Source organism: Pararhodobacter zhoushanensis, assembly GCF_025949695.1.
Classification (GTDB): domain Bacteria; phylum Pseudomonadota; class Alphaproteobacteria; order Rhodobacterales; family Rhodobacteraceae; genus Pararhodobacter; species Pararhodobacter zhoushanensis_A.
Genome location: NZ_JAPDFL010000001.1, coordinates 2,180,057 through 2,235,636 on the forward strand (window position 1 = coordinate 2,180,057; position 55,580 = coordinate 2,235,636).

The 55,580-nt window shown below is 64.4% G+C and carries 53 protein-coding genes, 3 tRNA genes and 4 pseudogenes (2 of these 60 running past the window's edge); 31 read left to right on the forward strand and 29 right to left on the reverse strand.

All coding sequences use genetic code 11. The annotated features are described in order from the left end of the window. From OKW52_RS10975 to ssb, 4 genes are all read right to left on the reverse strand, one after another. Positions 1–309 carry the 5' portion of an OmpA family protein gene (locus OKW52_RS10975; RefSeq protein WP_406622243.1) on the reverse strand. It extends 273 nt beyond the left edge of the window, so 309 of the gene's 582 nt are visible here — the first part of the coding sequence; it begins with the start codon at positions 307–309; the stop codon falls past the left edge of the window. Between the two features lie 238 nt (positions 310–547). Next, on the reverse strand, positions 548–1,882 hold the full coding sequence (miaB, locus tag OKW52_RS10980; RefSeq protein ID WP_264505740.1) for a tRNA (N6-isopentenyl adenosine(37)-C2)-methylthiotransferase MiaB: 1,335 nt from the start codon (positions 1,880–1,882) through the stop codon (positions 548–550). 122 nt (positions 1,883–2,004) lie between these two features. Further along, positions 2,005–2,078: transfer RNA gene (locus OKW52_RS10985), tRNA-Gly, on the reverse strand. 94 nt (positions 2,079–2,172) lie between these two features. Continuing rightward, a complete protein-coding gene (gene ssb / locus OKW52_RS10990) occupies positions 2,173–2,691 on the reverse strand; it encodes a single-stranded DNA-binding protein (RefSeq protein ID WP_264505741.1) in 519 nt (172 codons plus the stop codon). Positions 2,692–2,882: 191 nt separating this feature from the next. Here ssb and OKW52_RS10995 point away from each other — a divergent pair, with 191 nt between their 5' ends. After that, the gene (locus OKW52_RS10995) at positions 2,883–3,461 is read left to right on the forward strand and encodes a lytic transglycosylase domain-containing protein (RefSeq protein WP_406622302.1); all 579 of its coding nucleotides are present in this window, start codon (positions 2,883–2,885) and stop codon (positions 3,459–3,461) included. Between the two features lie 76 nt (positions 3,462–3,537). Here the strand turns inward: OKW52_RS10995 and OKW52_RS11000 are convergent, their stop codons facing one another. Further along, positions 3,538–4,371, reverse strand: coding sequence for an AraC family transcriptional regulator (locus tag OKW52_RS11000; protein ID WP_264505743.1), 834 nt, complete (start codon positions 4,369–4,371; stop codon positions 3,538–3,540). A 129-nt stretch (positions 4,372–4,500) separates the two neighbouring features. Continuing rightward, positions 4,501–5,391, reverse strand: coding sequence for a tRNA (adenosine(37)-N6)-dimethylallyltransferase MiaA (miaA, locus tag OKW52_RS11005; RefSeq protein ID WP_264505744.1), 891 nt, complete (start codon positions 5,389–5,391; stop codon positions 4,501–4,503). A 157-nt stretch (positions 5,392–5,548) separates the two neighbouring features. Between miaA and pyrH the strand changes: the two genes are divergently transcribed. From pyrH to lpxB, 14 genes and pseudogenes are all read left to right on the forward strand, one after another. Further along, the gene (pyrH, locus tag OKW52_RS11010; protein ID WP_264505745.1) at positions 5,549–6,271 is read left to right on the forward strand and encodes a UMP kinase; all 723 of its coding nucleotides are present in this window, start codon (positions 5,549–5,551) and stop codon (positions 6,269–6,271) included. Positions 6,272–6,377: 106 nt separating this feature from the next. Continuing rightward, positions 6,378–6,941 (forward strand): ribosome recycling factor, encoded by a 564-nt coding sequence (frr, locus tag OKW52_RS11015; RefSeq protein WP_264505746.1) that lies wholly within the window; start codon positions 6,378–6,380, stop codon positions 6,939–6,941. Between the two features lie 52 nt (positions 6,942–6,993). After that, positions 6,994–7,707: a polyprenyl diphosphate synthase gene (gene uppS / locus OKW52_RS11020; RefSeq protein ID WP_264505747.1), complete on the forward strand. Its 714-nt coding sequence runs from the start codon at positions 6,994–6,996 to the stop codon at positions 7,705–7,707. After that, positions 7,707–8,510, forward strand: coding sequence for a phosphatidate cytidylyltransferase (locus OKW52_RS11025; protein ID WP_264505748.1), 804 nt, complete (start codon positions 7,707–7,709; stop codon positions 8,508–8,510). Before uppS ends, OKW52_RS11025 begins: the two co-directional genes overlap by 1 nt. Further along, a complete protein-coding gene (gene dxr, locus OKW52_RS11030; RefSeq protein WP_264505749.1) occupies positions 8,510–9,691 on the forward strand; it encodes a 1-deoxy-D-xylulose-5-phosphate reductoisomerase in 1,182 nt (393 codons plus the stop codon). Before OKW52_RS11025 ends, dxr begins: the two co-directional genes overlap by 1 nt. Before the next feature lie 15 nt (positions 9,692–9,706). Then, on the forward strand, positions 9,707–11,032 hold the full coding sequence (rseP, locus tag OKW52_RS11035) for an RIP metalloprotease RseP (protein ID WP_264505750.1): 1,326 nt from the start codon (positions 9,707–9,709) through the stop codon (positions 11,030–11,032). Positions 11,033–11,118: 86 nt separating this feature from the next. Then, a complete protein-coding gene (locus tag OKW52_RS11040; protein ID WP_264505751.1) occupies positions 11,119–11,286 on the forward strand; it encodes a hypothetical protein in 168 nt (55 codons plus the stop codon). 331 nt (positions 11,287–11,617) lie between these two features. Then, complete coding sequence (bamA, locus tag OKW52_RS11045; RefSeq protein WP_264505752.1) at positions 11,618–13,915, forward strand: outer membrane protein assembly factor BamA; 2,298 nt, start codon at positions 11,618–11,620, stop codon at positions 13,913–13,915. Positions 13,916–13,929: 14 nt separating this feature from the next. Beyond that, complete coding sequence (locus OKW52_RS11050) at positions 13,930–14,520, forward strand: OmpH family outer membrane protein (RefSeq protein ID WP_264505753.1); 591 nt, start codon at positions 13,930–13,932, stop codon at positions 14,518–14,520. Between the two features lie 94 nt (positions 14,521–14,614). After that, positions 14,615–15,100, forward strand: coding sequence for a 3-hydroxyacyl-ACP dehydratase FabZ (fabZ, locus tag OKW52_RS11055; protein WP_264505754.1), 486 nt, complete (start codon positions 14,615–14,617; stop codon positions 15,098–15,100). A 3-nt stretch (positions 15,101–15,103) separates the two neighbouring features. Continuing rightward, entirely contained in the window at positions 15,104–15,901 is a 798-nt protein-coding gene (gene lpxA, locus OKW52_RS11060) for an acyl-ACP--UDP-N-acetylglucosamine O-acyltransferase (RefSeq protein ID WP_264505755.1), read from the forward strand. After that, positions 15,898–16,215, forward strand: a pseudogene (locus OKW52_RS11065) (LpxI family protein); the annotation flags it as partial. The gene lpxA and the pseudogene OKW52_RS11065, both read left to right, overlap by 4 nt. A 134-nt stretch (positions 16,216–16,349) precedes the next feature. Then, positions 16,350–16,697: an LpxI family protein gene (locus tag OKW52_RS11070; RefSeq protein ID WP_264507694.1), complete on the forward strand. Its 348-nt coding sequence runs from the start codon at positions 16,350–16,352 to the stop codon at positions 16,695–16,697. Further along, a complete protein-coding gene (gene lpxB, locus OKW52_RS11075) occupies positions 16,694–17,851 on the forward strand; it encodes a lipid-A-disaccharide synthase (protein ID WP_264505756.1) in 1,158 nt (385 codons plus the stop codon). Before OKW52_RS11070 ends, lpxB begins: the two co-directional genes overlap by 4 nt. 275 nt (positions 17,852–18,126) lie before the next feature. Here the strand turns inward: lpxB and mnmA are convergent, their stop codons facing one another. Beyond that, positions 18,127–19,266 (reverse strand): tRNA 2-thiouridine(34) synthase MnmA, encoded by a 1,140-nt coding sequence (mnmA, locus tag OKW52_RS11080; RefSeq protein WP_264505757.1) that lies wholly within the window; start codon positions 19,264–19,266, stop codon positions 18,127–18,129. Positions 19,267–19,422: 156 nt separating this feature from the next. Between mnmA and sciP the strand changes: the two genes are divergently transcribed. The 5 genes and pseudogenes from sciP to OKW52_RS11105 all read left to right on the forward strand — a co-directional run bounded on the left by sciP (position 19,423) and on the right by OKW52_RS11105 (position 25,126). Beyond that, positions 19,423–19,701, forward strand: a complete 279-nt coding sequence (gene sciP / locus OKW52_RS11085) for a CtrA inhibitor SciP (RefSeq protein WP_127104201.1) — start codon at positions 19,423–19,425, stop codon at positions 19,699–19,701. A gap of 94 nt (positions 19,702–19,795) precedes the next feature. Then, positions 19,796–20,509, forward strand: a complete 714-nt coding sequence (gene ctrA, locus OKW52_RS11090) for a response regulator transcription factor CtrA (protein ID WP_264505758.1) — start codon at positions 19,796–19,798, stop codon at positions 20,507–20,509. 83 nt (positions 20,510–20,592) lie between these two features. Then, positions 20,593–22,834 (forward strand): annotated as a pseudogene (ligA, locus tag OKW52_RS11095) (NAD-dependent DNA ligase LigA). Next, positions 22,831–24,918, forward strand: a complete 2,088-nt coding sequence (gene recG / locus OKW52_RS11100) for an ATP-dependent DNA helicase RecG (protein ID WP_264505759.1) — start codon at positions 22,831–22,833, stop codon at positions 24,916–24,918. Before ligA ends, recG begins: the two are co-directional and overlap by 4 nt. Before the next feature lie 79 nt (positions 24,919–24,997). Further along, a complete protein-coding gene (locus tag OKW52_RS11105; protein ID WP_264505760.1) occupies positions 24,998–25,126 on the forward strand; it encodes a hypothetical protein in 129 nt (42 codons plus the stop codon). 128 nt (positions 25,127–25,254) lie between these two features. On the opposite strand, the gene OKW52_RS11110 is transcribed toward OKW52_RS11105, so the two are convergent. Continuing rightward, on the reverse strand, positions 25,255–25,695 hold the full coding sequence (locus tag OKW52_RS11110; RefSeq protein ID WP_264505761.1) for an iron-sulfur cluster assembly scaffold protein: 441 nt from the start codon (positions 25,693–25,695) through the stop codon (positions 25,255–25,257). Between the two features lie 33 nt (positions 25,696–25,728). Between OKW52_RS11110 and hisI the strand changes: the two genes are divergently transcribed. After that, positions 25,729–26,088: a phosphoribosyl-AMP cyclohydrolase gene (gene hisI, locus OKW52_RS11115; protein ID WP_264505762.1), complete on the forward strand. Its 360-nt coding sequence runs from the start codon at positions 25,729–25,731 to the stop codon at positions 26,086–26,088. Positions 26,089–26,181: 93 nt separating this feature from the next. Here hisI and gluQRS read toward each other — a convergent pair whose 3' ends face one another. From gluQRS to gyrA, 5 genes and pseudogenes are all read right to left on the reverse strand, one after another. Next, a complete protein-coding gene (gene gluQRS / locus OKW52_RS11120; protein ID WP_264505763.1) occupies positions 26,182–27,036 on the reverse strand; it encodes a tRNA glutamyl-Q(34) synthetase GluQRS in 855 nt (284 codons plus the stop codon). Further along, a pseudogene (gene trmFO, locus OKW52_RS11125) lies at positions 27,024–28,359 on the reverse strand (methylenetetrahydrofolate--tRNA-(uracil(54)-C(5))-methyltransferase (FADH(2)-oxidizing) TrmFO). The gene gluQRS and the pseudogene trmFO overlap by 13 nt, the downstream one beginning before the upstream one ends. 81 nt (positions 28,360–28,440) lie before the next feature. Next, positions 28,441–28,833, reverse strand: a complete 393-nt coding sequence (locus OKW52_RS11130; RefSeq protein WP_264505764.1) for a DoxX family protein — start codon at positions 28,831–28,833, stop codon at positions 28,441–28,443. A 111-nt stretch (positions 28,834–28,944) separates the two neighbouring features. After that, a complete protein-coding gene (locus tag OKW52_RS11135) occupies positions 28,945–29,295 on the reverse strand; it encodes a DUF6614 family protein (RefSeq protein ID WP_264505765.1) in 351 nt (116 codons plus the stop codon). Positions 29,296–29,351: 56 nt separating this feature from the next. Continuing rightward, positions 29,352–31,986, reverse strand: a pseudogene (gene gyrA, locus OKW52_RS11145) (DNA gyrase subunit A). A 230-nt stretch (positions 31,987–32,216) separates the two neighbouring features. Here gyrA and OKW52_RS11150 point away from each other — a divergent pair. Then, positions 32,217–32,807, forward strand: coding sequence for a rhodanese-like domain-containing protein (locus tag OKW52_RS11150; protein WP_264505768.1), 591 nt, complete (start codon positions 32,217–32,219; stop codon positions 32,805–32,807). Positions 32,808–32,888: 81 nt separating this feature from the next. Next, complete coding sequence (locus tag OKW52_RS11155) at positions 32,889–33,293, forward strand: universal stress protein (RefSeq protein ID WP_264505769.1); 405 nt, start codon at positions 32,889–32,891, stop codon at positions 33,291–33,293. On the opposite strand, the gene OKW52_RS11160 is transcribed toward OKW52_RS11155, so the two are convergent. Then, positions 33,290–33,781 (reverse strand): YdcF family protein, encoded by a 492-nt coding sequence (locus OKW52_RS11160; protein WP_264505770.1) that lies wholly within the window; start codon positions 33,779–33,781, stop codon positions 33,290–33,292. The genes OKW52_RS11155 and OKW52_RS11160 overlap by 4 nt on opposite strands. 34 nt (positions 33,782–33,815) lie before the next feature. Beyond that, on the reverse strand, positions 33,816–36,002 hold the full coding sequence (gene uvrB, locus OKW52_RS11165) for an excinuclease ABC subunit UvrB (protein ID WP_406622244.1): 2,187 nt from the start codon (positions 36,000–36,002) through the stop codon (positions 33,816–33,818). A 175-nt stretch (positions 36,003–36,177) separates the two neighbouring features. Between uvrB and OKW52_RS11170 the strand changes: the two genes are divergently transcribed. Continuing rightward, positions 36,178–36,489: an ETC complex I subunit gene (locus tag OKW52_RS11170; RefSeq protein ID WP_127104187.1), complete on the forward strand. Its 312-nt coding sequence runs from the start codon at positions 36,178–36,180 to the stop codon at positions 36,487–36,489. A 76-nt stretch (positions 36,490–36,565) separates the two neighbouring features. Here the strand turns inward: OKW52_RS11170 and OKW52_RS11175 are convergent, their stop codons facing one another. The 5 genes from OKW52_RS11175 to OKW52_RS11195 form a co-directional block, all read right to left on the reverse strand. Next, the gene (locus OKW52_RS11175) at positions 36,566–37,432 is read right to left on the reverse strand and encodes a universal stress protein (RefSeq protein ID WP_264505771.1); all 867 of its coding nucleotides are present in this window, start codon (positions 37,430–37,432) and stop codon (positions 36,566–36,568) included. Between the two features lie 10 nt (positions 37,433–37,442). Then, the gene (locus OKW52_RS11180) at positions 37,443–38,933 is read right to left on the reverse strand and encodes a SulP family inorganic anion transporter (protein ID WP_264505772.1); all 1,491 of its coding nucleotides are present in this window, start codon (positions 38,931–38,933) and stop codon (positions 37,443–37,445) included. Positions 38,934–39,102: 169 nt separating this feature from the next. Continuing rightward, positions 39,103–39,177, reverse strand: a tRNA-Gly gene (locus tag OKW52_RS11185). A gap of 49 nt (positions 39,178–39,226) precedes the next feature. Further along, positions 39,227–39,862, reverse strand: coding sequence for a winged helix-turn-helix transcriptional regulator (locus OKW52_RS11190; protein ID WP_264505773.1), 636 nt, complete (start codon positions 39,860–39,862; stop codon positions 39,227–39,229). Between the two features lie 278 nt (positions 39,863–40,140). Beyond that, positions 40,141–40,785, reverse strand: a complete 645-nt coding sequence (locus OKW52_RS11195; protein ID WP_264505774.1) for a TetR/AcrR family transcriptional regulator — start codon at positions 40,783–40,785, stop codon at positions 40,141–40,143. Between the two features lie 106 nt (positions 40,786–40,891). Between OKW52_RS11195 and OKW52_RS11200 the strand changes: the two genes are divergently transcribed. Beyond that, positions 40,892–41,500, forward strand: a complete 609-nt coding sequence (locus tag OKW52_RS11200) for a DUF2306 domain-containing protein (RefSeq protein WP_264505775.1) — start codon at positions 40,892–40,894, stop codon at positions 41,498–41,500. A 49-nt stretch (positions 41,501–41,549) separates the two neighbouring features. Here OKW52_RS11200 and OKW52_RS11205 read toward each other — a convergent pair. Then, positions 41,550–41,624 (reverse strand) — tRNA-Gly (locus OKW52_RS11205). A gap of 243 nt (positions 41,625–41,867) precedes the next feature. On the opposite strand from OKW52_RS11205, the gene OKW52_RS11210 reads away from it, so the two are divergent. After that, positions 41,868–42,392, forward strand: coding sequence for a PhnA domain-containing protein (locus OKW52_RS11210; protein WP_264505776.1), 525 nt, complete (start codon positions 41,868–41,870; stop codon positions 42,390–42,392). 84 nt (positions 42,393–42,476) lie between these two features. Further along, the gene (locus OKW52_RS11215) at positions 42,477–42,671 is read left to right on the forward strand and encodes a CsbD family protein (RefSeq protein ID WP_127104181.1); all 195 of its coding nucleotides are present in this window, start codon (positions 42,477–42,479) and stop codon (positions 42,669–42,671) included. A gap of 51 nt (positions 42,672–42,722) precedes the next feature. Here the strand turns inward: OKW52_RS11215 and OKW52_RS11220 are convergent, their stop codons facing one another. The 5 genes from OKW52_RS11220 to OKW52_RS11240 all read right to left on the reverse strand — a co-directional run bounded on the left by OKW52_RS11220 (position 42,723) and on the right by OKW52_RS11240 (position 50,410). Continuing rightward, the gene (locus tag OKW52_RS11220; protein ID WP_264505777.1) at positions 42,723–46,163 is read right to left on the reverse strand and encodes a pyruvate carboxylase; all 3,441 of its coding nucleotides are present in this window, start codon (positions 46,161–46,163) and stop codon (positions 42,723–42,725) included. 100 nt (positions 46,164–46,263) lie between these two features. Further along, complete coding sequence (locus OKW52_RS11225) at positions 46,264–46,680, reverse strand: hypothetical protein (protein WP_264505778.1); 417 nt, start codon at positions 46,678–46,680, stop codon at positions 46,264–46,266. Positions 46,681–46,764: 84 nt separating this feature from the next. Then, positions 46,765–47,712 (reverse strand): Gfo/Idh/MocA family protein, encoded by a 948-nt coding sequence (locus tag OKW52_RS11230; RefSeq protein WP_264505779.1) that lies wholly within the window; start codon positions 47,710–47,712, stop codon positions 46,765–46,767. Positions 47,713–47,905: 193 nt separating this feature from the next. Then, positions 47,906–49,726 (reverse strand): translational GTPase TypA, encoded by a 1,821-nt coding sequence (gene typA / locus OKW52_RS11235; protein WP_264505780.1) that lies wholly within the window; start codon positions 49,724–49,726, stop codon positions 47,906–47,908. 69 nt (positions 49,727–49,795) lie between these two features. Then, on the reverse strand, positions 49,796–50,410 hold the full coding sequence (locus OKW52_RS11240; protein WP_264505781.1) for a YitT family protein: 615 nt from the start codon (positions 50,408–50,410) through the stop codon (positions 49,796–49,798). A gap of 157 nt (positions 50,411–50,567) precedes the next feature. On the opposite strand from OKW52_RS11240, the gene OKW52_RS11245 reads away from it, so the two are divergent. The 3 genes from OKW52_RS11245 to OKW52_RS11255 all read left to right on the forward strand — a co-directional run bounded on the left by OKW52_RS11245 (position 50,568) and on the right by OKW52_RS11255 (position 51,628). Further along, the gene (locus OKW52_RS11245; protein ID WP_264505782.1) at positions 50,568–50,738 is read left to right on the forward strand and encodes a hypothetical protein; all 171 of its coding nucleotides are present in this window, start codon (positions 50,568–50,570) and stop codon (positions 50,736–50,738) included. 81 nt (positions 50,739–50,819) lie between these two features. After that, entirely contained in the window at positions 50,820–51,029 is a 210-nt protein-coding gene (locus OKW52_RS11250; protein ID WP_264505783.1) for a hypothetical protein, read from the forward strand. 44 nt (positions 51,030–51,073) lie between these two features. Next, entirely contained in the window at positions 51,074–51,628 is a 555-nt protein-coding gene (locus OKW52_RS11255) for a dihydrofolate reductase family protein (RefSeq protein ID WP_264505784.1), read from the forward strand. A 56-nt stretch (positions 51,629–51,684) separates the two neighbouring features. Here OKW52_RS11255 and OKW52_RS11260 read toward each other — a convergent pair whose 3' ends face one another. From OKW52_RS11260 to OKW52_RS11270, 3 genes are all read right to left on the reverse strand, one after another. Beyond that, positions 51,685–53,064, reverse strand: a complete 1,380-nt coding sequence (locus tag OKW52_RS11260; protein ID WP_264505785.1) for a 5'-nucleotidase C-terminal domain-containing protein — start codon at positions 53,062–53,064, stop codon at positions 51,685–51,687. A gap of 91 nt (positions 53,065–53,155) precedes the next feature. Continuing rightward, positions 53,156–53,761 (reverse strand): YitT family protein, encoded by a 606-nt coding sequence (locus OKW52_RS11265; RefSeq protein ID WP_264505786.1) that lies wholly within the window; start codon positions 53,759–53,761, stop codon positions 53,156–53,158. A 56-nt stretch (positions 53,762–53,817) separates the two neighbouring features. Then, a complete protein-coding gene (locus OKW52_RS11270) occupies positions 53,818–54,147 on the reverse strand; it encodes a DMT family transporter (protein ID WP_264505787.1) in 330 nt (109 codons plus the stop codon). A gap of 368 nt (positions 54,148–54,515) precedes the next feature. Between OKW52_RS11270 and OKW52_RS11275 the strand changes: the two genes are divergently transcribed. Beyond that, on the forward strand, positions 54,516–55,580 hold the beginning of the coding sequence (locus OKW52_RS11275; protein WP_264505788.1) for an NADP-dependent isocitrate dehydrogenase. It continues 1,137 nt past the right edge of the window; only the first 1,065 of its 2,202 coding nucleotides appear in the window; it begins with the start codon at positions 54,516–54,518; the stop codon falls past the right edge of the window.

Here is a 55,580-nt window from a genome sequence, read left to right on the forward strand (position 1 = left end):
CAGCGAATGGCTGCCGGTGGCGAACAGCGTGTCGGTGCTTTCGGTCAGGCACACGTTGGTGCGGTGGCAGACCGGGCGCCCGTCTTGCGTGCGATTCGGGGTCATATAGCCTTCGATCCCGTTGTCGATCACCCAGTGTTCGCAACCGTCCGGGTCGATCCAGATCGTTGGCACATACCGTTCGCCGACAATCGTGCGCTGGCGCTGCGCCGATGCGTCGGTGGCCGTCAGGCTGATCAGCAGCAGTGCCATGGCAGCAGCACCGGCGATCAACCGCACAGCGATGGAAACTGACTTAACCACAGTCATTATCCTTTTAATTGTTAAACCCCCTGGCAAGACCCGCCGCCATCAAGATGTTCCGAGCAGAGAAACATCGGACGAGATAAGTGCCTACCACTTCGGAAACATTAGCAAATCGCAGCCGGTTTGGAAGACCGATTCCCCCAAACCGTGCCGAATCCTTGTAATGGTTATGCAACAAGGCACCACCTGTTCCGCTTTTGCGCGGCCCGGACCCAAAATATGGGCCATATCGGGGCAGGGGTCAGAGCGCTTCGCCAGCCAGCGAGTTGGTTGAGCTGGCAGTGATTCTGACGCGTTGCAGCGTTCCGGGCGCCGCCTGTGACCCGCCCGGCTGGCCCGTGACGTGCACCGCGTGCAGGTATTCGGTCTTGCCGACCATCTGACCGGGCATGCGTCCGGGCTTTTCAAACAGCACGCTCACCTCGCGCCCGACCATCGCTTCCTGCGCCGCGCGCTGTTGCTCGGTGATCAGCGATTGCAAGGTGTGCAGCCGCGCGTCGAGCACGCTATCGGGCAGGACGGGCCGTTCCGCCGCTGGTGTGCCGGGGCGGGCCGAATACTTGAAGCTGAAGGCGGAGTGATAGCCGACATTGCGCACCAGCGTCAGCGTGTCCTCGAAATCCTGATCCGTCTCACCGGGGAAGCCGACGATAAAATCGCCCGACAGCGCCAGATCGGGGCGCACTGCGCGCAGCCGGTCCAGCAGCCGCAGGTAATCCGCCGCCGTGTGTTTGCGGTTCATCGCCTTCAGGATCGCATCCGAGCCCGACTGCACGGGCAGATGCAGATACGGCATCAGCTTGTCCAGATCGCCATGGGCTTCGATCAGATCGTCGGTCATGTCGTTGGGGTGCGAGGTGGTATAGCGGATGCGCCAGAGTTCCGGGATCTCGGCTAGCGCGCGCACCAGCCGCGCCAGTGTCCAGGCTTTCCCGTCGGTGCCGGCACCGTGGTATCCGTTGACGTTCTGGCCCAGCAGCGTGATCTCGCGCACGCCCCGGTCCACCAGATCGCGCGCCTCGCGCAGCAGGCGCTCAGCCGGGCGGCTGACCTCGGTGCCACGGGTATAGGGGACAACGCAGAAGGCGCAGAACTTGTCGCAGCCTTCCTGCACGGTCAGAAACGCGGTCGGTCCGCGCCGGGCGCGCGGGCCCTTGGGCAGGTGCTCGAACTTGTCTTCCTGCGGGAAATCGGTGTCGACGGGGCGGGCCCCGCCGCGCATGGCGATCTCCATCTCGGGCAGGCGGTGATAGGTCTGCGGGCCGACCACCAGATCCACCACCGGCGCGCGGCGCAGGATCTCTTCACCCTCGGCCTGCGCGACGCAACCGGCGATGCCGATCCGCAGGTCCGGGTTCAGATCCTTGAGGGGGCGCAGGCGGCCCAGCTCGGAATAGACCTTTTCCGCCGCTTTTTCGCGGATATGGCAGGTGTTGAGCAGGATCATGTCCGCATCATCGGCCCGGTCGGTCGTGACATAGCCGTTCACACCCAGCGCTTCGGCCATGCGTTCGCTGTCATAGACGTTCATCTGGCAACCATAGGTCTTGATGAACAGCTTGCGGGGCTGGGTCATGGTTCGATCCTGTTGAGGGCCTTTGAGGGCTAGCGCGTCAGATAGACCAGAAGCGGCTGTGCTTCAACGGGCAGGGGCGCTTAAGCAAACGGCGCCCCAGGGGGCGCCGGTCTGTCAAATCCTGGAGCGGGTAGCGGGAATCGAACCCGCGCGTTCAGCTTGGGAAGCTGACAGGCTACCATTACATCATACCCGCGCTGATCGGGGGAATAGCGGCAGGGCGATGGGGCGTCAAGTGGCCCCGGTTCGCTCGCGTCTGGCGCTGCCGTTCCCCCGGTCGGATCTGTTCCTCAGAACGGGATTTCGTCGTCCATATCCGAAGCGCCGCCGCCAAAGCCGCCGCCCGAGGACCGGCCGCCGCCACCGCCACCCGACGAACCGCCGCCGTAGCCACCGCCGCCACCCATCGGATCGTCATAGCCGCGACCGCCGCCGCCGCCGCCCGAGCCGCCTTCGTTGCGGCCATCGAGCAGGGTCAGTTCGCTGCGGAACGGACGCAGCACGATTTCGGTCGAATAGCGGTCCTGACCGGACTGGTCCTGCCATTTGCGCGTTTCCAGCTGGCCCTCGATATACACCTTGGACCCTTTGCGCAGATACTGCTCGGCGATCTTGCCCAGCGGTTCGCTGAAGATTGCCACGGAATGCCATTCGGTGCGCTCTTTACGCTCGCCCGAGGCCTTGTCGCGCCACGTCTCGCTGGTCGCGATCCGCAGGTTCACAACTTTGCCGCCGTTCTGAAAGCTGCGCACCTCAGGGTCGCGGCCCAGATTGCCGATCAGAATGACTTTATTGACCGATCCCGCCATATTCAGCGCCCCTTGTTCTTGTTCCGAATCTGTTGACCGCTTGGGTACACCACCTGATCTTGGTTGGGAAAGGGTTAACCGTGGGCGAAGGCCCTGCGCGCCCTCCCGCTCAGCCCCCGGACGCCCCGCTTGGCGCATAAGCGATTCGGGCGTATAGTCCGCGCCACGTGGGGACAGGATTGGGGCGAATGATGCTCAGAACGCTGCTGGTGGCAGGCCTGATGGTCAGTGCAACGATGGCGGATGCCAGCGGGTTGCGGCTGGGTGGCGGCTCTGCGGCACCGACGTCGCGGACCGAGGCGTTCCGCTCGCAGACCCGCCTGATGGACACCCGCATGTCGCGGCAATATTCGGCGGCGGTTCCCGAAAGCGCGGCCCCGGCGGTGGTGTATAACGGGGCGTATCGCGGCGAGTATATCGCGCTGGCCCGTGCCGCCGCGCAACGACACAACGTGCCCGAAGAGCTGTTCCTGCGGCTGGTGCATCAGGAAAGCCGCTGGAACCCCAACGCAACCTCGCCGGTCGGCGCGCATGGTCTGGCGCAATTGATGCCCGAAACGGCCGCGCTGCTGGGGGTGAACATCAACGATCCGCGCCAGAACCTTGATGGCGGCGCGCGCTATCTGCGCCTGATGTATGAGCGGTTCGGCAACTGGCGGCTGGCGCTGGCGGCCTATAACGCGGGGCCCGGCGCGGTTGAGCGGCACAACGGCGTGCCGCCCTTCGCCGAGACCACCCAATACGTCAGCATCATTCTGGGCGCGGGCTGACTTCAGCCGCTCGACCCGAACACAAAAGCCGCGCCCCTGTCAGGGTCGCGGCTTTTGTCTTGCGTAAACGGCGCACTTACACCCGGGGAACAACAGGCCCCGCCGGTTTCTTGCGGAACGCCGACGGCGTAACCCCGGCGGTTTTCTGGAAGGCGCGGGTGAAATACCCCGGCGAGTTGAAGCCCAGCATTTCGGCCACATCCTTGACCGGCAGCCGCGTCTCGGCCAGCAGGCGGCGGGCCTCGAACAGGATGCGGTCCTCCAGCAGCTGATGCGCACCCTTGCCGCAGGCCCCCCGGCACACGCGGGTCAGATGCGTCGGCGTGACGCCAAGCGCCTCGGCATAATCGGCCACCGCGCGGTTCGAGCGGAAATCGCGCTCCAGCAGCGAGGCATAGCGCGCCACCAGTTGCTGCGAAGCCGCTGGCCGGTGCGGCATCGTCTCGAACGCTTTTTCGCGCTCAAGCTGGCGGTCCATCCACACACCCAGCAGCCCCAGATGGTGCTGCGCGGCCTTTTGCGAGCCCGAGCGCGCGCTTTCCAGCTCACGCTGGATCGCCTCAAGCGTGGCAATCAGCTCTTTTTGCGAGATCGGATCGCGCGGGCGCAGGAACTGCGGCGTGGCGGGCAGGTCCAGACCGTGATTGCGGCCAAAGAACACCACTGTGCCTTGCACCCGCGGCGCGATCTCGAACCCGTGCATGACGCCGGGCGGAATGAAGGCCGCGTTGTTCGGGCCATAGGCGCGGGTGGTGCCGGCGACGGTAATGCGCCCCTGACCTTGCGTGAACCAGAGCAGCACCGGTTCGCGCAGCGAGCGCATCGCCTCAACGCGCCAACGCCCACCGGCGGCCAGACGCGAAATGGGCGTCAACCTCAGTTGCGAAGGGGTATCGGGTATGATTGTCATAATTCTTCCGTGGCAGCGGTGCCCCAGCGTAGGGAGCGTCACAGCCACTCTGGAAGGAGAATCACGGTCAAAGCGGGGCGGATTTGTGAATCGACTCGCAGGCGTTGCAGTTTGGTGACTCTGGATAAGTCAGGGGATAACCACCGCGTTCCAGCTCTTCATGCGGTTGCGAAACCAGCTGCGCTGGCGTTTCGCGTATTGCCGCGTGGCTAATGTGGCGGAATCCCGCGCATTCTCTAACGACATGTGGTTTTGCAGATGGGCGATCAACTCGGGCGCGCCGATGGCTCTTGTCCACAAGGGCGCGCTGAGCGTGCCCGCCTCCTCAGGCCAGTGCGGCAGCGCAGCATGCGCCTCGATCAGCGCGCCGGTCGCCAGCATGGTGTCAAACCGGGTGCCGATTCGGTCGTTGAGCCAGTCGATTCGGGGTGTCAGCACCAGCCCGGTGGCCTGTGCGATCGGCAAAAGCGGCGCACCGGTCTGGTCCTGCCATGCCGCCAACCCCTTGCCCGTGGCGCGCAAAACCTCCCAGGCGCGCTGCACGCGGGCCGGATTGCGCTGGTCGAGCCGGGCGGCGGTCTGCGGGTCCAGATCAGCCAGCAGCGTCGCAAGCCCGTGGTCGCGCAGGAGCGCGTCTGCCTCGGCGCGGATCTCGGGTGGGGTGGACGGGATCTCGGCCAGCCCCTCGGTCAGCGCGGTGAAATAAAGCCCGGTCCCGCCCACGATCACCGGGTTGTCGGCCAGCAGCGGCGCCACCTCGCGCAGCCAGTGGCCGACGGAATAGTCAGCGTCGCGCGCCACATGGCCATAGAGCAGATGCGGCACCAACGCCTCGTCCTGCGCATCGGGCCGGGCGGTCAGCACCCGCCAGCTGTCGTGGACCTGCAACGCATCCGCATTCACCACCGCGCGCCCCTGCGCCTGCGCGATGCGCAGCGCCAGCGCCGACTTGCCGCTGGCGGTGGGGCCGGCGATCAGCACCGGGCGGGACGGGTCGGGCAGGGGAAGCTGGGCGAACATACGCGCTCTTCGTGCAATGGGGGGCGATCAGGCGTTGAACCTTCCGGGGTTTTCCGACATTTTGCCGCCGAATGAAACCACCCCGATTGCCGCCCGCTGCCAGCGCCCGTGCCACCACCCGCACCCGGCCCGCATCGCGCCGCAAGGAAAGGCTCCGATGATCGACCAGTCCCCGTCTTATCGCCGCGTTATGTTGAAGATTTCGGGTGAAGCCCTGATGGGCGATCAAGGCTACGGTCTGCATCCGCCCACCGTTGCGCGCATCGCGCAAGAGGTGAAGTCGGTGCACGACATGGGGGTCGAGATCTGCATGGTCATCGGCGGCGGGAACATCTTTCGCGGGCTGGCAGGCTCGGCGCAGGGGATGGAGCGCACCACGGCCGACTATATGGGCATGCTGGCGACCGTGATGAACGCGCTGGCCATGCAATCGGCGCTGGAAGGCATCGGCATCTTCACCCGCGTGATCAGCGCCATTCCGATGGATCAGGTCTGCGAGCCCTACATCCGCCGCCGCGCCGTGCGCCACCTTGAGAAGGGCCGCGTCTGCATCTTTGCGGCAGGCACCGGCAACCCGTATTTCACCACCGACACCGCCGCGACCCTGCGCGCCAGCGAGATGGGCTGCGAAGGGGTGTTCAAGGGCACCAAGGTCGATGGCGTTTACGACAAGGACCCCAACAAATTCGCTGATGCCAAGCGGTATGACACGGTGTCCTACGATGAGGCGCTGGAAAAGAATCTCGGCGTGATGGACGCCACCGCGATCGCGCTGGCCCGCGACAACCAGCTGCCGATCATCGTTTTCTCGCTGGACGCTTCGGGCGGGTTCCGCTCGATCCTGAACGGCGAAGGGACGTATACCCGCGTGCAGGGCTAAGCGGGCGCGCTGGCCGGTCATTTCCACGTCAGCCGACTATACAAATCCCGGCTGACGGCCTAAAACCTGCCGCAGTAGAATTAAGATCTGACGGAGACCCGCGCGCATGTCCGACGACATCGACATCGACATCGACGACCTCAGCCGCCGGATGGACGGCGCGATTACCTCTCTGCGGGTTGAATTCGCCAGTTTGCGCACCGGGCGGGCCTCGGGTTCGATGCTGGAGCCTATTCAGGTCGACGCCTATGGGCAGATGACCCCGATCAACCAGCTGGGCACCGTCAACGTGCCCGAGCCGCGCATGGTCACCATCAACGTCTGGGACAAGGCGATGGTGAACAAGGTTGAAAAGGCGATCCGCGAAAGCGGGCTGGGCATCAACCCGCAGCTCAACGGCACGATCATCATGCTGCCGATCCCCGAGCTGAACGAGGAACGCCGCCGCGAGCTGACCAAGGTTGCCGGTCACTATGCCGAAAGTGCCCGCGTCGCCGTGCGCAACGTGCGCCGTGACGGGATGGACCAGATCAAGAAGGCCAAGGCCGCCGGCATGTCCGAAGATGACCAGAAGCTCTGGGAATCCGAGGTGCAGGAGCTGACCAATACGCATATCTCGCTGGTCGACAAGGCGCTTGAGGCCAAGCAGGAAGAGATCATGCAGGTCTGACGACTTCTGGCCGTCGCGCTACTGTGTCGTCTGTTTCACGTTCGGAGTACTCATGTCTAACGCGCCCGCCACGCTTCGCCATGTGGCCATCATTATGGATGGTAATGGCCGCTGGGCGACGAGCAAGGGCTGGCCGCGTCTGGTCGGCCACCGCAAGGGAAGTGAGCGCGTCAAGGAGATCGTGCGCGCCGCGCCTGATCTGGGCATCCGGTATCTGACCGTCTACGCCTTCTCGACCGAGAACTGGAAACGCTCGACCGAGGAAGTGCTCGGCCTGATGAAGCTGTTCGGGCGCTACATCCAGCGCGAGGCCGAGGCGCTGTCGCGTGAAAACGTACGCATGTGCTTTATCGGCGACCGCAGCCGTCTGGACAAAAAGCTGCAGGATCTGATGGGGTGGATCGAGCAGCGGACCATGGCGAACGACCGGCTGACCGTGACCGTTGCCATCAACTATGGTGGCCGGGACGAGCTGATCCGCGCCGCCCGCAAGCTGGCGCTGCGCGTGGCGGCGGGTGAAATCACCGCCGATCAGATCGACGAGGCGGCGCTGGACGGCGCTTTGGACACCGCGCATCTGCCCGACCCGGATCTGGTGATCCGCACCTCGGGCGAGACGCGGGTGTCCAACTTCCTGCTCTGGCAGGCGGCGTATTCGGAATATGAATTCACCCCGGTGCTGTGGCCCGATTTCACCCCTGAGGTGATGGCCGAGATCCTCGGTCGCTTTGGCACCCGCGACCGGCGTTTCGGCGGGGTTAAATAATGGCGAATTTTGGCGATCTGCGCGCACGCGTGCTCTCGGGTATCGTGATGGCCGTGGTCGGTGTCGCGGCGATCTGGCTGGGCGGCTATACGTTCGGTGTGCTGGCTGTGGTGCTGGCCGGTCTGATGGGCTGGGAGTTGCACAAGATGATGGTCCCCGACGCGCCCGAAGGCCGCGCCGAGGCCACCGGTGTGGTTGCCGCGATTCTGGTCGGTGTCTTCACCGTCTGGCAGGGCGGTTGGTTCGCACTGGCCGGGCTGGCCTTGGGGGCCGTGGCCATGGCGTGGAAGATGCCGCGCGACCGGGTGATCTTTGGCCTGTATTTCGCGCTGATCCTCTGGGCCGCGCATGGGCTGATCGTGCTGCGCGAAGGCTATGGGCTGATCTTCGTGCTCTGGCTGGTCTGCATTGTCATTGCCTCGGACGTGGCGGGCTATTTCGCCGGGCGGGTGATCGGCGGGCCGAAATTCTGGCCGCGCGTCAGCCCCAAGAAGACATGGTCGGGCACCGTGGCAGGCTGGCTGCTGGCTGCTGTCGTCGGCGCGGGGTTTGTCGCCTGGGGCGGGATGCCGGGCGAAGTGATCGCGCTGTCGTCGCTGCTCGCCTTCACCGGGCAACTGGGCGACATCGCCGAAAGCGCCATCAAGCGCCGCATGAAGGTCAAGGATTCCTCGACCCTGATCCCCGGCCATGGCGGTGTGCTCGACCGTTTTGACGCGATGATCGCCGTTGCGGCCGTGGCGCTGGTTCTGGCCTATCTGGGCGCGTTCAGCGGTCAGATCATGCCCGGACTTCCGGGCTGATGCGCAAGGTTTCGGTCTTTGGCGCGACGGGATCGGTCGGGGTCAGCACGCTGGACCTGCTGGGCCGACGGGATGACATTGCCGTGGTCGCGCTGACCGGCGGGCGCAATGTCGCCTTGCTGGCAAGCCAAGCCATTGCCCATAAGGCTGAATTGGCCGTCACCGCCTTTGACGACTGTTACGAGCCGCTCAAAGCGGCGCTTGCGGGCACTGGCATCCGCGTTGCTGCCGGAACGCAGGCTGTGGTCGAGGCCGCGCATCGCCCGGCTGACTGGATGATGTCGGCCATTGTCGGCGCTGCCGGGCTTGCACCGGGCTTTGCCGCGCTGGCGCAGGGGCGCACCGTTGCGCTGGCCAACAAGGAATCGCTGGTCACCGCCGGTCCTCTGCTGCTGGCCGAAGCCCGCAGCCATGGCGCAACGATTCTGCCGGTGGACAGCGAACATTCGGCGGTATTTCAGGCGCTGGCTGGTGAGGATATCGCCGCCGTCGAGACCGTCACCCTGACCGCCTCGGGCGGGGGGCTGCGCGACTGGCCGATGGAACGCCTTGCGCAGGCCACGCCCGACGACGCGGGCAAACACCCCAACTGGGACATGGGCCAGCGCATCACCATCGACAGCGCGTCCATGTTCAACAAGGCGATGGAGGTGATCGAGGCGCACGAGTTCTTCGGCCTCGCCCCCGGTCAGATCGCCGTGCTGATCCATCCGCAATCGCTGGTCCACGCGCTTGTCGCCTTCCGCGACGGCGCGGTGATGGGCCATCTGGGCGCGCCCGACATGCGCCATCCGATCGGCTATGCACTGAACTGGCCGCAGCGCGGCGAGTTGCCGGTCGCGCGGCTGAACCTTGCGCAAGCCGGGCGGCTCGATTTCGCCGAGCCGGACCTGACCCGCTACCCGGCGCTGGCGCTGGCGTGGCAGGTCATGCGCACCGGCGGTGCGGCGGGGGCGGTGTTCAACGCCGCCAAGGAAGTCGCGCTCGATCATTTCATTGCCCGCAAGATCGGGTTTCTCGACATGGCCCCGCTGGTCGAGGACACGCTCAGTGCCTTCGCCGCGCGGGCGGATATCACGCAAACTCCGCGCAGTTTGGCCGAGGTTCTGGCCATCGACACCGAGGCGCGCGCCCTGGCAGGCGAGGCCGCGCAGGCCCGTCACCGGGCCGCGCCAGCGTAACAAAGGAAGTCCCCCATGGGTCTGCTGCCCGAATTCGGCAACCTCTTCTTCACGCTCGCCGCCTTCATCGTGGCGCTGTCGATCATCGTCACGGTGCATGAATACGGCCATTACATCATCGGCCGCTGGTCGGGTATCCATGCCGAGGTGTTCAGTCTGGGCTTTGGCCCGGTGCTGTTCAGCCGCACCGACAAGCGCGGCACGCAATGGCAGGTCGCGGCGCTGCCCTTTGGCGGTTACGTCAAGTTTCTGGGCGACGCCAACGCGGCATCGGCGGGTGCCGATGATGAGGTGATGTCACATCTCGACGCCAAGGAACGGCGGCGCACCATGCATGGCGCACCGCTCTGGGCGCGGGCGGCGACGATTTTCGCGGGCCCGGCGTTCAACTTCATCTTCTCGATCCTGATCTTTACCGCGTTTCTGGCCGTGCAGGGCCTGCCCGATAAAACCCCGCGCGTCGGCCCGCTGTTCGCGATGCCGGGTGTGGTCGAGCTGCAGGAAGGCGACTTGATCACCGCCATCGACGGCCAGCCGACCCCGGAACTGACCGATTTCTACCGCGTCGGAAGCGAGATCGCACCGGCTGAATCCGTGCCCTACACGGTCGAGCGCGACGGCCAGACCCTGACCGTGCAAGGCCCGCACCCGATCCCCGCCCGCGCGGCGGGTATCGCGCTGAACTCGGCGGCCCGCGATGCGTCGATGCAGACCGGCGATGTGGTGCTGTCGGTGAATGAAACCCCGGTCTGGGCGTTTTCGCAACTGCCGCCGCTGGTGTCTGATGGCGCGGGCGCGCCGGTGGCGTTGCAGGTCTGGCGCAGTGGCAGCGAGGTTGACCTCAGCCTGACGCCGCGCCGCACCGACCTGCCGCTGCCCGACGGCGGCTTTGAAACCCGCTGGTTGATCGGGCTGCAAAGCGGGACGTTCTTTGAGCATCCGACCCGCTCGGTCGGTGTGGTCGAGGCCGTGCCGCTGGCGGTCGCGCAGATCGGCGAGATCGTGACGAACTCGATTTCCGGTCTGTATCATATGATCACCGGGGCGATCAGTACCTGCAATCTGTCGGGGCCGGTCGGCATCGCCACCACCTCGGGTGAGATGGCGTCTGATGGTGCGGCCAGCTTCATCTGGTTCATTGCGGTGCTGTCGACCGCTGTGGGCCTGCTCAACCTGTTCCCGATCCCGATTCTGGACGGCGGGCATCTGGTGTTCCACGCCTACGAGGCGCTGGTTGGCCGCCCGCCCAATGAGCGGGTGATGGGCTATCTGATGAGCTTCGGTCTGGTCCTGTTGGGGGCGATGATGCTGTTTGCCCTGGGGAACGATCTGTTCTGTTAAGGGTGTCGCGGCGGCGCCACGGCGCCGCCGCATTTACGCCATCTTTCAGCGGAAGATGGGCAGTTCCTGAGACATCGGAGGCTGCCATGCATCTTGTTCTTCCTGCCGCGCAAGGCCTGCGCACGCTGTATGCGCTCTCATCCGAACGGCTGTGGTTCTCGCTGGCTGTCGTCGCCGGTTTGGTGCTCGCCGCGGAACTGGCCGAGCTGATCTTGCTTCTCAACGCCCCGATGATCGAGCCGCTCACCTTCTGAGCCGATTCTCTGACCCGGATCCACGCCCGCTCAGCCCTTTGGCCGAGCGGGATTTTTTGTCGGCTTGCCCCTTGCGCGCCGAATCCTGCGGCCGTCATCGGCATGGAAACGACGATAGCGGTACATTGAATCCCCATATGCTGCGAAACTGCCCTTCGGGTGACGCAACGCTTTGACAAGCAAGCCTCGCGTCGCTAGCAAGAGGAAAACAAAGTGCGGTAATAAACGGGGCTTGGAAATGCGCGTTTCTCACGTGGACATTTCTGCACGCGCCCTCACTCGGGCTACTCGCCCGGTGCGAGGTCTTGCAGCAGTTCTTCTATTTTCTTCAATGATTTCGGCTGGTGTTGGCACCAGCGCCGGAGCGCAGACCTATCAGTTCTCGACCATTCAGGTCGATGGCAACGCCCTGATCGATGACGATACCATCGTCTCCTTCGCCAGAATCGTTCGCAACCGCAGCATGAGTGCTTCGGAACTGAACGCGGCCTACCAGCGCGTCGCCGGGACCGGGTTCTTCCGTCAGGTTGATTTCACTCCGTCGGGCAACCGGCTGGTGATCAACGTTCAGGAATATCCGCTGATTGGTCAGGTCGCGTTCGAAGGCAACCGCCGCCTCGACGATGACCGTCTGCGCCCTGTGGTGACCTCGCGGTCCGGCGGCGTTTATTCGCCGGCCACCGCCGAAGCCGACGCCAATGCCATCGCCGAGGCTTATGCCGACGCAGGCCGCCTGTCGGCACGGGTGACCCCGCGCCTGATCGAGCGCGCCGGTGGGCGTGTCGATCTGGCGTTCGAGATCGAAGAGGGCGCGGTCGTCGAGATCGAGCGCATCTCTTTCGTCGGTAACCGCTCGTTCAGCCCCCGCCGCCTGCGCAACGCCGTTGCCTCGGCTCAGGCCGGGCGTCTGTCGACCTTCTTCCGCGCCGACAACTACAACGAAGCCCGTGTCGCCAGCGACCGCCAGTCGCTGCAGGACTTCTACCTGTCGCGCGGCTATCTGGACGTGCAGGTTTTGTCGGGTGTTACCGAACTGGCGCGTGAGCGCGACGGTGCTTATGTCACCTTCACCATTCGTGAGGGCCAGCAGTACCGGGTCGGCAACGTCCGCGTCGTGTCTGAAATCGGCGGCATTGATCCGGCAGCGTATCAGGCCGGTCTCACCGACCGCACGGGCGTGCTGTTCACCCCGACCGTTCTGGAGAACATGATCCAGCAGGCGGAAGAGGTGGGCTACGAATCCGGCCAGCGCTTCGTGCGCGCCGAACCGCGCCTGACCCGCAATGAGCGCACCGGCACCATCGACGTGGAATTGGCGCTGGTTCGCGGCGACCGTGTGTTCATTGAACGCATCGACATTCAGGGCAACGTGACCACGCAGGACCGCGTGATCCGCCGTCAGTTCGACGTTGCTGAAGGCGACCCGCTGAACCCGCGCGAGATCCGCGAAGCCGCGGCACGCATCCGGGCACTGGGGTATTTCTCGGACGTACAGGTCAACCCGACGCAGGGTTCCAACCCCGAGCAGGCCGTGGTCGATGTGCGGGTTGATGAAACCACCACCGGCTCGCTGGGCTTTGGCCTGAGCTATGGTGCCAGCGATGGCATCGGCGGCAACATCACCTACAACGAGACCAACTTCCTTGGCCGTGGGCAATCGCTGAACCTGACGTTCTCGACCGTGTCGAACGCGCAAAGCCTGTCGATGTCGCTGACCGAGCCCGCGCTGCTGGGCCGCAATCTGGCGCTGGGGCTCAGCCTGGGTCTGTCCACGGCGACGTCGAACGGGTCGAGCACGCAGTTCGGCACCCGCGTGGTGCAGTTCTCGCCGTCTCTGACCTTCCCGGTCAGCGAGTATGGCCGTCTGGGCGTGCGCATGTCGCTGTCGTCGAACGAGATCACGGTGGGCCCAATCCCGACCCCGGCGAGTGACGATACCGTCGCAACCCGGATCCGCCGCGATGCCGGGCGTGCGATAACCTCGTCTGTTGGCTACACCTATTCGTTCGACACGCGCAGCAACGGCACCGATCCTGATCGGGGCTTCGTGTTCCGCTTCAGCCAGGATATCGCCGGTTTGGGCGGCGATCGTCGCTGGCTGCGCAGCACCCTGATGACCGGCTATGAGCGCCGCATCGCCAATGGTGATGTGACCCTGCGCGCCGAGTTCGAAGCGGGTGCGGTGTTCCACGAATCCGGTGCCAGCCGGATCAATGAACGCTTCGTGCTGACCTCCGAGCAGTTCCGTGGCTTTGACTCCTACGGCATGGGCCCGGTGGCCTATAGCGCCAATGGCACCCGCAACGGTTTGGGTGGCAACTTCTTCGCCGTCGCCCGGTTCGAGGCCGAGTTCCCGCTGGGCCTGCCGCAGGAATACAACATGCATGGCGGCTTGTTCCTGGACGTCGGTTCGGTCTGGGGCGTGGATGAACTTTATGCCGCGGCCTGTACGCCCGGTGCCGAAACCAATTGCGCCTATAGCGACCGCGCCCTGCGTGCCGCTGCCGGCTTCTCGCTCTTCTGGGGTTCGCCCCTCGGGCCGCTGCGCTTCAACTTCGCGGTGCCGCTCATGGAAGAAGACTACGACCGGTCGCGTCGCTTCGATCTGTCGCTGGCCACCCGGTTCTGATGAACCGTTTGTCGATGATCCTGATCGCGGGGGTGCTCTTGGGCGCCCCCGTCTTCGCATCGGCGCAGTCCGCGCCGCCGCTGGCCCCCGATCCGGTGACCGGCATCTCACCAGTGCCGTTTCGCGTGCTCGATCAGGACCGGCTTTTGCGCGGCTCGCGGCTGGGGCAGCAAATCCTTGCCGGTATCCGCCGTGCCGAGCAAGCGCTTGAGGCCGAGAACCAGCAGATCGCCGACCAGCTTGCCGCCGAGGAAAGCGCCCTGACCGAGGCGCGCTCGACGCTGACACCCGAGGAATTCCGCACCCGTGCCGATGTTTTCGATACACGGGTCGAACAGATCCGCGAAGAACGCGCGCAAGCCAGTCAGGCGCTCACCCGCCATTCGGAAACCGAAGCGCAGCGGTTTTTCGACACCGCGCTGCCGGTGCTCGTGGAAATGATGAACGATCAGGGCGTGCTTGGCCTGCTCAAGCCCGACGCGGTGATCCTTGGTTCGGACTGGCTGGACATCACCGACGCGGCGATTGCCCGCCTTGATGCCTCGTCGATTGACGCAGGCGACACCCCGGCGCCCGAAGACGCGGCTCCGGCGCCCGCGCCCTGAGCGATGCCCCAACGCCTTGTCGGCGCGGGGTTTCGTTGGTACGTCTTGAGCAGCGGGCGCGCGCGCCCACCCCGATTTCCAGCGGAGACACCCGATGCCCGATACCGCCCAAGCCCGCGACTGGTCCACCACGACCGAGGCCGATCTGTCGCTGATCATGCGCATCATTCCGCATCGCTATCCATTCCTGCTGATCGACAAGGTGCGCGCCATCAAGACCGGTGAAGAAGCCACCGGCGTGAAGAACGTCACCTTCAACGAGCCGCATTTTCAGGGCCATTTCCCCGGCGCGCCGATCATGCCCGGTGTGATGATCATCGAAGCGCTGGCGCAGACCTCGGCGGTGCTGGTCGGCCTGACGCTGGATCTGGTCGATAAAGAGCCGCTGGTCTATTTCATGTCCATCGACAAGGCCAAATTCCGCCGCAAGGTGGTGCCGGGCGATGTGGTGGACCTGCATGTCAAGGTTCTTCGCGGATCGTCGAAGATCTGGAAATTCCAGGGCACGGCCACCGTGAACGGCGAAATGGCCGCCGAGGCCGAGTTCATGGCGATGATCGACCTGTCGGCCCGGGGCTGACCGATGTCGATTGACGCCACAGCGCAGATCCACCCTTCGGCCGTCGTCGAAGACGGGGCGGTGATCGGCCCTGAATGCCAGATCGGCCCGTTTTCCGTCATCGGCCCCGAAGTCACGCTGGGCCGGGGTGTAGTGGTGAAGTCGCACGCCGTGCTCACCGGCTGGACCGAGATCGGCGACGGCTGCACGATCTATCCCTTCGCCTCTGTCGGCGAAACGCCGCAAGACCTGAAGTTCAAGGGCGAACGCACGCGGCTGGTCATTGGCCAGCGCACCCGCATCCGCGAGGGTGCGACGCTGAACACCGGCACCGAGGGCGGTGGCGGCATCACGCGCGTTGGCGATGATTGCCTGATCATGACCGGCGCCCATGTCGGTCATGACGCGCAGATCGGCGATCGCGTGATTCTGGTGAACAACGTTGCCGTCGCCGGGCATTGCGTGCTGGGCGATGACGTGATCGTCGGCGGCTTGTCGGGCATTCACCAATGGGTGCGCATCGGCAAGGGCGCGATCATCGGCGCGGTGACCATGGTGACCAATGACGTGATGCCGCACGGGCTGGTGCAGGGGCCGCGCGGCGATCTGGAGGGGCTGAACCTGGTCGGCCTGAAACGCCGGGGCGTCGAGCGGTCCGAGATCACCGCCCTGCGCGCCGCGTATCAGATGCTGGCGCAGGGTGACGGCACCTTCATGGACCGTGCCCGCCGTCTGGCTGACGAGACCGAAAGCAGCCATGTGCGCGAGATCACCGACTTCATCCTCGCGGCCTCGGACCGGTCGTTCCTGACCCCGAAATGAGCCGCATCGCGTTGATTGCCGGGGCAGGGGCCTTGCCTGCCGAACTGGCGGCCTTGCTTGACGCCCCCCTGATCTGCGCCCCCGCCGGGGTGCAGCCGCAGGGACTGGCCGTCGATATGGTCTTCAATTTTGAACGTCTCTCGCCCTTTCTGCGCGCGCTCGGCGATCAGGGGATCGACAGCGTCGCGCTGGTGGGCGCCATCCACCGCCCCCGCCTGGACCCCGCGCTGTTCGACCGCGAGACGGCGATGCTGGTCCCGCACATGCTGGCCGCGATGAAGGGGGGCGATGATAGCGCACTGCGCTGGATCATCGCGCTGATCGAAGAGTACGATCTGCAGGTGAAGGGCTTGGCCGATCTCGCACCATCCTTGCTCGCCGCTGAAGGGGGCTCACCCGACGGGGCCCCTCGGACAGTGAACGCCGTGACGCCGCGCGCGGCCACGCCATTCTCGACGCGCTGGCGCCCCAGGATGTGGGGCAGGGCTGCGTCGTGGCCGACGGGCTTTGTCTGGCCATCGAAGCCCTTTATGGCACCGACGCCATGCTCGGCGATGTTGCGCGCCACCGCGCCGAGCGTACGCCGCAGCACGGGGGCGTTTTCGTCAAACGCGCCAAGCTGGGGCAGGATCTGCGCGCCGATCTGCCCGCCATTGGCCCCGACACCATCGCCGCAGCGCAGGCGGCTGGCCTGACAGCCATCGCCTTGCAGGCCGGGCGGGTTGTCGTTCTGGACCGCCCTGCCGTGCTGGCCGCCGCCGAGGCCGCGCAGATCGCCATCTGGGCCGCGCCATGAAGCTGTTCGTCATCGCAGGTGAGCCTTCTGGCGATGCCCTTGGTGCTGCCTTGATTGCCGGGCTGCGTCAGCTGGTGCCCGACCTCACCCTTGCGGGCGTCGGCGGGCCGCTGATGCAGGCGCAGGGGCTGAGCAGCCTGTTCCCGATGGAAGAGCTGTCGGTCATGGGGCTGGCCGAGGTGCTGCCGAAGTACTTCCCGCTCAAACGCCGGATCAAAGAGACCGCGCAAGCCATTGCCGATCAGGCCCCCGATGCCGTGATCACCATCGACAGCCCTGATTTCTGCCTGCGTGTGCTTGCCATCGCCAAGCCGCTGAATCCCGCGCTCAAGACCATCCACTATGTGGCCCCCTCGGTCTGGGCGTGGCGGCCCAAACGCGCGACGAAAATGGCGCGCTGGGTGGATCATGTGCTGGCACTTCTGCCGTTCGAGCCGCCCTATATGCAGGCCGCCGGGATGAGCTGCGACTTCACCGGCCACCCCGTCACCACCGAACCCGTGGCGACCGAAGCCGAGGCTGCCACCTTCCGCACCACCCACGGCATCGCCGCCACTGCGCCGCTGCTGCTTGTGCTGCCCGGCTCGCGCAAGGGCGAGGTCGAGCGTCTCGGTCCGCTCTTTGGGACGACGCTCAAACAGGTGCATCAGCCCGGTCTGCGCGTTGTCATCCCCAGTGTCGCCGCCCGTGCCGATCAGGTGCGCGCGCTGGTCGCCGATTGGCCCGGCGACCCGCTGGTGCTGGACGCTGCCAGCACGCCGCCCGCGACCAAGCGGGCAGCGTTCCGTGCCGCCGATGCCGCTTTGGCGGCGTCTGGCACGGTGTCGCTGGAACTGGCAGCGGCAGGCACGCCGATGGTGATCGCTTACCGGATGAATGCGCTCAGTCAGGCGATCATTGCGCGGATGCTCAGGATCGACACGGTCACATTGGTTAATCTGGTCAGCGACACCCGCGCTGTGCCCGAATTCATCGGCCCGCGCTGCGATCCTGCCCGCATTGCGCCTGCCGTTCAGGCCCTGCTTAACCCCGGGCCAGCGCGCGATGCGCAAGTGGCCGCGATGGCGCTGACCATGGCGCGCCTTGGTCGCGGTGGCGCAGCCCCGGGTCTGCGTGCCGCGCGGTCCGTCTTAAGCGTCATACACGGCAGATAAGTTACCGTCGGTCCGCTTTTGAGACGTCGTCGCAGCAGTGGCGTAAACTCCCGGGCCTGCCGTGATCGAGATTAACAGGTTAAATATTGATACTCGCCCGCCGAACAGGCTGCGTCAGACTGACCGTAATGCCGTTTGGCTCCGAATCACTGTCCCTGTCAGGTTAACCGGAAAAAGCGGATTAATCTTACAATGCAAGATTAGTTAATGAACTAATTCCAGATGCTGTGTACGGGTTTAGGACTGGAACGGTTTTTTATGCCGGTGGGAAAAAATTAATACCCGCGCCAGATCCATCCACCGCCGAAGACCCGGCTGCCATCGGGGGCATAGAACACGCAGGCTTGCCCCGGGCTGACACCATCCTCAGGCGTCAGCAACTCAACCATAGCGGTAGTTGGCCCGGTCGGTCGCAGCATCGCTTCCGCGGGCGGTTTGGTCGATCGGATGCGCACCCGCATCGGCCATTCTGCCCGGCTCTCGAACGGGGTGTCGCCCAGCCAGTTGATCTCGCGGACCGGAACCGACTGAGTCGCCAGCGCCTCTTTCGGGCCGACAACAACCTGCCGGCTGTCCGCTTTCAGCGCCACGACATAGAGCGGATCGGCCAGTCCGCCGATGCCAAGGCCCCGACGCTGACCGATTGTGTAGTGGATCACACCGCGATGGGTTCCCAACACGCGGCCCTCCAGATCGACGATCTCACCGGGGTCGGCCGCGCCGGGGCGCAGCTTCTCGATGACCGCCGCGTAGTTGCCGTTGGGCACAAAACAGATGTCCTGGCTGTCCGGCTTGTCGGCAACCGCCAGCCCGTATTTGGCCGCCAGCGCGCGCGTTTCGGCCTTTGACGCCAGATGACCCAGCGGGAAACGCAGGTAATCCAGCTGCTCTTGCGTTGTCGAGAACAGGAAATACGACTGGTCGCGCGCGGCATCGGCTGCCATGTGCAGTTCGGCCTGCAAGGGACCCTGATGGCGTTGGATATAGTGCCCTGTGGCCATGCAATCGGCGTCAAGATCGCGCGCCGTACCCAGCAAGTCCTTGAATTTGACGCGCTCATTGCATCGGATACACGGAACCGGCGTCGCGCCGGCCAGATAGGCATCGGCGAATTCTTCCATCACCGCTTCGCGGAAAGTGTTCTCATAGTCCAACACATAATGCGGAAAATCGAGCATTTCGGCCACGCGGCGCGCGTCATGAATGTCCCGCCCGGCGCAGCAGGCGCCGGCCTTGGCCAGCGCCGCGCCGTGGTCATACAGTTGCAGCGTCACACCGATCACGTCGTAGCCCTGCATCTTCAGTTCGGCGGCCACCACCGAACTGTCGACGCCACCTGACATGGCGACAACCACCCGCGTTTCCGACGGCGGTTTGGCAAAGCCCAGCGAGTTCACGTCCATATCGCGAGCCATCTTGGTCTCGTTTCATTGTGCAAGGGTTAACAAGGATTGCGCGACATATAGTAAAATGCGCGACACTCTCAACCCCTGTGGCCCATTCGCCTCAACGGCTCCTTAAGCCTGACGCGCCACGCTCGGCAGCGGGATGAAGGAAAGGGGTGAAAGCCAATGTATCTGAAACGGATTGACGGTCTGCGTGCGGTGACTTTGCCGGATGGCACTATTCTCAGCCGGGCGGATCTTCCGCCGCCTGCAACACGGCGTTGGGTGGCCAGCCGGAAGGCGATTGTGGTCAGGGCAGTCGCCCATGGGTTGATTCAGCGGGGCGAGGCAATTGAACGCTATGGCCTGTCCGAGGAAGAGTTTGACACCTGGGTCAGCGCCATCGCGACGCATGGCGTGGACGGGCTGAAGGTCACGGCGATACAAAAGTATAGACAACTTTAGATGGTATCTGCTTTCCTAAAGCAACCAGTAACCGTGCGTTAACGATTGTTTGGCATGGTTTACCGATTAATAGGTAAATGCGGAGTGCTGAACCATGCGTGTCCTGCTTGTTGAAGATGATCCGGCGACGTCCCGTAGCATCGAACTGATGCTGTCTCATGCCAACTTCAACGTCTATTGCACGGACCTTGGTGAAGAGGCGGTCGAGCTTGGCAAACTCTATGACTACGACTTGATTCTGCTGGATCTGAACCTGCCGGACATGGCCGGGCTCGATGTCTTGCGGCAAATCCGGCTGGCGCGGATCAACACGCCGATCCTGATTCTGACCGGTGAGGACAGCACGGATACCAAGCTCAAGGGCTTCGGCCACGGCGCTGATGACTTCATGACGAAGCCTTTCCATCGCGATGAGCTTGTCGCCCGCATTCACGCAATCATCCGCCGCAGTCAGGGTCACGCCCAGGCGATTATCCACACCGGGCGGATTTCTGTGAACCTTGATGCGAAAACGGTCGATGTTGAGGGAACGGCGGTGCATCTGACCGGCAAGGAATACCAGATGCTGGAGCTTCTGAGCCTGCGCAAAGGCACGACGCTGACCAAAGAGATGTTCCTTAACCATCTCTATGGGGGCATGGATGAGCCTGAGTTGAAGATCATCGACGTTTTCATCTGCAAGCTGCGCAAGAAGTTGACCGAAGCAACCGGCGGTGACAACCATATCGAAACCGTCTGGGGCCGTGGCTATGTGTTGCGCGATCCGGTTCAGAAAAGCGAAAGGACGCCCCGCGCCGTAAGCGCGTAATGTGCCGGCACGCGGCCTGCGCTTAGGCGCTGGAAAATCTCCCGCCGCCCCCCTATCACAGGGAGACCAGACAGGAGGGGGCCATGCCGCAAGAGCGTCCAGTTGAGGATCTGACCGAGGCGGACGCCAAGGCCGAACTTGACCGCCTGGCCAACGCCATAGCGGGGGCGGATCGGGCGTATCACCAGAACGATGCGCCAGAAATTACCGACGCCGAGTATGACGCCCTCAAGCGCCGAAACAGGGCGATCGAGGCCCGCTTTCCAGCGTTGAAGCGCAATGACAGTCCGTCCGATACCGTCGGGGCCGCCCCGGCGGAAGGCTTTGGCAAGATCAGGCATGAAATCCGCATGTTGTCCTTGGGTAACGCCTTTGACGACTCCGATATCACCGATTTCGATGCCCGTATTCGCCGGTATCTCGGCCTGTCCGGCGACGCGCCGCTGACCTATACTGCAGAGCCAAAGATCGACGGTCTGTCCCTGTCGTTGCGCTACGAGGCCGGCGTGTTGGTTTACGCAGCGACCCGTGGCGACGGCGAGACGGGTGAGGATGTGACCGCTAACGCCCGAACCATCGCGCAAATTCCCCAACAACTGACCGGAGCGCCCGACGTGCTCGAGGTGCGCGGCGAAGTCTACATGACCCACGCCGCATTCGCTGACCTCAACGCAAACGGCCCCAGAACCTTTGCCAATCCACGCAATGCGGCTGCCGGATCGCTTCGCCAGCTCGATGCCGAAATCACCCGCGCCCGTCCGCTAAGCTTTTTTGCCTATGCCTGGGGTGCTGTGTCCGAAGCTCTGGCCGCAACGCAGTTCGACGCCCTTGAACGCCTCGCGTCGCTGGGTTTCAGCGTCAATCCCCTGACCCGGCTCTGCCAAAGCCCGGCCGATCTGCTGGCGCACTACCGTCGAATTGAAAGTGATCGGCCTGATTTGGGCTATGACATCGACGGCGTCGTCTACAAGGTTAACGACCTTGCCTTGCAAGCGCGTCTTGGGTTCCGCGCGACCACGCCGCGCTGGGCCATCGCCCACAAGTTTGCCGCCGAAACCGCCTGGACCCGTCTCGAAGCGATCGACATCCAGGTCGGGCGCACCGGTGCGCTCAGCCCCGTCGCGCGCCTTGCGCCCGTCAATGTTGGCGGCGTTCTGGTGTCTAATGCCACGCTGCACAATGAAGACTACATCGCCGGGCGCGATCTCGCAGGGCGAACCGATCCGCGGCGGTCGCGATATTCGCGTCGGTGACTGGGTGCAGGTGTATCGCGCAGGCGACGTCATTCCCAAGATCGCCGATGTCGATCTTACGCGCCGGCCAGTCGATTCAACACCTTATGTGTTCGAGACGACATGCCCGCAATGCGGCTCAGCTGCCGTCCGCGAACCGGGAGATTCCACGCATCGCTGCACGGGTGGGCTGATTTGCCCCGCGCAAGCCGTTGAAAAATTGAAGCATTTCGTTAGTCGCAACGCGTTTGATATCGACGGACTGGGTGCCAAACAGATCGAGATGTTCTTTGCCGATGACGTGCTGTCGATACGGGAACCTGCGGAGATTTTCACGCTTGCCCGCCGGGATAGCAGCAATCTCGGCAAGCTGAAAAACCGCGACGGGTTCGGTGAACGCTCGGCAACCAAGCTTTTCGCCGCAATCGAAGAGCGTCGCCGTATTCCGCTGGCCCGTTTGCTCTTTGGTCTTGGTATTCGCCATCTGGGCGAGGTTGCCGCTGCCGATCTGGCCCGGCATTTCGGCAGTTGGGATGCGCTGATTGCCACGGTCGACCGTGCCTCACCGGCTGCCGTGCGCGCGGTCGCGGCGGATAGCGCCGAACTGGCTGAACGCGCACGTGCTGCTGATGAAGGGCGACGCGCCGAGCTGAAGAAAACGCGCGACGCGATCTGGGATGACCCGCCTTTGCCCGACGGGGCCCGCAATGCCTGGGATGACCTCATCGGGATTGAAGGGGTGGGCTCGGTCTTGGCCGTGTCACTTGTGACCACACTCAGCCAACCCGGCGAACGTCGATCAATCGACCGCCTGATCGCAGAGTTAACCGAAATTCAACCTCCGCAAGCCCGTGCGACCCAAAGCCCGGTCGCCGGCAAGACCGTTGTCTTTACCGGCACGCTCACCCGCATGACGCGGGCCGAGGCCAAGGCCCGGGCGGAGGCGTTCGGGGCCAAGGTTGCCGGCTCGGTGTCGGCAAAGACAGATATCCTGGTCGCAGGCGAAGGCGCCGGGTCCAAAGCCGCCAAGGCCGAGGCACTGGGAGTTACCGTTATCGATGAGGACGCCTGGCTTGCGCTGATCGGCGGATGACCGGACGGCCGGAAAACCTGTTTCCGCTTTTCGGCGATCTGGAAGGGCTTGACGGGATAGGTCCAAAAACAGCGCGCCTTTTCAAAGGGCTGTCAGTTGAGACGCCGCGCGACCTGTTGTTCGTTTTGCCGCATTCCGGCATTGATCGTCGCTTGCGCAACAGCGTGCGTGACGTTGAGCCGCCTGAGGTTGCCACCGTCGAGGTCGAGATCGGCAATCATCTTCCGCCACGCCAGCGGGGACGACCCTACCGGATCATCGTGCAGGACGCGCTGCAAGAGTTCCAGCTGGTCTACTTCCACGGCAAGGGCGACTATCTGCAAAACCTGCTGCCGACGGGGCAGCGCAGGATCCTTTCGGGCCGGGTCGAGACATTTGATGGCGTCTATCAAATGTCTCATCCTGACCATGTGTTGCGCCTTGATGAGGCTGACGCGCTTCCCGACTGGGAGCCGGTCTATCCCCTGACCGCCGGCGTTACGCAGCGGCTGATGTCCAAGGCGATGGCGAGCGCATTGGCGCGGGTTCCGGCGCTGTCGGAATGGATAGATCCCGCTCTGAAGGCGCGGATGGGATGGCAAGACTGGCGCAATGCGCTGCAGGCCGCGCATGCACCCGGGTCCGGGGCTGACCTCGCCCCCAGCGCCGCGCCGCGGCAACGGTTGGCCTATGATGAGCTCTTTGCGCACCAGTTGACGCTGGCCATTGCGCGCGCAACGCGCCGCCGCGCAGACGGTGCGGTGACCCAAGGGGATGGTCATCTGGTTAACCGTGTCATGGCATCGCTGCCCTATGAGCCGACGTCCGCGCAGCGCCGTGCGATTGCCGAGATCACGGCGGACATGGCAACCCCTCAGCGCATGAACCGTTTGCTGCAAGGCGATGTCGGCGCGGGCAAGACGCTGGTTGCCATGGCTGCCTTGCTCACGGCGGTCGAGGCTGGCGGGCAAGGAGCCTTGATGGCGCCGACCGAAATTCTGGCGCGGCAGCATGTCGAGGCGCTTGCCCCCCTTGCCGCTGCGGCTGGCGTGCGGGTCGACCTGCTGACGGGCCGCGACAAGGGGCGTGAGCGGGCGCGCAAACTGGGCGCCTTGGCTGGCGGCCAGATCGATGTTCTGATCGGCACGCACGCGCTCTTCCAGCGGGATGTTACCTTTCATGACCTGCGACTGGCCGTGATCGACGAACAGCATCGTTTCGGTGTCGCGCAACGGATGGCGTTGGGGGAGAAGGGCGCAGCGGTCGATATTCTGGTGATGACGGCAACACCGATCCCTCGTTCGCTCGCGCTGGCGCAATATGGCGATATGGATCTCTCGCTGTTGGATGAAAAACCGCCGGGACGGCTGCCCATTGTGACCTCGCTGGCATCGACTGAACGGCTGGCTGAAGTGGTTGGCCACCTGCGTCGGGCCGTGTCTGAGGGCAAGCAGGCCTATTGGGTCTGTCCTTTGGTCGAAGAGAGTGAATCCGTTAATCTGACCGCCGCGCAAGCGCGGTTCGAGCAATTGCGCGCGCAGCTTGGCGAGACCGTAGGGTTGATCCACGGCCAGCTCCCGCCTGCTGAGAAGGACGCGGCGATGGCGCGCTTTGTCGCGGGCGAGTCGCGGGTTCTGGTCGCGGCGACGGTGATCGAGGTCGGCGTAAATGTGCCCGCCGCGACAATCATGGTGATTGAGCGGGCGGAGAGCTTCGGCCTTGCCCAGTTGCACCAGTTGCGCGGGCGTGTCGGGCGCGGGTCGGGGGCATCGACCTGCCTGTTGCTCTACGATCCGCCGCTCGGTGAGACGGCGGCGCGGCGCCTGAAACTGATGCGTGACACCGAAGACGGCTTCAAGATCAGCGATGAAGATCTTGCGATTCGGGGGGCCGGTGACGTGATTGGTACAGCGCAATCGGGGCTGCCACGGTTCCGTATGGCCGATCTCGAACGCCAGGCGCCTTTGATGCAGATCGCGCAGACGGATGCGCGCAAACTCTTGCATGACGACCCGACATTGCAATCGCCCCGCGGCAAAGCGGCGCGCGTTCTGCTGTGGCTGATGGAACAGGAAAAGGCGATTCGGTTGATGCAAGTCGGGTGATCCCTTTTTGTTCACATTTAGTTCTTGCTTTTATCGCGCAAAAGTGAGAACAAAGCGTTAACAGAACAGGAGATACGCCATGCGCCGCATCCTTCGCCAGCTCCATGACCCGCGTGATGAACGGGTTGCCATGCTCACCGACGCGGTGGGGGCCATCGCGCTGTTCGTCTTGCTGACCGCTGCGCTCTATATGCCGCTGATTGCCTGAGTTCTTGCCACTGCCTTGCGGTCTGGAGCAGTGCCACCTGTCCCGGCACTCTGACCCAACCAGACACGCCACTTGCCGCCGCACAGTTGTGCGGCGGTTTTTTTTACGTTTTCTTAAGGCGACTCAGATCAGGATGAGGCTTGGCGGGCAGCTTCGGCGGTGGCTTGCACCGCCAACAGGATAGAGGCATGGCGATTTTTGAAGTCGCGCGCGGGCAACAGGGTCTCGTATCCATCAAACGGCGCCTTTGGAACGGGGCCGTCGGACTTGAGCATTGCTTCGAGGTCGCACGCGGCGGTCTCCAACTCTTCTGCGCTGCGGCCGATCACCGCGGCGCCCAACACGGCGGCCGAGGCCTGACCAAGGGCACAGGCCTTGACCTCTTGCGCGAAGCGCGAGACGCGCCCGTCGGTCACATCCAGGTCGACGGTTACTGTCGATCCGCAAAGCGGCGAGCGCTTTTTGACGCTGGCGTGCGGTGCTTCAAGCCGGCCCAGATGCGGGATATCGGCAGCAAGCGCGAGAATTCGCGTCGAATACAGCTTGATCAGATCGGAGGTTTCGGACACTTCAAGGCTCCTCTTCGCGAAAGGATATAAGCCATGGCCTTCGATCCGCAATCCCTGCACTACGACGATAAGGGCCTCCTTCCCGTCGTCGCCCAAGACCATGCCTCGGGCGAGGTTCTCATGGTGGCCTGGATGAATGCCGAGGCGGTTGCGCGCACAGTGTCGACGCGGAAGGTGACCTATTGGTCGCGGTCCCGGCAGGCATTTTGGGTCAAAGGTGAAAGTTCTGGTCACGTGCAGCGGCTGGTCGATTTCCGGGTGGATTGCGACCGCGACTGCCTGCTTGTGTTGGTTGAGCAGACCGGGCCTGCGTGCCACACCAACCGGCGGACATGTTTTTACACAGCCGTGCGCGACGACGATGAAATCGAATTGATGCAGCCTGAGGCCTGACACGGGCAAGGTCTGGCGGCAAATGGGCTGCCAGAACCGTGTTTGCACAGGGTGAAGCGGTTCGCGGATGGTGCAGGTCGCGCTTTCCGCGGCCTAACCCCGCCGCGCCAGTCCGACGAGGGCGCGGATGTCGTCCGGTGTTGCGCCCTCGGCGCGATAAAGTCCAAGCGCCCGCGAGTCGTCGCGCTTGGCCAGCCGTTTTCCAGCGGCGTCGCGGATCAGGCGATGGTGATGGTAGGCGGGCGTTGGCAGGTCCAGAAGGCGCTGCAACACGACGTGAAGGGCCGTCGCATCGAAAAGGTCGTCGCCACGCGTCACCAAGGTGACACCCTGCGCCGCATCATCGACGGTGACGGCCAGGTGATAGGATGTGCCGATGTCGCGGCGCGCGAGGACAATGTCGCCAACTTCAGCGATCAGCGCCTCAGGATCAAAGCGATGCGGCCCTGTGTGGAGTGGCCCCAACTCGTCGAACGCGAGGTCGCGGAGCCGCGCGATGGCCCGTGCCATGTTCAGACGGATCGCTGCATCGGGGGCGTGACGATCAGCGTCGCGGCATGTGCCCGGGTATACCGGGCCATCCGGACCGACAAAAGGCACGCCTTCCTGCGGGGCAGACAAGGCAGCGCGGATATCCCCGCGCGTACAGGTGCAGCGATAGGTGACGCCGAGGGACTCGAGCCGCGCGAGGGCGGCCGCATAGGCAGCGCCGCGCCGGGACTGATGCAGGACGGGTTGCGGCCACTCGATCCCAAGCCAGTGGAGATCATCATAAATAGCCTGCTCAAAACCCGCTTTGCACCGCGCGGTGTCGATGTCTTCAATCCTGAGCAGACAGTGCCCGCCATCGGCGCGGGCCCTGTCAAACGCCGTCAAAGCGGAAAAGGCATGGCCCAGATGCAGCGGCCCGGTGGGCGACGGTGCAAAGCGGGTGATCAGCCCAGCCACGCCGTGAAGGCCTCTTTCGCGCGGTCGGTATAGGCCTTGTAGCGGTCTTTGCGACCCCGGCGGCCGCCGCGGATGTCGTCAATCGGCGTGAACAGACCGAAATTCACGTTCATCGGCTGGAAGGTCTTCGCCTCGGCATCGCCGGTGATATGCGCGATCAACGCCCCCATCGCCGTAACACGGGGCGGAGCGGCCAGTGTCCGGCCCTGAATTTCAGCCGCCGCAAGGCGACCGGCGACCAACCCCATCGAGGCCGATTCGACATAGCCCTCAACCCCGGTGATCTGCCCGGCGAAGCGCAGATTGGGCCGCGAGCGCAGACGCATCTGGTCGTCCAGCAGGGTGGGCGAATTGATGAAGGTGTTGCGGTGAATGCCACCCAGCCGGGCAAAGCTGGCGTCTTGCAGACCGGGGATCATGCGGAACACCTCTGTTTGCGCGCCGTACTTCATCTTGGTCTGGAAGCCGACAATATTATACAGCGTTCCCAAAGCGTTATCGCGCCGCAGTTGAACCACGGCATAGGGCTTGTTCAGCGGGTCGTGCGAATTGGTCAGTCCAACAGGCTTCATCGGGCCATGGCGCAGGGTCTCGCGGCCGCGTTCGGCCATGACCTCGATCGGCAGGCAGCCGTCGAAATAGCCGGCCGTCTCGCCCTCATGGAACTCGGTTTTATCGGCAGCGAGCAGGGCGTCGATGAAGGCCTCGTATTGCGGCTTGGTCATCGGGCAGTTGAGATAGGCTTTCTGTTCTTCCTCGGTCTCGCCCTTGTCATAGCGCGATTGCAGCCAGGCGATGTCCAGATCAATGCTCTCGTAATGCACGATCGGTGCGATGGCGTCGAAAAAGGCCAGCGCTTCGGCGCCGGTTTCGACGCGAGATCGCTTGCGCCAGCGCGTCCGAGGTCAGCGGGCCGGTGGCAAAGATCCAGTGGCCCGATTCCGGCAAGGCATTGATTTCGCCCGCATGCGGGGTGATCAGCGGGTGCGCCAGCAACCGTTCGGTCACCGCTTGCGCAAAGGCTTCACGGTCAACGGCCAGTGCGCCACCGGCGGGCAGGGCGTGTTGGTCGGCCATCTCCATGATCAGGCCACCCGCAGCGCGCATTTCCCAGTGCAACAGGCCGACGGCGTTCTGCTCGTCATCGTCCGAGCGGAACGAGTTCGAGCAGACCATCTCGGCGAAGTTGCCGGTCTGGTGGGCGAAGGTGCCCACATGGGGGCGCATTTCATGCAAAACGACGGGCACGCCCGCTTGCGCGGCCTGCCAGGCGGCTTCGGATCCGGCCATTCCGCCGCCGACGATGTGGAGTGCTTCGGTCATGGTGCTGACATAGCCGCGAGGCCGGGCAAAGAAAAGGGGCGGCCCCAAGGGCCGCCCCGATTGTCCGTGTGACAGGTCGGCTCAGACGGTCGCGGATTTGCGGCCCAGCATCGCGTCGACCGACCAGGCACCGGGGCCGGTGACCCAGAGCAGCAGGAAACCGCCAGCCAGACCCAGGTTTTTCATGAAGCTGGTCATCTGCATCTGATCGGCCGGGTCGAAGTGGAACATCGCACCGGACACCACACAGAATGCCCCCAGCGCCAGCGCAGCAGGGCGGGTGAAGAAGCCAACCAGAATGGCCAGACCGCCCAGAACTTCCAGCGCGATCACCGGCCAGATCAGGAAGCCGGGAACGCCGCCGGATTGCATGTAGGCGGCCATGCCTTCAGCATTGGGGATCTTGCCGAAGCCAGCGACGATGAACAGAACCGACAGCAGAATGCGGGCAACGAGGAGGGGCAGGGCGGGCATGGGGGCAAACCTTTCAGGGGTGCGAGTTGATCTGCCCCCTTCATAGACTGCGTCCCGGGTTTCGCGCTATTCGGCGCAACCCAACAGATGTTCTGCGCTGGCGCACAGAAGTCAGATCAGTGCCATCCGCTCCACCCGTTCAGGATCGGGGAAGGGGCGGTAGAGGCCAAATTCAGCCCGCGCGATGAACTGGTGCATCTTGTCATAGCGTTGCCAGGCGTCATCGTCGCCACGGCCCAGAAAGCGAAAGGCCGCGTCCAGCTGGGCGAGATCCTCAACCTCGATCTCCAGCAGGAAATCAGCCCCGCCTTCCCCGGCGAGGTTCAGTTTGCGCCGTAACAGACGCCAGTTCATGATCCGCCCGGCATCGCGCAACTGGTTCATCCAGGCTTCAAGCGCGTGGGCGAACGCCAGCGCGCGCGCGTCGGATTTCAGATCAATCATGCAGTGATAAACGTTCATGGCCGGACCCCTCTCAGGTGCCCGGCCATGCTAGACGCAAGAGGCTGAAGAAAGCGTTACGCTTCGGCCTCGTCCTCGCTCTGTTCGACCACGCGGGCTACCGAGACGACCTCTTCCCCCGGAGCTGTCTTGAACACCCGCACGCCACCGGCGCTGCGCGAGCGGAAGCTGATCTGACCCACCGGCGTGCGAATCGACTGTCCGGTCGACGTTGCCAGCATGATCTGATCGGTCGGATCGACCGGGAAGCTGGCGATCAGCGACCCGCCGCGCATCGCCTTGTCCATCGCCATGACACCCTGGCCCCCGCGACCGCGCACCGGATAATCGTGGCTGGAGGACAGTTTACCCGCGCCGCCACTGGTGACGGTCAGGATCAGATCCTCGAGCGCCGACATTTCGGCATAGCGTTCGGTGCTCAGTTGCCCGGCCTCGACCGCCTCTTCGTCTTCGGCTTCGGCCTCATCGGGCGCGCCGGCCATCAGGCGGCGTTGCTTGAGATAGGCGGCGCGTTCCTCGGCGCTGGCGTCGAAATGGCGGATGACCGACATCGACACGACCTTGTCGCCCTCCGCCAGCCGGATACCGCGTACCCCGGTCGAGATCGCGGCCCTTGAAGACGCGCACGTCGATGGTCGGGAAGCGGATCGCGCGGCCCAAAGCCGTGACCAGCATCACATCGTCCTGCTCGTCGGCGATGCGGGCATTCACCAGCAGCACACCCTCGGGCAGCTTCATCGCGATCTTGCCGTTGCGCATGACATTGGTGAAGTCGCTCAAGGCGTTACGCCGCACATCGCCCGCACTGGTGGCAAAGACGATCTGCAGGTTCTGCCAGTCTTCCTCGGCCGCATCGACGGGCATGATCGCCGCAATCGACACGCCCACCGGGATTGGCAGAATGTTGACGATCGCCTTGCCGCGCGCGTTGCGCCCGGACAGGGGCAGACGCCAGCACTTCAGCTTGTAGACCATGCCGTCCGTGGTGAAGAACAACAGATGCGTGTGCGTGTTGGCCACGAACAGCGTGGTGACCAGATCGTCCTCTTTGGTCGACATGGACGACAGACCCTTGCCGCCGCGATTCTGCGCGCGGAATTCGGCCAGCGGCGTACGCTTGATATAGCCGCCCGAGGTGACGGTCACGACCATGTCCTCGCGCTCGATCAGGTCTTCGTCGTCCAGATCGCCCGCCCAGTCGATGATCTCGGTCCGACGCGGCACGGCGAACAGCGTGCGCACCTCGTCGAGTTCCTCAACGATGATCGCCATGATCCGCGCGCGTGAGCGCAGAATATCGAGGTAATCCTTGATCTTGCCGGCCAGTTCTTCCAGCTCGTCGGTGACTTCCTTGACCCCGATGGCCGTCAGGCGCTGCAGGCGCAGCTCAAGGATGGCACGGGCCTGCACTTCGGACAGGTTATAGGTTCCGTCTTCGTTCATCGTGTGGCTGGGATCGTCGATCAGGCGGATGTAGTCGGCGATGTCATGCGCAGGCCAGCGCCGCGTCATCAGCTTTTCGCGCGCATCCGCCGGGTCGGCCGAGCCGCGAATGGTCGCGACCACCTCATCGACATTGGACACCGCCACGGCCAGACCGCACAGGATATGGCTGCGCTCGCGCGCCTTGTTCAGCTCGAACGCGGTGCGCCGGGTGACGATTTCTTCCCGGAAGCCGACGAAATGATGCAGGAAATCGCGCAGGGTCAGCTGCTCGGGGCGGCCACCGTTCAGCGCCAGCATGTTGCAGCCAAAGGTCGTCTGCATCGGCGTGAAGCGGAACAACTGGTTCAGCACCACATCCGCTGTCGCGTCGCGCTTCAGCTCAACCACCACGCGCACACCGATCCGGTCGGATTCGTCGGCAACGTGGCTGATGCCTTCAATGCGCTTGTCGCGCACGGCTTCGGCAATCTTTTCAACCATTTGCGCCTTGTTCACCTGATAGGGAACCTCGTCGATGACGATGGCGAAACGGTCTTTGCGGATCTCTTCGATATGCGTCTTGGCCCGGATCAGCACCGAGCCGCGCCCCTCGATATAGGCCTTGCGCGCCCCCGCCCGGCCCATGATCAGCGCCCCGGTCGGAAAATCCGGGGCCGGGATGTATTGCATCAGCTCTTCGCTGGTCAGGTCGGGGTTTTCGATCAGCGCCTTGGTTGCGTCGATCACTTCGCCCAGATTGTGCGGCGGGATGTTGGTCGCCATGCCGACGGCGATACCGCCCGCGCCATTGACCAGCATGTTGGGGAAACGCGCGGGCAGAACCGTCGGCTCGCGGTCCTTGCCGTCATAGTTGTCTTGAAAATCGACCGTGTCCTTGTCGATATCGGCCAGCAGGTAGTTCGCCGTCTTGTCCATGCGCACTTCGGTATAGCGCATGGCCGCGGCCTTATCGCCGTCCATCGAGCCAAAGTTGCCCTGACCGTCCAACAAGGGCAGCGACATCGAAAACGGCTGCGCCATGCGCACCAGCGCATCATAGATCGCGCTGTCGCCGTGGGGGTGGTATTTCCCCATCGTATCACCGACCGGACGCGCCGACTTGCGATAGGATTTGTCGAAGGTGTTGTTGGTCTCGTGCATCGCGAACAGGATGCGCCGGTGGACCGGCTTCAGCCCGTCGCGCAGATCGGGGATCGCGCGGCTGACGATCACGCTCATCGCGTAATCCAGATAGGCCGTGCGCATTTCCTGCACGATCGAGACGCCCGGGGATACGGGTTTCAGGTCGGTCTCTTCGGGGGTTGCGTGTCGTCGCTCAAAGCCTGCCTCGCGCGCGAATTTACTCAAGATCTTGTTGTCGTTCTTATAGCCGAACCCTACCCGCAGGCGCAATGCCGCCGGGCGCGCTTGCCCCGCTGACCGGCGACAAACCTGCGCTCACCTGCTATATTATCCCCCCAACCGGAGGAGTTCCCATGACCCGTGCCCTGATCTGCGCCGCCATCCTTGGCCTTGCCACCCCTGCGCTGGCCGAACCCGTCAATATCACGCCCGATATGGCCTCGGTCACGGTGCAGACCGATGCCGGACCCGCCGAGATCGCCCGCGTTCAGGACAATGACAATATGGTTAACGGCGAATGGGCCCGCACGTCGCGCCCCTGTCCGAATTTCTGCATCCAGCCAATGAACCCGGCTGAAGGCGTCACCACCGTCGGCGAGCTTGAAGTCATTGCTGCGTTGCAAGACCCTGACGTCGTGGTGATCGACAGCCGCGTGCGCGCCGATTATCTGGGCGGCACCATCCCCGGCGCGGTTCACATCCCCTATACCGAGATGACCGACCGGCTCGATGAAGTCGGCTGCGAGGTCGATTTCGACGGTTTCCAGTGCGAGGACCCGTCACAAGTGCTGCTCTTCTGCAACGGCCCGTGGTGCGGTCAGTCCCCCACCGCCATCCGCCGCATGATCGAGGCCGGCTTTCCCGCCGATCACATTCACTATTACCGTGGCGGTATGCAGGTCTGGCGGATGCTCGGCCTTTCCGTGCTGGTTCCCGCCAGCTGATCTTGGGCCTGCGGGCGTCGCGCCCTACATTAAGGGTAAGCGGCGCCCGCTGTCGGGCGCCCCTTTGCCGGAGAGAGCCTCATGTACGCCAAAATCCTGATCCCCGTCGCTTATGAACCCGGCTATGACATCGGCCGCGAACTGCAGGTCGCCCGCGCGCTGGCCAAGCCGCATGGCGCGCAGGTCGTTTTGGCGCATGTGATGGAAAAGACGCCGTTTTATGCCATCGACTACATGCCGCAAGGCTGGCGCGAGGAGCTGCACGATGCCATCCTCGCCGATCTGGCGCAGCACGCGGCCACGGTGCCCGGCGGGTCTGTCGCCGTGCTTGAGGGCGAGCCGGGGCGCACCCTGCTTGACCATGCGCAGGCCGAGGGCGTCGATTGCATCATCCTCGCCGCCCACCGCTCGGAACCCGCGCTGATCGGCTCCACGGCAACGTGGATCGCGCGGAACGCGACCTGCGCGGTGCATCTGATTCGTTAACGCAGCCGCAGAAGCGTGGCGCAGAGCGCCAGCGCTTCGCGGGGGATGTGACGCAGGCGCTGCCGTGGCCCGATCTGGTGCCACGGCGGTGCCGCGGTGGTGATCCGCAGCCCGAGCTGCCGCGCAATCAACCGCGCGCGGGGCAGGTGATAGGGATCGCTGACCACAATGACGTCCGGCATCCCGAGCGCCCGCAGGATCTGCTGCGCATTCGCGAGATTTTCGCGCGTGCTGGTCGATTGATCCTCCAGCAGTACCGCTGTTTCGGGCACGCCGGCCTCAAGGCAGAGCCGCGCAATCACCGCCGCCTCGCTCGGCCCCTGCCGCCCAACACCGCCGCAGCCCACAATCGCCGCGACCCGCCCGGCGTGGTACAGCCCAACCGCGCAGTCAACCCGTCTGCGCAGGGTGGGTGACGGCTCGCCTCCCGCCCAAACCGCCGCGCCCAGAACAACCGCAACGCGGCTCACCGAAGGGTGCGCAGTCATTGCGCACCGTCACCGCATCGACCGCGCGCATCCCTCACCGCTTGCGCTTTCCCGGCTTCCCAAACGACCCGGCCTTGCCGCCCGTCGAGCGCCCGCGCTGCTTGACCGCCCCTTCGACCGCCTCGTCCACCGCCGATTGGCGCGCCAGCGGGTCGTCGGCGATGGCCAGTTCCACCGCTTCCAGCCGCTTGACCTCATCACGCAGCCGCGCCGCTTCCTCGAACTCCAGATTCTCGGCCGCCTTGCGCATCGCGGTGCGCAGCGCGTCCAGATGCGCGGCCAGATTGGCACCGACCATCGGTTTGTCGATCTTGGCGGTGACCCGCGATTGATCGGTATCGCCTTGCCAGAGCCCGGCCAGCACGTCGTCGACGTTCTTCTTCACGGTCTGCGGCGTGATGCCATGTTCGGTGTTATAGGCCATCTGCTTGGCGCGGCGGCGGTTGGTTTCGTCCATCGCGCGCTGCATCGACCCGGTGACCCGGTCGGCATACATGATCACCCGCCCGTCGACGTTGCGCGCGGCGCGGCCAATCGTCTGAATGAGCGAGGTTTCCGAGCGCAGGAAACCCTCTTTATCCGCATCCAGAATCGCCACCAGCCCGCATTCGGGAATATCCAACCCCTCGCGCAACAGGTTGATGCCGACCAGCACGTCAAAGGTGCCAAGCCGCAAATCGCGCAGGATTTCAATACGTTCGATGGTGTCGATGTCCGAGTGCATATAGCGCACGCGGATGCCCTGTTCGTGCAGGTATTCCGTCAGATCCTCGGCCATGCGCTTGGTCAGGGTCGTCGCCAGCACACGCATGCCCGCCGCCGCCACCCGGCGCACCTCATCCAGCAGATCGTCGACCTGCATCGACACCGGCCGGATCTCGATCACCGGATCCAGCAGGCCGGTGGGGCGGATGACCTGCTCGGCAAAGACGCCGCCGGCCTGTTCCATCTCCCAGTTCGACGGGGTCGCTGACACGAACACCGACTGCGGGCGCATCGCATCCCATTCCTCGAACTTGAGCGGCCGGTTGTCCATGCAGCTGGGCAGGCGGAACCCGTGTTCCGCCAGCACCGATTTGCGCCGAAAGTCACCCTTATACATGCCACCGATCTGCGGCACGCTGACGTGGGATTCATCGGCGAAAACGATGGCGTTGTCGGGGATGAATTCGAACAGCGTGGGCGGCGGCTCGCCGGGGGCGCGGCCGGTCAGATAGCGCGAGTAGTTTTCGATCCCGTTGCAGACGCCGGTTGCCTCCAGCATCTCAAGGTCGAAGTTGGTCCGTTGCTCAAGCCGCTGCGCTTCCAGCAGTTTGCCGCTCTCGTTCATGTGTTTGAGCGTCTGGAACAGCTCGGCCTTGATGCCCTTGATGGCCTGCTGCATCGTCGGGCGCGGGGTGACGTAGTGGCTGTTGGCGTAGATGCGGATCTTGTCGAAGCTGTCGGTCTTTTTTCCGGTCAGCGGATCGAATTCGGTGATACCCTCCAGCTCTTCGCCAAAGAACGACAGCCGCCACGCGCGGTCATCAAGGTGGGCTGGCCATACCTCGATCACATCGCCGCGCACCCGGAACGCCCCGCGCGAAAAGGCCGCGTCGTTGCGGCGGTATTGCTGCGAGACCAGCTCGGAAATCACCACGCGCGGATCATAGAGGTCGCCCACCACCAGATCCTGCGACATGGCCGAGTACGTCTCGACCGAGCCGATACCGTAGATACAACTGACCGAGGCGACGATGATCACATCGTCGCGTTCCAACAGCGCCCGGGTCGCCGAGTGGCGCATCCGGTCGATGGCTTCGTTGATCTGGCTCTCCTTCTCGATATAGGTGTCGGTGCGCGCGACATAGGCCTCGGGTTGGTAGTAATCGTAATAGCTTACGAAATACTCAACGGCGTTGTCGGGGAAGAAGCCCTTGAATTCCCCATACAATTGCGCAGCCAGCGTCTTGTTCGGGGCCAGAATGATCGCCGGGCGCTGGGTTTCTTCGATGATTTTAGCCATCGTGAAGGTCTTGCCGGTGCCCGTGGCGCCCAGCAGCACCTGATTCTGCTCGCCGTCGCGCACGCCGCGCGACAGCTCGGCGATGGCGGTGGGCTGGTCGCCAGCCGGTTCAAACGGGGTCGACAGCACGAATCGCTTGCCGCCCTCCAGCTTTTCGCGCTTGGGCACGGCGGCGAAGGGCATGTCGTTCAGCACGTCGGGGCGGTTGTTGTGCATCGGGCTCTCCGAACGGACTCGATAGGGGGTTGGTCCCTACAATTGTGCCTATTTTGTTCTTCTGCAAGGGCAGGGGCATGATAGGATGGCGGCAAGGGGTCAACAAAGGGGGAATCCCCTTGTCACAGCGGGTCGAATTTCGGATAAAGCCCCAGCACTTCACGGAGACCAGCCCATGCGCGCCCGCATCTATCGCCCCTCTCGCAATGCCATGCAATCGGGCATGGCCCGGACCAAAGCCTGGGTGCTGGACTTCGCCGCGAGCGAAGCGCGCGTGAAAGATCCGCTGATGGGATGGACCGGGTCCAGCGATACGCAAAGCCAGGTCAAACTGCGCTTTGCCACGCAGGCTGAGGCTGAGGCCTACGCCAAGGCGCAGGGCATCGACTATGTCGTGCAGCAACCCAAGGAACGCGCCGCGAATATCCGCAACGGCGGTTACGGCGAGAATTTCGCGACCAACCGCAAACAGGTCTGGACGCACTGAGACTGGTTATACTGAGACTGGCCGCACAAGGCCCTCAGAACCGAAAACCCGCGCCAAAAGCGCGGGTTTTGTCGTTTCAGCGCATCAGCACCACCGGCACCTTGCACGAGCGCACCATTTCCGTGGTGGTCGAGCCGATGATCAGGCTGCGGATGCGCGAATGGCCATAGGCCCCCATCACCAGCATGCCAAACCCGGCTTCATCGACATAGCCGCCCAGCGCCTTGTCCGGCTGACCGGGCAGAACCCGCGTATCGGCCATGATCCCGGCCGAGCGCAGCATCGCCTTGGCGTCGCTCAACCCCTTCGTGACCTCAGCGGTTTCGCTGCCGACCGTCACCACTTCGACGCGCAACCCCTTGAAAAGCGGCGAGCGGGCGATGTGATCGACCGCCTTCATCGCCGACGCGCCGCCATCATAGGCCACCAGCACCTTGTCGATCGGCCGGAACGCCCGCGAGGCGACCATGACCGGCTTGTGCGAAGCGCGCACGATGCGCTCCATGTTCGAGCCCAGATGCCCCTTGGCGAAATCCGCCGCCTCGCCGCGCTTGCCGATGACGATGACGCGGGCCTGTGCCTCGACCTCGCTCACCGCCTCGACCAGATCGCCGTGGCGCAGGCGGGTGGTGATCTCGACCGCGCCCTGCGCGGCGACCAACGCGCGCGCATCGTCCAGGATCTCGCGCCCGCGATGGCTGATCAGCTTGGCGCGCTGCTCGTCCAGCGCGGCCAGTTCGGCCAGCAGCGACGACCGCGCACCCAGTCGGATCGAGCCGGACAGATCCTGCGTCGCCGGTGCCTCGCGCCGTCCCAGCACATGCAGCAACTCGACCGGCGCGCCGGTGCGCCCGGCGATCCAGGCCGCGTGTTCGCAGACCGAGGCGGCGTAGACCGAGCCGTCGACCAGCGCGATGATCTTGTCCATCGGTGCTTCGCTCATCACATCCTCCTCAATGCGCGCCCAGCGCGTCCATCGCGCCGGGCTTGTCTTGCAGGGACAGCGTGTCCATCAGCGTCTCGGACGCCGCGTTCATGCCGACAATCTCGACCTCGGCCCCGTCGCGGCGGAACTTGAGCACCGCCATGTCCAAGGCCTGAACGCTGGAAATATCCCAGATATGCGCAAGGCTGACGTCGATGGTCACCCGGTCCAGCGCTTCCTTGAAGTCAAAGGCGTTCATCAGATCTTCAACCGAACCATAGAACAATTGCCCCTCGACCACATAGGTCCGGCTGCGCCCGTCGCTGCTGGCGGTCGAGGTGACGCGGAACAGCTGCGCGATCTTGCCGGCAAAGAAGATGCCCGACAGCAGCACGCCGACCAGCACGCCGATGGCAAGGTTATGCGTCCAGACCACCACCACGACCGTCGCCAGCATGACCAGCGAGGACGAGCGCGGATGGGTGCGCAGCGATCGGATCGACGACCATGAGAACGTCCCGACCGAGACCATGATCATGATCGCCACCAGCGCAGGCATCGGGATCTTGGCAACCAGATCGCCCAGGAACACCACCAGAATCAGCAACACCACCCCCGCCGTGGCCGAGGACAACCGCCCCCGCCCGCCGGATTTCACGTTGATCATCGACTGCCCGATCATGGCGCAGCCTGCCATGCCGCCAATGAACCCGGTCGCGGTATTGGCCAGACCCTGACCGATGCACTCCTGATCGCGGCTGGTTTTGGTGTCGGTCAGCTCGTCCACAAGGTTCTGCGTCATCAGGCTTTCGAGCAGCCCAACCACGGCCACGGCCAGCGAATAGGGCAGGATGATCAGCAGCGTGTCCAGCGTCAGCGGGATCTGCGGCAGGGCAAAGACCGGCAATGTATCGGGCAACGCGCCCATATCGCCGACGCTGCGCACGTCCCAGCCGAAATAGACAGTGAGCGAGGTGATCACCACAATCGTCACCAGCGGCGAGGGGATCGCCTTGGTCAGCAGTGGAAACAGATAGATGATCGCCAGCGAGGCCGCGACCAGCACATAGGTCAGCCAGGTGACCGAGGCCGGGTTCAACTCAGGCAACTGCGCCATGAAGATCAGGATCGCCAGCGCGTTCACAAAGCCGGTCATCACCGATTTGGACACATAGCGCATCACAAAGCCCAGCTTGAGCAGCCCCATGGCGATCTGCAGCAGACCGGCCAGCACCGTCGCGGCCAGCAGGTATTCCAGCCCGTAATCGCGCACCAGCCCGACCATCAGCACCGCCGTGGCAGCGGTCGCCGCCGAGATCATGCCGGGCCGCCCGCCGGTGATTGCGGTGATCAGCGCGATGGAGAAGCTGGCATAAAGCCCGACCTTGGGGTCTACGCCCGCGATCAGCGAAAAAGCGATGGCTTCGGGGATCAGTGCCAAAGCCACGACAAGGCCGGACAACAGATCCTGCCGCGAGTTGCCGAACCATTGCGCGCGGTAAGCGTCGAGCGAGATCATGCACGTCTCCTTTAGGGGCGCTGGCCAGACAGGCGCAGCCTTGCGGGAATGGCAACCCGCGCAGGCGGGGCAGCAGAGATGGGCGAGCGTCACGGCCCGCAGTTTGGGCGGGCTTCAGGCCTTCGCCAAACAAAAAGGCCGGACCAAAGCATGGTCCGGCCTTTTCGTATGGAGCGGGCGAAGAGATTCGAACTCTCGACCCTAACCTTGGCAAGGTTATGCTCTACCCCTGAGCTACGCCCGCTCGATGGCCGCGAATTAGCACCGGGCGCGGCCGGGCGCAAGCGCTTCTGTCACGCTTTTAGCGTGAAACGATCAATGAGTGCCTGACCCACCGCCAGATCGCCCGACGCCTGGATACGGCCATCGGCAACCATGGTTTCCAGCGGCTTGCGGCCATAGATCACCGCCGACATCTCGTTGCCGGTGCCCTTGAGGATGATATCCCCCTCAGCGGCACCGACGCTGGCGGTCAGCCCGTGCGGTCCCGCCTCGGCGACAAAGCTTTCATCGCCCATCACGAATCCGGCGTGCAGCCGTTTGGGCGCAGGGATGTAGAAGGTGAAGAGCGAAAACATCAGCGCCGTCGGGCTGATGAACTTGCGCGGGTCATAGCCCGGCTGGCGCATGCCCCACCGGCACAGCGCGTCCAGAATGCCGCGCGTGCCGTCGCCTGCCGCGGTCAGCGCATAGATGTGGCCCAGTGATGGCGGGGGCAGGTCGCGGCGTTCGAGCAAGCCACCAGCTTCCAGACCCTCCAGCCGCTGGGTCAGCACATTGGTGGCAATTCCCGGCAGTCCCGACTTGATGGTGCTGAAGCGCTTTGGCCCCAGCATCAGCTCGCGCAGGACCAGAATCGCCCAGCGGTCACCGATAAGATCCAGCGCGTGGGCGGCAAGGCAGCCCTCATTGTAGGATTTGCGCGCCATTGGGGTCTCCTGTCTTGCACTCGTACGGGGCCGCGGTTGCTCATCACAAAGTCACGCCCGGACCAATGGGCGCTTGGTAGCGAGGGCGAAGGGCGAGTGGCCTGGCGCGCACCCGTGCTGATCAGACTTGACCGGGCCTGATCGGCGAAATCTGGCAGATTCTTCGACTCACCAGACGGTTGAAGCACGACAAAAGCGCTCAGGGAAGCATTAGTTCACATGTGCATGTCCAGCAACAAATCACGGCTAAGGCGGTTTGTCGCGCCGCCGGCGCGGGGTTACCGCGGCACCTGTCGCGGTGGCAGAGGGCTGGTCGCCTGTGTCGCGGTGTCCGGCGCGTGCTGATCGCCGTCACGCGGCACGATCCGGGCCAGCATCGCCTCGAACGGCAGCGCGCCGTCGTTGACCCTGCGCGTCGGGTCATTGAACCCCAGCGTCGCGTAACCATGCACGGACGACCAAACCAGCCCCTCAAGCACGGGATCGGGCACGCCCCCCGAAAACGGCAGACAGCCGATGCGCAGCGTGCCGTAAGCCCGGTCCGATTCGCGCAGCAGATCGGGGTCGGTCGTATCCAGATCGGGGCAGCCGAACATGATGTGAAACAGGCCCGAGCGGCTTTTGGCAAAGTCCAGATACCCGTCGCTGATCGCCAGCAGGCGGGCGAAAGGGCGGTCCGGGGCCTCGGCCAGCCGGGACAGCATCGCGTCGGCAAAAATCGCGAAGGCGCGCGCGGCAATGGCGGTGCGCAGCCCGGACAACCCCTTGAAATGATGCGCCGGGGCGGCGTGTGACACGCCCGCGCGCGCAGCGGCGCGCCGCAGGGTCAGGCCGTCAGGGCCGTCTTCGATCAACAGGGCGAGCCCTGCCTCGATCAAGCGGTCACGCAGGGTGTCGGGGGAAGGCGCGGCATCGTTGGTCATCCTCTCCCTATGCGCTGCGTGGTTTACACTGTCAAGTTTCCGCCTTGACAGTGTAAAGCTGATCCCTATTCTGACCGCATCTTTACACTGTCAACCTGAGGTTCCCATGCTCCTGTCACTCCCTCGCTGGTATTCGTGGTTCTTCTGGATCGGCGCGCTGTCCGTCGGTCTGATATCGCTGCGGACCCTGGTTCTGCCGCTTGACGTGGTGATGCCCGCCATGGCGCATTACCTCGCTGATGTGCCGCTGGGCCTGCAGGCGCATATCATCGCGGCACCCCTTGCGCTGATCCTTGCGCCCTTCCAGCTGTGGCGCAGCCTGCGCGCGCGCCGACCGGTGCTGCACCGCTGGACCGGGCGCGCCTATGGGCTGGCCGTGCTGGTCGCGGCCATCGGCTCGCTTGTCATGGTGCCGCATTTCACCGGCTCGACCTTTGCCGCGCTGGGATTCGTCGCGCTGGCGGTGCTGTGGATCGGCTTCACCGCGCTGGGCATCGCCAAGGCCCGCGCCGGAGACCTGAGCGCCCACCGCCGCTGGATACTGCGCTCGGTCGCGCTGACCTTCGCCGCCGTCACGCTGCGGCTGATCATGGCGCCGCTGATGGCGATGGGCTGGGAATTGAACGATACGTATCTGATCACCGCCTGGGGCAGCTGGCTGATCAATCTGGCGGTGCTGGAAGTCTGGCAGGCCCGTCGCCTGCAGCCCGCCTGAGCGCGGCAAAAACAAAAACGGCGACCGAAAGGTCGCCGTTTTTGTTTACTGGAGCGGGCGAGGCGATTCGAACGCCCGACCCTAACCTTGGCAAGGTTATGCTCTACCCCTGAGCTACGCCCGCTCTCTGTGAGGGGTGATTTAGGGGAAGCGCGAACGGGCTGCAAGAGGGAAAAAGCACGCACGCATCGCTTTTTCTGTCGCCGCCAGATCGACGCCACTGGCGGTTCAGTTTTCAAGGCGTTGACAGAAAGCGACATGCTTTCCGCGCCTTACACCAGATCAGCAAAACCACCGCCCAGACCGCGCTTGCCACGGGCCGGGCAGGGGCCTATGGCCGAAGCAACCCCAACCGACAGGACCCCCGATGATCAACGCCGCCCTGAGTGCCCGCGCCAACAATGAATGTGAATTTTGCGGCGCGAGCGGCGATCTTGCTGCGCTGTCCTTTGCCCCCGGCGGCGATGTCCTGCTCTGCCCGGTCTGTCGCGGCGACGCCGATCCTGACAGCCCGGCGCATTGGCAGTGCCTGCAAGGGGCAGCGTGGTCGACCGAGCCGGACGTGCAGTTCGCCGTCTATCGCACGCTTGCCAGCCTTGACGAAAGCTGGGCGACCGAGTTGCGCGACACCATGACCCTGTCGGACGAAGCGCAGGCCTGGGCCGATGCACCCCTGGCGATCGAGCACCGCGATGCCAATGGCGTTCTGCTTGAGCGGGGCGATACGGTCGTCTTGCTCAAGGATCTGCCGGTCAAGGGCTCAAGCATGATCGCCAAACGCGGCACCGCTGTGCGCAGCATCGCGCTGGTGCATGACAACGCAGGCCAGATCGAGGGCAAGGTTGACGGCCAACGCATCGTGATCCTGACAGAGTTCGTGAAAAAACGCTGATCGCGGAACCGGAATCGCTGTGGTGAGTTTTCCTTGCAAGCCGCGAGAACAATTCTTGCGACACCTGACGATAAGGAGAATGCCATGAACAGCGACCAAGTCGAAGGCAAGTGGAAGCAGCTCAAAGGTGAGGCCAAAGTCCAGTGGGGCAAGCTGACCGACGACGATCTCGACGTCGTGGCAGGCCACAAGGACAAGCTGGCCGGCAAGATCCAGGAACGCTACGGCAAGTCCAAGGAAGAAGCCGAAGCCGAGGTTGATCGCTTCTGGGCCAAGTGACCCACTGAGCCGATACAGATGATGAAGGGGGCGCTTTTGCGCCCCCTTTTGTTATTCCAGCTCGATCAGCAGATCATGCGCTTCGATCTGCCCGCCCGCCTGTACATGCACCGCCTTGACCGATGCGTCGCGGTCGGCATGCAGGCCGGTCTCCATCTTCATCGCCTCGATGGTCAAAAGCAGATCGCCCGACTTGACCGTCTGACCCACGCTCACCGCGACCGAGGCCACCGAGCCCGGCATCGGTGCGCCGATGTGGTCGGCGTTGCCGTCCTGCGCCTTGGGCCGCACCGCCTGCGTCGCCTTCACCTTGCGGTTGGGCACGCGGATCGTACGCGGCTGGCCGTTCAGTTCGAAGAACACTTTGACGTCGCCGTCTTCGCCGGTCTCACCGACCGCCACCAGCCGGATTTCCAGCGTCTTGCCGGGGTCGATCTCGGCGCTGATCTGGTCGCCCGGCTCCATGCCGTAGAAGAAGTTCCACGTCGGCAGCGCCCGCACCGGGCCATAGACGCGGTGACGGCCCATGTAATCAAGGAACACCTTGGGATACATCAGGTAGCCGTTCAGATCCTCGTCGTCGATCTTGTAGCCTTCCAGCTCCTTGATGACCTGCGCGCGGACCTCTTCGACATCAACCGGGGCCAGATGCAGGCCCGGCCGGTCGGTCGAAGGCTTCTCGCCCTTGAGAACCTTGGCGGTGATCCCCTCAGGCCAGCCGCCTTCTGGCTGACCCAGATTGCCCTTGAGCATGTCCACCACCGACTCAGGGAACGACATATCGCGCGCCGGGTCTTCGACATTGGCGCGGCTCAACCCCTGCGTGACCATCATCAGCGCCATGTCGCCAACAACCTTGGACGACGGCGTCACCTTGACGATATCGCCAAAGATCTGGTTCGCATCGGCATAGGCGCGCGCCACTTCCGGCCAACGCTCTTCCAGCCCCAGCGAGCGCGCTTGCGCCTTGAGGTTGGTGAACTGCCCGCCCGGCATCTCGTGCAGATAAACCTCGGATGACGGCGCCTGCTGCCCCGTCTCGAACGCGCCATACTGCGCGCGGACCTGCTCCCAGTAATCCGAAATCTCGCGCACCAGACCCATGTTCAGCCCGGTGTCGCGCTCGGTGTGGCGCAGGGCCTCGATCACCGAGCCCATGGTCGGCTGGCTGGTGTTGCCGCTGAACGCATCCATCGCCGCATCGACCGCATCCACTCCCGCGTCGCTGGCCGCCAGAATGGTGGCAATCGCCGCGCCCGAGGTGTCATGCGTGTGGAAGTGGATCGGCAGATCCACCGCGTCTTTCAGCGCCGAGAACAGCACCCGTGCGGACGGCGCTTTCAACACCCCGGCCATATCCTTGACGCCCAGCACATGCGCACCGGCGGCCTCAAGCTCTTTGGCCATTTTCACATAGTAATCAACGGTGTATTTGCGCTGACCCGGGTCCAGCATATCGCCGGTGTAGCAGATCGTGCCCTCACAGATCCGCCCCGATTCGATCACCGCATCCATCGCGACGCGCATGTTTTCGACCCAGTTCAGGCTGTCGAAAACGCGGAACACATCCACGCCCGTCTCAGCCGCCTGCTTGACGAAGCCCTGCACCACATTGTCGGGATAGTTGGTATAGCCAACGCCGTTCGAGGCGCGCAGCAGCATCTGCGTCAGCAGGTTGGGCATCGCCGCGCGCAGGTCGCGCAGGCGCTGCCACGGGCATTCCTGCAAGAAGCGGTACGCCACATCAAACGTCGCCCCGCCCCAGCATTCGACCGAGAACAGCGTCGGCAGGTTGGCGGCATAGGCGGGCGCCACGCGGATCATGTCGATCGAGCGCATCCGCGTCGCCAGCAGCGACTGATGCGCGTCGCGCATCGTCGTGTCGGTGATCAGCAAGCGCTTTTGCTCTTTCATCCAGCGCGCGACAGCCTCGGCACCCTTTTCCTCAAGCAGGGTCTTTGTGCCCGGCGCGGGCAGGGCGCGCAGCGCGGGCGGCACCGGCGAGCGGGGCTGCGCGGCGGGCTTGGCGCGTCCTGCGGTCTCGGTGTGACCATTGACGGTGATGTCGGCCAGATAGGTCAGGATCTTGGTCGCCCGGTCGCGGCGTTTCTTGAACTGGAACAGCTCGGGCGTGGTGTCGATGAATTTCGTCGTTGCCTTGTCGGCCAGAAACACCGGGTGTTTCAACAGGTTCTCGACAAAGGCGATGTTGGTGGAAACGCCCCGGATACGAAACTCGCGCAACGCGCGGTCCATGCGCGCGATCGCCTCGGTCGGCGTCGGGGCCCAAGCGGTGACCTTGACCAGCAGGCTGTCATAGAACCGCGTGATCACCCCGCCCGCATAGGCGGTGCCGCCGTCCAGACGAATGCCCATGCCGGTCGCACTGCGATAGGCGGTCAGGCGGCCATAGTCGGGGATGAAATTGTTGAGCGGGTCTTCCGTGGTGATCCGGCACTGCAATGCATTGCCCGACAGCGTGACATCGGCCTGACTGGGGGTGCCCGTCGCTTCGGCCAGCGTCGCGCCTTCGGCGATGCGGATCTGCGCCTTGACGATGTCGATGCCGGTGACTTCCTCGGTCACCGTATGCTCGACCTGAACGCGCGGGTTTACCTCGATGAAATAGAAGTTGTTCGAGTCCATATCCATCAGGAACTCGACCGTGCCCGCGTTCTGATAGCCGACCGACTGGCCGATCTTCAGCGCCAGCCCGCAAACCTCGGCGCGCTGGGCGTCGGTCAGATAGGGGGCAGGGGCGCGCTCGACGACCTTCTGGTTGCGGCGCTGCACGGTGCAGTCGCGCTCATACAGATGGTAGAGCGCGCCATGCGTGTCCCCCAAAAGCTGCACCTCGACGTGGCGCGCGCGCAGGATCATCTTTTCCAGATAACCCTCGCCATTGCCAAAGGCCGCCTCGGCCTCGCGACGGCCCTCACGCACCTTGGTTTCCAGCTCGTCCGGGCCCATGATCGGGCGCATCCCGCGCCCGCCGCCGCCGTGGCTGGCCTTCAGCATCAACGGATAGCCCACTGCCTCGGCCATGGCGCGGACCGCGTCCATGTCATCGCCCAGAAGCTCGGTCGCGGGGATCACCGGCACGTCAGCGGCAATCGCCACCCGCCGCGCGCTGGCCTTGTCGCCCAGCGCGCGCATCGTGTCGGCGCGCGGACCGATAAAGGTGATGCCGGCCTCGACACAGGCGTCGATCAGCGCGGGGTTCTCGCTGAGCAACCCGTAACCGGGGTGGATCGCGTCCGCGCCGGCCTTCTTGGCCACGCGGATAATCTCGGGGATCGACAGATATGCAGCGACCGGGCCCATGCCCTCACCGATGCGGTACGCCTCATCCGCCTTGAAGCGGTGCAGGCCCAGCTTGTCCTCTTCGGCATAGACGGCAACGGTCTTCTTGCCCAGTTCGTTCGCCGCCCGCATGACGCGGATCGCGATCTCGCCGCGATTCGCGATCAGAATCTTCTTGAAGCCGGACATGCCAACCCTCCCCTTTAGATCGGTCAGATACTTAGGCCAATTTCTGCGGTGCGGCGCAGTGAATTGCAAGGGAAGTTAAGGCGGGCGTCCGACTATCGGCTCACTCTTTCATCTGTGCGGCGCCGTCGGCATCGTAAATCTGCACCAGCTGGCACTCCAGCAGATAGGGGCGCGTGCTGCGGTCGCACAGGGTCTCTGCCACCGCCCGACCCGTCTCGGCCGAGGGCAATCCGCAGATCACCTCATGCCAGTGCAGGCCCTCCTGATGCTGCAGGAATACGTCGATCGACCAGCCAGCAGGGTAGCACCAGTTGGTCTGGATACAGTCCTCGGCCAGCGCGCCCCCCGCGACGCATTGCGCGGTCGCGGCGGCAAAGGCTTCCCCGGGCGTCGCGCCCATCCCCATGCCCCAGCTTTGCTCGGGGGCCTGCACAAAGGCGATGCCACCGGGGCCGTCCTGGGCGTGAAGGGGCAGGGCGGCCAGCGAAACGGCAAGGGTCAGGGACAACAGGCGCATGGGGGCTCCTTTGGCGATGCCGCCCCAGCCTAACCCGGCGCGCGCCGTGGACCAACAACGCTTTTGACCTGGGGCCAAAGGCGGTCACTGGGCCAGAATGGTGTCGATTATCATCTGGTTCGCGCGCGAAAACTCCAGCGGGCACGCAAAGGGCACGCCTTCGGTCGCCGAGAGTTCGAACGCCTCGATCATCCGCTGATAGTGATCGACCGGCTCATAGCGCTCGATCCGCGTCTCGTCATAGCCGCGCTTGATCAGCAGATGCGCCGGACCGGCAACCGAGGCGTTGAACGGGAAGGGCACCTCGATCACCCCTTCGGTGCCGTGAAACACCATGCCTTGCCGCGCCCCCATGCGAATGCCGCAATAGAACGAGAGGGTGAAATCGGCGAAATCCGCCCACACGCGACCAAAGATGTCGATGCCGTTCTCACGCCGCAGATCGGCGCGGATCGACACCGGCTCGGCCCCGGTGGCATAGCGGGTGGTGGCGCAGGGATAGACCCCGATGTCATACATCGCCCCGCCGCCGGTCTCGGGCCGGTTGCGGATATTGGCCGGATCGGGGTTGTTGAAGGCAAAGGCCGCGTCGACATGCTGCAACCGGCCAATCGCGCCGTCGGCCAGCAATTGCCGCACCCGGTGCCATTGCGGATGGTGACACACCATGAAGCCCTCGGCACACAGCAACCCTGAGGCATCGCGCGCCGCGATCAACGGGTCGATCTGCGCGGCCTCCAGCGCCAGGGGCTTCTCGCACAGCACATGCTTGCCCGCCGCCAGCGCCTTCAGGCTCCACTCGACATGCAGATGGTTGGGCAGCGGGATATAGACGGCGTCAATCCCGGGATCGGCCAGCAGCGCCTCGTAGCTGGCGTGCAGCGTCACCCCGGGCTGCATGGCGCGGAACGGCGCGGCTTTTTCTTCGGAACTGGTCGCCAGCGCGGCAAATTCCGCCCCACGGGCGCGCTGGATCGCCGGTGCCAGATTGGTCTGCGCGATCTTCGCCGCGCCCAGAATTCCCCACCGCATCGCCGTCTCCCCGTTCGCGCTAACACGGTCCTTCATGCCAAAGGACATCAAAAAAGGCGAGGGAAAACCCCCGCCTTAATCTTAACGAGCCGTTAAGCGGCAACTTTATGCCCCAAATATCCACGGGGGGTTTCCAAAGGGGGAGCGTGCTCCCCCTTTGGGCGGGGGTGCGGGGGCGGCAGCCCCCGCCGCCTCAGTTGTCGCTCTTGGCTTTGCGTTTGCGCTCATGCGGATCCAGATAGCGCTTGCGCAGGCGGATCGCCTTGGGCGTCACCTCGACCAGTTCGTCATCGTCGATATAGGCAATCGACTGCTCCAGCGACATGATCACCGGCGTCGTCAGACGCACGGCTTCGTCGGTGCCGGACGCACGCACGTTGGTCAGCTGCTTGCCCTTCAGCGGGTTCACTTCCAGATCATTGTCGCGCGAATGCTCACCGATGATCATCCCGGTGTACACCGCTTCTTGCGCACCGATGAAGAACTTGCCGCGATCTTCCAGTTTCCACAGCGCGTAGGACACCGACACGCCGTTCTCCATCGAGATCAGCACGCCCTGACGACGCCCCTGGATCTGGCCTTTGTAAGGCGCCCACGAGTGGAACAGGCGGTTCAGAACCCCCGTGCCGCGCGTGTCGGTCATGAACTCGCCCTGATAGCCGATCAGACCGCGCGACGGCACATGCGCCACGATGCGGGTCTTGCCGACACCGGCGGGTTTCATCTCGGTCAGATCGCCTTTGCGCGGCCCGGTCAGCTTTTCGATCACCGCGCCCGAATATTCGTCATCCACGTCGATCACGACTTCTTCGATCGGCTCATGACGCTGACCGTCGATGTCCTGATAGATCACCCGCGGACGGCTGATCGACAGCTCGAACCCTTCGCGACGCATGTTCTCGATCAGAACACCCATCTGCAATTCGCCACGCCCCGACACGACGAAGGCATCGCCACCCGGCGTGTCCTCGATCTTGATCGCGACGTTGGATTCGGCTTCCTTCATCAGACGCTCGCGGATGACGCGCGACTGCACCTTGGAACCATCGCGGCCCGCCAGCGGCGAATCGTTGATGCCGAAGGTGACCGAGATGGTCGGCGGGTCGATCGGCTGGGCGGGCAGCGGCGTGTCCAGCGACAGATCGCACAGCGTATCGGCCACGGTGGCCTTGGTCATGCCGGCGATCGAGACGATATCGCCCGCGATGGCCTCGTCGATGGGCTGCTGGCCCAGACCCCGGAACGCCAGGATCTTGGTCACGCGGAACTGCTCGATCTTCTCGCCGGTGCGCGACAGCGCCTTCAGCGTCTCGCCGACTTTCAGCGTGCCCTCTTCGACACGGCCGGTCAGGATGCGCCCGATGAACGGGTCAGCGCCCAGCGTGGTCGCCAGCATGCGGAAGGGCGCAGCGGCCTGCGCAACCTGCTTGGGGGCCTCGACATGGCGCATGACCATCTCGAACAGCGCCGTCATGTCCTTGCGCGGACCGTCCAGCTCTTCATCGGCCCAGCCGTTGATGCCCGAGGCATAAAGCACAGGGAAATCAAGCTGCTCGTCGCTCGCGCCAAGGTTGGCGAACAGATCGAACACCTCGTTCAGGGCGCGGTCGGGCTCGGCGGCGGGCTTGTCGACCTTATTGAGCACGACAATGGGCTTCAGGCCCAGCGCCAGCGCTTTCGAGGTCACGAATTTGGTCTGCGGCATCGGCCCTTCGGCCGCGTCCACCAGCAGGCAGACACCGTCCACCATGCTCAGGATACGCTCGACCTCACCGCCGAAATCGGCGTGGCCGGGCGTGTCGACGATGTTGATGCGCGAGCCTTTCCATTCCACCGAGGTGGCTTTGGCAAGGATGGTGATCCCGCGCTCGCGTTCCAGATCGTTGGAGTCCATCGCGCGTTCGGTCGTGGCCTGACCTTCGCGATAGACACCGGATTGTTTCAAGAGCTCGTCGACCAGCGTGGTCTTGCCGTGGTCGACGTGAGCGATAATCGCAATGTTGCGAAGGTCCATAAAGCTGTCCTGTTTGCTGCGCTGCCGCGCATACACGAGGTTTGTGACTTTGGCGAGTCAGGTTACGACTCAGGTGACGACATACCAGTCACGGCGGTGATTGAAGGCAATCACCCCGTTCAGCACCAAAGCCCCCAGAAGCGACCACATAACCCGATCAACGGGAAGAAGCCACAGGGCCAGCGCGAACAGAATGACGTCGTGGATCGCCTGAGTCCAGCCCGCCCGGAACCCCCAGCGATCCTGCACGATCAGCGCGACAATCGACACGCCGCCCAGACTGCCCGAATGCCGGAACAGCCCCAGCAACCCGACGCCCGCGCTGATGCCGAACAGAAGGGCGGCGGCGGCGGGGTGGATGGAGTCGATGTGCAACACCGGCTTGAGCGCCTCGGCCAGCGCTGAAACCAGCGTGACGGTGCCAAGGCTCTTGGCACAGAACACCGGCCCGCGCGCAGCCCATGCCAGCGCGAAGAACGGGATGTTGAGCCCGAAGAACACGAGCGAGAAATTCCACCCCGTGACATAGGCCAGAATCAGCGCCGTGCCCGCCGTGCCCCCCGTCACCAGCCCGGCGGCGCGCAGCAGGTGAAGGCCCAGCGCGGCCTGCACAGACGCGATGACGAGCCCCTGCAGGTCTTGGGTGGGGGTATAGCGATGGGTGGATAGTGGGTCAGTAATCATGACCTAGTTATGCGGCATCGCGGCGCCTGCGTCCAATGCTCTCTGGGAAGGGTTGGCATGCGTCGCGTGAAGGGCAGGGCCTGTGTCCCCGGGAACCGCAGGCGCGTGCCGGATGGGGCAGGATGGGGCGATCGCAGCCCTTTTCGGAGTACCCGCCATGACCCGCCTCGCCATCCTCACCCTGTTCCTCGCGCTGCCGCTCCTGGCCAGCCCCGCCGCCGCGCAACGCCGTCTCTGTGTGACCAGCACCATCGGCAGCGGCCCCGATGCCTGGAGCATCCGCACCTGCTACCCCATCGACCGCCCCCATATCCTGCCCCGCCGCTGAGCCCGCTGTTCCACCGGGAACTGCCCCTCCGCCCCAAAAGCCGCACCCTCACCCCATCGCAACCCACGCCCGGAGATCCCCATGACCCACCCCATCGCCCGCTTCGCCCTCGCCGCTGTCCTCGCTCTGGCCTGCCAGACTGCAGCCCACAGCGCACAGGCCAGCGCGCCCGCCTTTGTGCTCGACCCGCTGGGCACCAGTGTGCAGGAGATGCGCTTCTGCCGCCCCGGCGAGCGCCCCACGCGGCCCGGCCAATGCCTGATCCGTGGCCTGCAACGCCCGCTGCGCTGACACCCGCGCTTGTCTGCGACCCGGCGCCGGGCTAATCATCGCGGATGATCGCGCAAGCCCATGTCTTCATCGCCACCTCGCTGGATGGCTACATCGCCGATGCCTCTGGCAGCGTCGACTGGCTCGCCACGCTGCCGGCAATCGACGGCGAAGATCACGGCTACGCGGCCTTCATGGCAGGCGTGGACGCGCTCTTGATGGGGGCTGGCACCTATCGTTCGGTGCTGGGCTTTGACGAGTGGCCCTATGAAAAGCCGGTGGTCGTGCTGTCGACCAGCATGACGCAAGACGATGTGCCCCCCGGTTTGCAGGGCAAGGTCCGCATTCTGGGCCTGACCCCCGGCGCCGCGCTTGAAGCGCTGGGCGCCGAGGGGGTGAAGCGGGTCTATCTGGATGGCGGAAAACTGATCACCAGCGCGTTGCAGGACGGGCTGGTGCAGTGCCTGACCGTCACCCGTGTCCCGGTGCTGCTGGGACGCGGCGTACCGCTGTTTGGCGATACCGGACGGCTGAGCCTGACCCATGTCGAAACCCGCTACTGGCCGAACGGTTTCGTGCAATCGACCTATGCGCTGACATCGCCGACAACGGTGGGCTGAGGCCGCGACGCCCGGCGTCGCAGCCTCGTCCCTTTTCAGAAAAGCCTCGGGCCGTGTCAGAACCGCGTGGCGAAATCGTCGATGATCAGCTGGCGCAGCTCCAGCCCCTCGACGGTCTCGAACACCAGATCCTGCGTGCCCAGATAAGCCGCCTGATTGGTCGCGGTCCAGCCGTTGACCGCCAGCCGGTAGGTGCGGGCAGGGTCAATGTCCAACTCGGCGACATGCACGTAATCGCCGGTGCGCTGCTCCAGCGATTGCGCGGCGAACTGGTTGCCCAGCGCCAGCATCCCGGCCAGCTGCGCGCCGGAAATCTCGGCCACCGCGACCGGACCCCCAAAGCGCAGATAGGCGGCCAGATCGTAGTGGCTCAGCGGCCCGGCAGCCAGCGGCGCACCAAAGGTGGTGTGGCCCAGCATCGCCACATCCGACTCGGTCGCCAGCCGCAGCGCTTCGGTCGCCATCAGGATCGAGGCGTGCAGGTCATAGGCCTGCGGCAGCACGGCGACCACCGCGCTGTCCTCGGCGGTCAGATGCTCGGCCTTCAGCGCCTCGATCTGCGCGGCAAGCTCGGCATCGCCGCCGCTGGCGGCCACATCCTGCGCGCTGTAGCGGGCCGAGACCGCGCCGCCGCTCTTGCTGAGCTCGATCATGCCGATGCGCGTGCCCCAGCTGCCGCCATGGGCGTAATGGACGTTGGGCAGCGCATAGTCGCACAGCAGGTGATCATGCGCGCCCTGCACCAGCGTGCCGTCGGGCAGCGTGTCAAGGAAGGTCTTGTCAGCGATCAGCCCGGCGTGGCTGAGGATCATCGCCTGATCGGCACCGCCCGCCACGCCGGGCAGGGCGTCGGCGACGAAGCGCGCGGTGTCGAGGAAGGTCAGCGCACTGCGCGCAGGCTCGCGGTAGACGAAGGGATTGGTCGCGGCCAGACCCAGCAGCGACAGCTCGATCCCGCCCAGACCCAGATGTGCGGCATAGGGGGCGACGAAACGCTCGGTCCGCCGGTCGATCAGGTTCGAGATCACCTGCGCCCCGGCCCGGTCAGCGCGGGCGGTGAAGCTGGCGATGTCGTCCACAATCGCGGTCTCATGGTTGCCGATGTTGATCACCACGGGCATCTCGGCGCACAGCGCCTCGATGAAGGCCCAGTCGGCCTCGGCGTTCGAGCGCAGGCAGACCACGTTGCCACGCTCGAAGATATCGCCGTTGATCAGCAGCGCCGCCGGGCGGTTGGCCTGCGCGCGCAGGCTGCGCAGCTGGTCGAGCATCGCGGGCAGGCGGGCATAGGGCGCGTGCAGATCGGCGAGGGTGAAAAGCACGGCGTCGGCGCTGCTCTGCGCGCGGGCGGCCACGGGGGCGGCCAGTACGGCGGCACTGGCGGCAACGCCGCGCAGCACGAAGCGGCGGTCAACGGCAAGGGTGAAGCGATCCATGGGAGTCTCCTGAAGGGAATCAGCGACTGACGGCATGCACCCGGTTTGTGGCAGCTGTGTAATCCGGGCCGCTTTATGTGACGTCACCCCTTCAGGTTGCAATATAGCGATCACGCCGGTGATTGACCGCGATCACCCCGTTGACCACCAGCGCCCCCAGCGCCGACCAGGCAACCAGCCGCCAGTCGGGCAGGATGAACAGCGCGACCGCGAACAGCACGGCGTCAAAGCCCAGTTGCACCCAGCCTGCGCGCATCCCCCAGCGTTCCTGTGCCGACAGCGCAAGGATGCCGATCCCGCCCAGACTGGCCCCATGGCGAAACAGCGCCAGCAGGGCGGTGCCCGACACCATGCCAAACAGAATCGCGCCGACGGCGACATTCAGCGCCTCGAAGCGGATCCAGTCGGGCGCGGCCAGATTGAGCGCCGACATGATCGCCACGGCGGCGAAGGTCTTGAGGGTGAAGGTGAGGCCAAAGCGGCGGTAGCCGATGAGGTAGAAGGGGATGTTGATGACGAAGAACACCAGACCAAAGGCCCAGCCCGTCGCGTAAGAGATCAGCACCGCCAGCCCCGCCGTCTGCCCGGTGATCAGGCCCAGATGGGTCAGCAGCGTGATGCCAAACGCTGCCATCGCGGCACCATAGGCGATGCCTTGCGCGTCCTCGAGGGCGGAATGATGTGACGGGTCGGTCATCGGCGGGGTCCGTTCAGGGGGGCGTGATCAAGGGGGCCGAATTAAGGGGGGCAGGATCAGTGGGGAGCCGTGTTGGAAAACAGGTTGATCACCAGAATACCGGCCATGATCAACCCGATCCCGGCAATCGCGGGCGCGTCCAGCCGCTGGCCGAACACCACATAGCCGATCAGCGCGATGAAGCAGATGCCCAGCCCCGACCAGATCGCATAGGCGATGCCGACCGGCACGGTTTTCAGCACGATTGCCAGCAGCCAGAACGACAGCGCATAGGCGACGACGACGATCAGCGACGGCCCGAGGCGCGAAAAGCCCTCGCTGGCCTTGAGGGCGGTGGTGCCGACGGTTTCAAACGCGATGGCGGCGGCGAGAAGGAACCAGTGCATGAGCGGGCCTTTGGTTGTTGCGCGGAATGTGTCGCAGGTTCGCGGGGATTGGGGAAGGGGGCGGCGCTCGGCCCCCGTTGAGGGGGCCTCGCGCCGCGTGGGTTGCCACCCACACCCGCCCGGGAGGATTTTCCATCCTCCCGGACCCTCCTGGAGGATATTTTCAGACAGAAAATGAGCAGGGGGCCGGGTTGTCGCTCGGTGGGCGTTCATTCATTGTATACCATTGCACACAGACCTTGACGCAGGCGCGGTTTTGCGTCAGAGAGCGGCCAGAGAACGGTGGCAGCCGCCGCCGTCCGATTCCCACGCGCCCGGTGACTGGCCGCGCAGGCCGCCCCGGTGCATCGCTCGCAGAGGACGCACGCATGGCCACGACCACAACCCCCGATATCATCTACACCAAGGTGGACGAAGCCCCCGAATTGGCCCGCATCTCGCTGGAGCCGATCATCCGGTCCTTCGCCAGCGCCGCCGGCATTTCGGTGGAAACCCGCGACATCTCGGTTGCGGGCCGCGTTCTGTCGCTGTTCCCCGAGCGTCTGACCCAAGCGCAGCGCGTCTCGGACGATCTGGCCTGGCTGGGTGAGCTGGTGAAGACGCCTGAGGCCAACGTGATCAAGCTGCCGAACATCTCGGCCTCGATGCCGCAGCTGAACGCAGCGATCAAAGAGCTGCAGTCCAAGGGCTATGACATCCCCGACTATCCCGAAGAGGCAACGACCGACGAAGAGAAGTCGATCAAGGCGCGCTATGATGCGGTCAAGGGCTCGGCGGTGAACCCGGTGCTGCGCGAGGGCAACTCGGACCGGCGCTCGGCCAAGGCGGTCAAGGCCTATGCCAAGGCCAACCCGCACCGCATGGGCACCTGGACCGCTGCGTCAAAAACCCATGTCTCGTCAATGCCGGGCGATGATTTCTATGCCAACGAGCTGTCGGCGACGATCAGTGCTGCGCAGGCCGGGGCGGCGAAGATCGTCTTTACCGGGGCGGATGGCACGCAGAGCGTGCTGAAAGACAAGGTGACCTATACCGAGGGTGAAGTCGTCGATGCGACCTTCCTGTCGGCATCCGCCCTGCGCGCCTTCATCAAGGCGCAGATCAAGGCGACCGAGCCGGGCGTGCTGTTCTCGGTGCACCTGAAAGCCACGATGATGAAGGTCTCGGACCCGATCATCTTTGGCCATTTCGTCAGCGTCTATCTGGAAGACTTCATCGCCAAGCACGGCGCGGAACTCGATGCGCTGGGCTGGAACCCGAACTCGGGCATCGGCGATCTGGACAAGCGCATCGCGGGCAATGCTGCGCTTGAGGCCGACCTGAAAGCCGCGATGGCCGCGCAACCGCCGATGTACATGGTGAACTCGGACAAGGGGATCACCAACCTGCATGTGTCGTCGGACGTGATCATCGACGCTTCGATGCCTGCGGTG

Bases quoted from the DNA above. Each gene is read 5' to 3' on its own strand.
- miaB (WP_264505740.1), bottom strand. From the start codon at position 1,882: ATGACCCAGCCCCGCAAGCTGTTCATCAAGACCTATGGTTGCCAGATG.
- ssb (WP_264505741.1), bottom strand. From the start codon at position 2,691: ATGGCGGGATCGGTCAATAAAGTCATTCTGATCGGCAATCTGGGCCGC.
- OKW52_RS10995 (WP_406622302.1), top strand. From the start codon at position 2,883: ATGCTCAGAACGCTGCTGGTGGCAGGCCTGATGGTCAGTGCAACGATG.
- OKW52_RS11000 (WP_264505743.1), bottom strand. From the start codon at position 4,371: ATGACAATCATACCCGATACCCCTTCGCAACTGAGGTTGACGCCCATT.
- miaA (WP_264505744.1), bottom strand. From the start codon at position 5,391: ATGTTCGCCCAGCTTCCCCTGCCCGACCCGTCCCGCCCGGTGCTGATC.
- pyrH (WP_264505745.1), top strand. From the start codon at position 5,549: ATGATCGACCAGTCCCCGTCTTATCGCCGCGTTATGTTGAAGATTTCG.
- frr (WP_264505746.1), top strand. From the start codon at position 6,378: ATGTCCGACGACATCGACATCGACATCGACGACCTCAGCCGCCGGATG.
- uppS (WP_264505747.1), top strand. From the start codon at position 6,994: ATGTCTAACGCGCCCGCCACGCTTCGCCATGTGGCCATCATTATGGAT.
- OKW52_RS11025 (WP_264505748.1), top strand. From the start codon at position 7,707: ATGGCGAATTTTGGCGATCTGCGCGCACGCGTGCTCTCGGGTATCGTG.
- dxr (WP_264505749.1), top strand. From the start codon at position 8,510: ATGCGCAAGGTTTCGGTCTTTGGCGCGACGGGATCGGTCGGGGTCAGC.
- rseP (WP_264505750.1), top strand. From the start codon at position 9,707: ATGGGTCTGCTGCCCGAATTCGGCAACCTCTTCTTCACGCTCGCCGCC.
- OKW52_RS11040 (WP_264505751.1), top strand. From the start codon at position 11,119: ATGCATCTTGTTCTTCCTGCCGCGCAAGGCCTGCGCACGCTGTATGCG.
- bamA (WP_264505752.1), top strand. From the start codon at position 11,618: ATGATTTCGGCTGGTGTTGGCACCAGCGCCGGAGCGCAGACCTATCAG.
- OKW52_RS11050 (WP_264505753.1), top strand. From the start codon at position 13,930: ATGATCCTGATCGCGGGGGTGCTCTTGGGCGCCCCCGTCTTCGCATCG.
- fabZ (WP_264505754.1), top strand. From the start codon at position 14,615: ATGCCCGATACCGCCCAAGCCCGCGACTGGTCCACCACGACCGAGGCC.
- lpxA (WP_264505755.1), top strand. From the start codon at position 15,104: ATGTCGATTGACGCCACAGCGCAGATCCACCCTTCGGCCGTCGTCGAA.
- lpxB (WP_264505756.1), top strand. From the start codon at position 16,694: ATGAAGCTGTTCGTCATCGCAGGTGAGCCTTCTGGCGATGCCCTTGGT.
- mnmA (WP_264505757.1), bottom strand. From the start codon at position 19,266: ATGGCTCGCGATATGGACGTGAACTCGCTGGGCTTTGCCAAACCGCCG.
- sciP (WP_127104201.1), top strand. From the start codon at position 19,423: ATGTATCTGAAACGGATTGACGGTCTGCGTGCGGTGACTTTGCCGGAT.
- ctrA (WP_264505758.1), top strand. From the start codon at position 19,796: ATGCGTGTCCTGCTTGTTGAAGATGATCCGGCGACGTCCCGTAGCATC.
- recG (WP_264505759.1), top strand. From the start codon at position 22,831: ATGACCGGACGGCCGGAAAACCTGTTTCCGCTTTTCGGCGATCTGGAA.
- OKW52_RS11105 (WP_264505760.1), top strand. From the start codon at position 24,998: ATGCGCCGCATCCTTCGCCAGCTCCATGACCCGCGTGATGAACGGGTT.
- hisI (WP_264505762.1), top strand. From the start codon at position 25,729: ATGGCCTTCGATCCGCAATCCCTGCACTACGACGATAAGGGCCTCCTT.
- OKW52_RS11130 (WP_264505764.1), bottom strand. From the start codon at position 28,833: ATGCCCGCCCTGCCCCTCCTCGTTGCCCGCATTCTGCTGTCGGTTCTG.
- OKW52_RS11135 (WP_264505765.1), bottom strand. From the start codon at position 29,295: ATGAACGTTTATCACTGCATGATTGATCTGAAATCCGACGCGCGCGCG.
- OKW52_RS11150 (WP_264505768.1), top strand. From the start codon at position 32,217: ATGACCCGTGCCCTGATCTGCGCCGCCATCCTTGGCCTTGCCACCCCT.
- OKW52_RS11155 (WP_264505769.1), top strand. From the start codon at position 32,889: ATGTACGCCAAAATCCTGATCCCCGTCGCTTATGAACCCGGCTATGAC.
- OKW52_RS11160 (WP_264505770.1), bottom strand. From the start codon at position 33,781: ATGACTGCGCACCCTTCGGTGAGCCGCGTTGCGGTTGTTCTGGGCGCG.
- uvrB (WP_406622244.1), bottom strand. From the start codon at position 36,002: ATGCACAACAACCGCCCCGACGTGCTGAACGACATGCCCTTCGCCGCC.
- OKW52_RS11170 (WP_127104187.1), top strand. From the start codon at position 36,178: ATGCGCGCCCGCATCTATCGCCCCTCTCGCAATGCCATGCAATCGGGC.
- OKW52_RS11175 (WP_264505771.1), bottom strand. From the start codon at position 37,432: ATGAGCGAAGCACCGATGGACAAGATCATCGCGCTGGTCGACGGCTCG.
- OKW52_RS11180 (WP_264505772.1), bottom strand. From the start codon at position 38,933: ATGATCTCGCTCGACGCTTACCGCGCGCAATGGTTCGGCAACTCGCGG.
- OKW52_RS11190 (WP_264505773.1), bottom strand. From the start codon at position 39,862: ATGGCGCGCAAATCCTACAATGAGGGCTGCCTTGCCGCCCACGCGCTG.
- OKW52_RS11195 (WP_264505774.1), bottom strand. From the start codon at position 40,785: ATGACCAACGATGCCGCGCCTTCCCCCGACACCCTGCGTGACCGCTTG.
- OKW52_RS11200 (WP_264505775.1), top strand. From the start codon at position 40,892: ATGCTCCTGTCACTCCCTCGCTGGTATTCGTGGTTCTTCTGGATCGGC.
- OKW52_RS11210 (WP_264505776.1), top strand. From the start codon at position 41,868: ATGATCAACGCCGCCCTGAGTGCCCGCGCCAACAATGAATGTGAATTT.
- OKW52_RS11215 (WP_127104181.1), top strand. From the start codon at position 42,477: ATGAACAGCGACCAAGTCGAAGGCAAGTGGAAGCAGCTCAAAGGTGAG.
- OKW52_RS11220 (WP_264505777.1), bottom strand. From the start codon at position 46,163: ATGTCCGGCTTCAAGAAGATTCTGATCGCGAATCGCGGCGAGATCGCG.
- OKW52_RS11225 (WP_264505778.1), bottom strand. From the start codon at position 46,680: ATGCGCCTGTTGTCCCTGACCCTTGCCGTTTCGCTGGCCGCCCTGCCC.
- OKW52_RS11230 (WP_264505779.1), bottom strand. From the start codon at position 47,712: ATGCGGTGGGGAATTCTGGGCGCGGCGAAGATCGCGCAGACCAATCTG.
- typA (WP_264505780.1), bottom strand. From the start codon at position 49,726: ATGGACCTTCGCAACATTGCGATTATCGCTCACGTCGACCACGGCAAG.
- OKW52_RS11240 (WP_264505781.1), bottom strand. From the start codon at position 50,410: ATGATTACTGACCCACTATCCACCCATCGCTATACCCCCACCCAAGAC.
- OKW52_RS11245 (WP_264505782.1), top strand. From the start codon at position 50,568: ATGACCCGCCTCGCCATCCTCACCCTGTTCCTCGCGCTGCCGCTCCTG.
- OKW52_RS11250 (WP_264505783.1), top strand. From the start codon at position 50,820: ATGACCCACCCCATCGCCCGCTTCGCCCTCGCCGCTGTCCTCGCTCTG.
- OKW52_RS11255 (WP_264505784.1), top strand. From the start codon at position 51,074: ATGATCGCGCAAGCCCATGTCTTCATCGCCACCTCGCTGGATGGCTAC.
- OKW52_RS11260 (WP_264505785.1), bottom strand. From the start codon at position 53,064: ATGGATCGCTTCACCCTTGCCGTTGACCGCCGCTTCGTGCTGCGCGGC.
- OKW52_RS11265 (WP_264505786.1), bottom strand. From the start codon at position 53,761: ATGACCGACCCGTCACATCATTCCGCCCTCGAGGACGCGCAAGGCATC.
- OKW52_RS11270 (WP_264505787.1), bottom strand. From the start codon at position 54,147: ATGCACTGGTTCCTTCTCGCCGCCGCCATCGCGTTTGAAACCGTCGGC.